The sequence below is a fragment of the Enterococcus caccae ATCC BAA-1240 genome, from assembly GCF_000407145.1.
Lineage (GTDB): Bacteria > Bacillota > Bacilli > Lactobacillales > Enterococcaceae > Enterococcus_L > Enterococcus_L caccae.
In genome coordinates, this window is sequence record NZ_KE136473.1 from 115,344 (window position 1) to 173,014 (window position 57,671).

General features: G+C 36.4%; 50 protein-coding genes (2 of these 50 cut by a window edge). 30 read left to right on the forward strand and 20 right to left on the reverse strand.

Annotation, left to right across the window (positions count from 1 at the left end; all coding sequences use genetic code 11):
• The 4 genes in view from I580_RS06105 to I580_RS06120 are tightly spaced (at most 4 nt apart) and all read right to left on the reverse strand, a layout consistent with a single transcriptional unit that may run on beyond the window.
• Window positions 1-84: the beginning of an ABC transporter permease gene (locus I580_RS06105; RefSeq protein ID WP_010771082.1), read on the reverse strand. The gene continues 591 nt to the left of window position 1, outside the view; only the first 84 of its 675 coding nucleotides appear in the window; the start codon lies at window positions 82-84; the stop codon falls past the left edge of the window.
• Entirely contained in the window at window positions 84-1,019 is a 936-nt protein-coding gene (locus tag I580_RS06110) for an osmoprotectant ABC transporter substrate-binding protein (RefSeq protein WP_174277939.1), read from the reverse strand. Before I580_RS06110 ends, I580_RS06105 begins: the two co-directional genes overlap by 1 nt.
• On the reverse strand, window positions 1,016-1,651 hold the full coding sequence (locus tag I580_RS06115) for an ABC transporter permease (protein ID WP_010762608.1): 636 nt from the start codon (window positions 1,649-1,651) through the stop codon (window positions 1,016-1,018). The genes I580_RS06110 and I580_RS06115 overlap by 4 nt, the downstream gene beginning before the upstream one ends.
• Window positions 1,652-1,655: 4 nt before the next feature.
• Complete coding sequence (locus I580_RS06120) at window positions 1,656-2,849, reverse strand: betaine/proline/choline family ABC transporter ATP-binding protein (protein ID WP_174277940.1); 1,194 nt, start codon at window positions 2,847-2,849, stop codon at window positions 1,656-1,658.
• A 1,105-nt stretch (window positions 2,850-3,954) separates the two neighbouring features.
• On the opposite strand from I580_RS06120, the gene I580_RS06125 reads away from it, so the two are divergent.
• Window positions 3,955-4,272, forward strand: coding sequence for a PadR family transcriptional regulator (locus tag I580_RS06125; RefSeq protein WP_010771085.1), 318 nt, complete (start codon window positions 3,955-3,957; stop codon window positions 4,270-4,272).
• A gap of 8 nt (window positions 4,273-4,280) precedes the next feature.
• The gene (locus tag I580_RS06130; RefSeq protein WP_245558647.1) at window positions 4,281-5,828 is read left to right on the forward strand and encodes a DUF4097 family beta strand repeat-containing protein; all 1,548 of its coding nucleotides are present in this window, start codon (window positions 4,281-4,283) and stop codon (window positions 5,826-5,828) included.
• Between the two features lie 982 nt (window positions 5,829-6,810).
• Here the strand turns inward: I580_RS06130 and I580_RS06135 are convergent.
• The gene (locus I580_RS06135) at window positions 6,811-7,701 is read right to left on the reverse strand and encodes a VOC family protein (protein WP_010771087.1); all 891 of its coding nucleotides are present in this window, start codon (window positions 7,699-7,701) and stop codon (window positions 6,811-6,813) included.
• 162 nt (window positions 7,702-7,863) lie between these two features.
• Between I580_RS06135 and queA the strand changes: the two genes are divergently transcribed.
• Window positions 7,864-8,895, forward strand: coding sequence for a tRNA preQ1(34) S-adenosylmethionine ribosyltransferase-isomerase QueA (gene queA, locus I580_RS06140; RefSeq protein WP_010771088.1), 1,032 nt, complete (start codon window positions 7,864-7,866; stop codon window positions 8,893-8,895).
• Window positions 8,896-9,021: 126 nt separating this feature from the next.
• Here queA and spxA read toward each other — a convergent pair whose 3' ends face one another.
• A complete protein-coding gene (gene spxA, locus I580_RS06145; protein WP_010771089.1) occupies window positions 9,022-9,420 on the reverse strand; it encodes a transcriptional regulator SpxA in 399 nt (132 codons plus the stop codon).
• Between the two features lie 614 nt (window positions 9,421-10,034).
• Here spxA and I580_RS06150 point away from each other — a divergent pair.
• The 5 genes from I580_RS06150 (at window position 10,035) to I580_RS17055 (ending at window position 15,758) form a co-directional block, all read left to right on the forward strand.
• On the forward strand, window positions 10,035-10,769 hold the full coding sequence (locus I580_RS06150; protein WP_034860140.1) for a helix-turn-helix domain-containing protein: 735 nt from the start codon (window positions 10,035-10,037) through the stop codon (window positions 10,767-10,769).
• The gene (locus tag I580_RS06155; protein WP_010771091.1) at window positions 10,770-11,378 is read left to right on the forward strand and encodes a GNAT family N-acetyltransferase; all 609 of its coding nucleotides are present in this window, start codon (window positions 10,770-10,772) and stop codon (window positions 11,376-11,378) included.
• A 1-nt stretch (window position 11,379) separates the two neighbouring features.
• The gene (locus I580_RS06160) at window positions 11,380-12,384 is read left to right on the forward strand and encodes an alpha/beta hydrolase family protein (protein ID WP_010771092.1); all 1,005 of its coding nucleotides are present in this window, start codon (window positions 11,380-11,382) and stop codon (window positions 12,382-12,384) included.
• Between the two features lie 218 nt (window positions 12,385-12,602).
• Window positions 12,603-15,503, forward strand: coding sequence for a type 2 lanthipeptide synthetase LanM (gene lanM / locus I580_RS06165; protein ID WP_010771093.1), 2,901 nt, complete (start codon window positions 12,603-12,605; stop codon window positions 15,501-15,503).
• A gap of 81 nt (window positions 15,504-15,584) precedes the next feature.
• Window positions 15,585-15,758 carry a hypothetical protein gene (locus I580_RS17055; protein WP_010771094.1) on the forward strand — a complete coding sequence of 58 codons (174 nt, stop codon included), beginning with the start codon at window positions 15,585-15,587 and terminating at the stop codon, window positions 15,756-15,758.
• A gap of 57 nt (window positions 15,759-15,815) precedes the next feature.
• Here the strand turns inward: I580_RS17055 and I580_RS06170 are convergent, their stop codons facing one another.
• Window positions 15,816-16,148, reverse strand: coding sequence for a hypothetical protein (locus tag I580_RS06170; protein WP_010771095.1), 333 nt, complete (start codon window positions 16,146-16,148; stop codon window positions 15,816-15,818).
• Window positions 16,149-16,167: 19 nt separating this feature from the next.
• Window positions 16,168-16,422 (reverse strand): helix-turn-helix transcriptional regulator, encoded by a 255-nt coding sequence (locus tag I580_RS06175; protein ID WP_010771096.1) that lies wholly within the window; start codon window positions 16,420-16,422, stop codon window positions 16,168-16,170.
• A 698-nt stretch (window positions 16,423-17,120) separates the two neighbouring features.
• On the opposite strand from I580_RS06175, the gene I580_RS06180 reads away from it, so the two are divergent.
• From I580_RS06180 to I580_RS06190, 3 genes are all read left to right on the forward strand, one after another.
• On the forward strand, window positions 17,121-19,757 hold the full coding sequence (locus I580_RS06180; protein ID WP_010771097.1) for a calcium-translocating P-type ATPase, PMCA-type: 2,637 nt from the start codon (window positions 17,121-17,123) through the stop codon (window positions 19,755-19,757).
• 562 nt (window positions 19,758-20,319) lie between these two features.
• Entirely contained in the window at window positions 20,320-22,266 is a 1,947-nt protein-coding gene (locus I580_RS06185) for a KUP/HAK/KT family potassium transporter (RefSeq protein ID WP_245558649.1), read from the forward strand.
• 212 nt (window positions 22,267-22,478) lie between these two features.
• Window positions 22,479-23,777: a hemolysin family protein gene (locus I580_RS06190; RefSeq protein WP_010771099.1), complete on the forward strand. Its 1,299-nt coding sequence runs from the start codon at window positions 22,479-22,481 to the stop codon at window positions 23,775-23,777.
• 168 nt (window positions 23,778-23,945) lie between these two features.
• Here I580_RS06190 and I580_RS06195 read toward each other — a convergent pair whose 3' ends face one another.
• Window positions 23,946-24,164, reverse strand: a complete 219-nt coding sequence (locus tag I580_RS06195) for a hypothetical protein (protein ID WP_010771100.1) — start codon at window positions 24,162-24,164, stop codon at window positions 23,946-23,948.
• A gap of 299 nt (window positions 24,165-24,463) precedes the next feature.
• Here I580_RS06195 and I580_RS06200 point away from each other — a divergent pair, with 299 nt between their 5' ends.
• The 11 genes from I580_RS06200 (at window position 24,464) to I580_RS06250 (ending at window position 38,187) form a co-directional block, all read left to right on the forward strand.
• A complete protein-coding gene (locus tag I580_RS06200) occupies window positions 24,464-25,381 on the forward strand; it encodes an L-lactate dehydrogenase (RefSeq protein WP_010771101.1) in 918 nt (305 codons plus the stop codon).
• A gap of 37 nt (window positions 25,382-25,418) precedes the next feature.
• The gene (locus I580_RS06205; protein WP_010771102.1) at window positions 25,419-26,144 is read left to right on the forward strand and encodes an epoxyqueuosine reductase QueH; all 726 of its coding nucleotides are present in this window, start codon (window positions 25,419-25,421) and stop codon (window positions 26,142-26,144) included.
• 152 nt (window positions 26,145-26,296) lie between these two features.
• Window positions 26,297-28,561 carry a 5-methyltetrahydropteroyltriglutamate--homocysteine S-methyltransferase gene (metE, locus tag I580_RS06210; RefSeq protein ID WP_010771103.1) on the forward strand — a complete coding sequence of 755 codons (2,265 nt, stop codon included), beginning with the start codon at window positions 26,297-26,299 and terminating at the stop codon, window positions 28,559-28,561.
• Window positions 28,562-29,428 (forward strand): methylenetetrahydrofolate reductase [NAD(P)H], encoded by an 867-nt coding sequence (gene metF / locus I580_RS06215; RefSeq protein ID WP_010771104.1) that lies wholly within the window; start codon window positions 28,562-28,564, stop codon window positions 29,426-29,428.
• Window positions 29,429-29,990: 562 nt separating this feature from the next.
• Complete coding sequence (locus I580_RS06220; RefSeq protein ID WP_010771105.1) at window positions 29,991-30,908, forward strand: signal peptidase I; 918 nt, start codon at window positions 29,991-29,993, stop codon at window positions 30,906-30,908.
• Window positions 30,909-30,980: 72 nt separating this feature from the next.
• Window positions 30,981-32,231, forward strand: coding sequence for a hypothetical protein (locus tag I580_RS06225; RefSeq protein ID WP_010771106.1), 1,251 nt, complete (start codon window positions 30,981-30,983; stop codon window positions 32,229-32,231).
• Between the two features lie 41 nt (window positions 32,232-32,272).
• Window positions 32,273-32,998 carry a hypothetical protein gene (locus tag I580_RS06230; RefSeq protein WP_010771107.1) on the forward strand — a complete coding sequence of 242 codons (726 nt, stop codon included), beginning with the start codon at window positions 32,273-32,275 and terminating at the stop codon, window positions 32,996-32,998.
• Window positions 32,999-33,014: 16 nt separating this feature from the next.
• Complete coding sequence (locus tag I580_RS06235) at window positions 33,015-33,857, forward strand: BsaA family SipW-dependent biofilm matrix protein (RefSeq protein ID WP_010771108.1); 843 nt, start codon at window positions 33,015-33,017, stop codon at window positions 33,855-33,857.
• Between the two features lie 12 nt (window positions 33,858-33,869).
• Window positions 33,870-34,490, forward strand: a complete 621-nt coding sequence (locus tag I580_RS06240) for a hypothetical protein (RefSeq protein ID WP_010771109.1) — start codon at window positions 33,870-33,872, stop codon at window positions 34,488-34,490.
• A gap of 9 nt (window positions 34,491-34,499) precedes the next feature.
• Window positions 34,500-37,142 carry a hypothetical protein gene (locus I580_RS06245; protein ID WP_010771110.1) on the forward strand — a complete coding sequence of 881 codons (2,643 nt, stop codon included), beginning with the start codon at window positions 34,500-34,502 and terminating at the stop codon, window positions 37,140-37,142.
• Window positions 37,143-37,485: 343 nt separating this feature from the next.
• Window positions 37,486-38,187: a recombinase family protein gene (locus I580_RS06250; protein WP_010771111.1), complete on the forward strand. Its 702-nt coding sequence runs from the start codon at window positions 37,486-37,488 to the stop codon at window positions 38,185-38,187.
• Window positions 38,188-38,278: 91 nt separating this feature from the next.
• Here the strand turns inward: I580_RS06250 and I580_RS06255 are convergent, their stop codons facing one another.
• From I580_RS06255 to I580_RS06265, 3 genes are all read right to left on the reverse strand, one after another.
• Entirely contained in the window at window positions 38,279-39,430 is a 1,152-nt protein-coding gene (locus tag I580_RS06255) for a pyridoxal phosphate-dependent aminotransferase (RefSeq protein WP_010771112.1), read from the reverse strand.
• A 97-nt stretch (window positions 39,431-39,527) separates the two neighbouring features.
• Window positions 39,528-40,250: an amino acid ABC transporter ATP-binding protein gene (locus I580_RS06260; RefSeq protein WP_010771113.1), complete on the reverse strand. Its 723-nt coding sequence runs from the start codon at window positions 40,248-40,250 to the stop codon at window positions 39,528-39,530.
• Complete coding sequence (locus I580_RS06265; RefSeq protein ID WP_010771114.1) at window positions 40,243-41,706, reverse strand: ABC transporter substrate-binding protein/permease; 1,464 nt, start codon at window positions 41,704-41,706, stop codon at window positions 40,243-40,245. The genes I580_RS06260 and I580_RS06265 overlap by 8 nt, the downstream gene beginning before the upstream one ends.
• Before the next feature lie 224 nt (window positions 41,707-41,930).
• Here I580_RS06265 and I580_RS06270 point away from each other — a divergent pair, with 224 nt between their 5' ends.
• From I580_RS06270 to I580_RS06305, 8 genes are all read left to right on the forward strand, one after another.
• Window positions 41,931-43,019 carry an iron-containing alcohol dehydrogenase family protein gene (locus tag I580_RS06270; protein ID WP_010771115.1) on the forward strand — a complete coding sequence of 363 codons (1,089 nt, stop codon included), beginning with the start codon at window positions 41,931-41,933 and terminating at the stop codon, window positions 43,017-43,019.
• A gap of 167 nt (window positions 43,020-43,186) precedes the next feature.
• Window positions 43,187-44,332, forward strand: a complete 1,146-nt coding sequence (gene tgt, locus I580_RS06275; RefSeq protein ID WP_010771116.1) for a tRNA guanosine(34) transglycosylase Tgt — start codon at window positions 43,187-43,189, stop codon at window positions 44,330-44,332.
• An 82-nt stretch (window positions 44,333-44,414) separates the two neighbouring features.
• On the forward strand, window positions 44,415-44,777 hold the full coding sequence (yajC, locus tag I580_RS06280; RefSeq protein ID WP_010771117.1) for a preprotein translocase subunit YajC: 363 nt from the start codon (window positions 44,415-44,417) through the stop codon (window positions 44,775-44,777).
• Window positions 44,778-44,891: 114 nt separating this feature from the next.
• Complete coding sequence (locus tag I580_RS06285) at window positions 44,892-45,140, forward strand: post-transcriptional regulator (RefSeq protein WP_245558636.1); 249 nt, start codon at window positions 44,892-44,894, stop codon at window positions 45,138-45,140.
• Window positions 45,141-45,329: 189 nt separating this feature from the next.
• Window positions 45,330-47,927, forward strand: a complete 2,598-nt coding sequence (adhE, locus tag I580_RS06290) for a bifunctional acetaldehyde-CoA/alcohol dehydrogenase (protein WP_010771119.1) — start codon at window positions 45,330-45,332, stop codon at window positions 47,925-47,927.
• Window positions 47,928-48,017: 90 nt separating this feature from the next.
• Complete coding sequence (locus I580_RS06295; RefSeq protein ID WP_010771120.1) at window positions 48,018-48,446, forward strand: GNAT family N-acetyltransferase; 429 nt, start codon at window positions 48,018-48,020, stop codon at window positions 48,444-48,446.
• 34 nt (window positions 48,447-48,480) lie between these two features.
• Window positions 48,481-49,245, forward strand: coding sequence for a type I methionyl aminopeptidase (gene map, locus I580_RS06300; RefSeq protein WP_010771121.1), 765 nt, complete (start codon window positions 48,481-48,483; stop codon window positions 49,243-49,245).
• 114 nt (window positions 49,246-49,359) lie between these two features.
• Window positions 49,360-50,220, forward strand: a complete 861-nt coding sequence (locus tag I580_RS06305) for a VOC family protein (protein ID WP_010771122.1) — start codon at window positions 49,360-49,362, stop codon at window positions 50,218-50,220.
• Window positions 50,221-50,616: 396 nt separating this feature from the next.
• Here I580_RS06305 and fni read toward each other — a convergent pair whose 3' ends face one another.
• The 8 genes from fni to I580_RS06345 form a co-directional block, all read right to left on the reverse strand.
• Window positions 50,617-51,663, reverse strand: coding sequence for a type 2 isopentenyl-diphosphate Delta-isomerase (gene fni / locus I580_RS06310; RefSeq protein WP_010771123.1), 1,047 nt, complete (start codon window positions 51,661-51,663; stop codon window positions 50,617-50,619).
• Entirely contained in the window at window positions 51,647-52,744 is a 1,098-nt protein-coding gene (locus tag I580_RS06315) for a phosphomevalonate kinase (protein ID WP_010771124.1), read from the reverse strand. Before I580_RS06315 ends, fni begins: the two co-directional genes overlap by 17 nt.
• Window positions 52,741-53,739 carry a diphosphomevalonate decarboxylase gene (gene mvaD / locus I580_RS06320; RefSeq protein ID WP_010771125.1) on the reverse strand — a complete coding sequence of 333 codons (999 nt, stop codon included), beginning with the start codon at window positions 53,737-53,739 and terminating at the stop codon, window positions 52,741-52,743. The genes I580_RS06315 and mvaD overlap by 4 nt, the downstream gene beginning before the upstream one ends.
• Complete coding sequence (gene mvk / locus I580_RS06325) at window positions 53,739-54,683, reverse strand: mevalonate kinase (RefSeq protein ID WP_010771126.1); 945 nt, start codon at window positions 54,681-54,683, stop codon at window positions 53,739-53,741. Before mvk ends, mvaD begins: the two co-directional genes overlap by 1 nt.
• Window positions 54,684-54,700: 17 nt before the next feature.
• The gene (locus I580_RS06330) at window positions 54,701-56,059 is read right to left on the reverse strand and encodes a tripartite tricarboxylate transporter permease (protein ID WP_010771127.1); all 1,359 of its coding nucleotides are present in this window, start codon (window positions 56,057-56,059) and stop codon (window positions 54,701-54,703) included.
• Window positions 56,059-56,286 carry a hypothetical protein gene (locus I580_RS06335; RefSeq protein WP_010771128.1) on the reverse strand — a complete coding sequence of 76 codons (228 nt, stop codon included), beginning with the start codon at window positions 56,284-56,286 and terminating at the stop codon, window positions 56,059-56,061. The genes I580_RS06330 and I580_RS06335 overlap by 1 nt, the downstream gene beginning before the upstream one ends.
• Before the next feature lie 191 nt (window positions 56,287-56,477).
• Window positions 56,478-57,113 (reverse strand): pentapeptide repeat-containing protein, encoded by a 636-nt coding sequence (locus tag I580_RS06340; protein ID WP_010771129.1) that lies wholly within the window; start codon window positions 57,111-57,113, stop codon window positions 56,478-56,480.
• A gap of 39 nt (window positions 57,114-57,152) precedes the next feature.
• Window positions 57,153-57,671 carry the end of an FUSC family protein gene (locus tag I580_RS06345; RefSeq protein ID WP_010771130.1) on the reverse strand. Its footprint extends 540 nt past the window's final position, so only the last 519 of its 1,059 coding nucleotides appear in the window; its start codon lies beyond the right edge, outside the window; its stop codon occupies window positions 57,153-57,155.

The window sequence follows — 57,671 nt, forward strand, 5'->3', positions numbered from 1 at the left end:
AAATTGGCTCAATACGTAGCTGCCGTTTTGTTCAAAGTAATAAATAAACTGTTGCAGTAAATTCATATCTTGTAGATTCTGCATTATTTTCCACCTCCTTCAGATTCGAAGAAATGGTGTTCTTTTAAGAAATTATCGGCTACAGTCGCAGGTTCCATTAAATCGTTGTCCGCTTGATAATTTAATTTTTGCATTGTTTCGGTTGAAATTTTTCCAGATAACTTAGCTAGAACATCATTCAATTCAGGATGTTCTTTTAAAACGGCATCTGTTGCAACAGCACAAGCATCATAAGGCGGGAAGAAATGAAGATCATCTTCTAAAATAACAAGGTCGTAACTGCCGATTCGGCCATCTGTTGAATAACCTAATACGACATCCATCTTGTTCGCCGCAACAGCATCATAAACTAAACCAATCTGCATCGGAAAAACACGCTTGAAGTCAAAGCCGTATGTTTCTGTAAAGCCTTTGTAACCATCCCCTTTACGATCGATCCAAGAGGTATCAACCCCAGCTGTTAGTTGATCGCCGACTTTTTTGAGGTCACTGATGGTTTTTAGATTATACTTTTTAGCGGTTTCTTGTGTAACCATAAATGCATAGGTATTGGCAAATCCGTAAGAGTTAAACCATTTTTGCTGAAATCTTTTTTGAAATTCAGATTGTACAACATCAAAGGCTTTTTTGGGATCTTTGATCGGTTCTAAATTTAATGTAGTTGTTAAATCAGTCCCAGTATAACGAGCGGCTGAAATTTGTGCATCGCCATTCATCATAGCTTGATGATTGATCGTAGTTGTGGCTAAATTATTGATGATCGTTGTTTTTTCGTCCGTGTAATGCTCGATCATCCCAGCAACTAAGCTTGCTAATATTTGAGCTTCTGATGTAATTCCACCTGTAATGGAAATGGTCGACTCATCAGAGTTAGAAGCTAGTCCTGGTAAAGAGCAACCTGATAGTAATAAAGCGCTACAAAACGTTATGAGTAATAATTTTAATTTTTGTTTCATCATTCTGCCTCCTTCAATGCTTTAGGAGTTAATTTCTTCTCTAACAAACCTAATAACAAGTCTGCCGCTAAAGCTAAAATAGTAACAGGAATGGTTCCAGCAAAAATCAAATCTGGCTGATAATTATTTAATCCGCTGAAAATAAAGTCTCCAAGACCACCTGCGCCGATGTAAGAGGCAAGTGTTGCCCAAGCGATGACATACACCGCAGCCAGACGAATCCCCGCCATGATGGTCGGCATTGCGATAGGCAACTCGACCATAAAAATCGATTGTACATTCGTCATGCCCATCCCTTTGGCGGCATCTTTATAATCAGAACTGACTTCTTTGATCCCAATATACGTATTTCTTAAAATAGGGAGTAATGAATAAATAAACAAAGCGATGATCGCTGGAATTTTACCGACACCAAAGATCGGAATCATCAATGCGAGTAAGGCTAATGAAGGGACCGTCTGTAAGGCACTGGTCAAGCCGATGACGATGGCAGCTGTCCTTTTAGTTCTAGTTAATAAAATCCCGATCGGTACTGCAAATAAAATCCCCAAAAGGAGTGCGACACCTGAAATGAAAATATGCTCACCTATTTTAGTAACAAGTTCATTTCCTCTTTCTAAAAGAAACTGATTCATGTTGCTACACCTCCGCTTGAGGTTGTTTGACATCAGTTGATTCTGTTTCACTTGAAGCAGGAGTCACATCTTCTGTTTCTTCTTCACCCCAGATAACATCGTACACGATATCTACGAGTGAGGCTCTGGTTAAGATTCCAACCACTTTTTGTTGATCATCCACGACAGGTACATATTTTAAACCGCGTTTTAAGATACGTTGCAGCGTATCCCGTAGTAAGGACGATTTTTTTACAAAGAAGACTTTTGGATTCATGATATCACTCACACTAGTAGCTGTATTTCTACGACGGTCAAGCGTTTCAACATCAATAAACCCTTTTAAAACACCAGCTCCATCAACGACTAAGAGCGTATCAACCCGTTTTTCTCTCATGAGTTTGATTGCTTCTGATAATGATTTTTCTGGTGTGATCGTGATTGCGTTGTTTAACATCACTTCGCCAACTGTGGTAATATCCGGTTTGGCTTGGATCAAGCGGTCTTCGCCAATCAATTCTTCGACAAATTCGTTGACTGGGTGACGTAAAATATTATCTGGTGTATCAAACTGGATAACTTTTCCTTCGCTCATAATCGCAATTCGATTTGATAATTTCAGTGCTTCATCCATATCATGAGTAACAAACACAATGGTTTTTCCTAATCGTTCCTGTAAATCTTTCACTAAATCTTGTAAAGAATCCCTTGTAATAGGATCTAACGCACCAAAAGGTTCATCCATCAAGATGATGTCTTGATTGGCTGCAAGGGCACGAACGACCCCGATTCTTTGTTGTTGACCACCAGAAAGCTCATTTGGATAACGGTCGAGCATTTCTCTAGGTAGTTCAACTAAATCGATCATTTTTTCTGCAATCTTGTTCCGTTCTTCTAGGTCGACTTTTAATAACTTAGGTACAAGCACGATGTTTTCTCTGATTGTCATGTGCGGCATCAACCCGATATTTTGAATAACATACCCGATTTTTCTGCGTAACTCTACTGGATTGATGGTTTGAATATCTTCACCATTGATCAAGATTTTTCCTTTTGACGGATCCGTCATTCGATTGATCATCCGCATAGAAGTTGTTTTTCCGCTACCACTGGTTCCGATAAAGCAGATAAATTCACCTTTATCAAAAGACAGATTGATGTCATCTACAGCGATTTTACCGCCTTTGTAAATTTTTGAAACATGTTGAAATTCGATCAACTTTCTCACCCCAAATTTTTTTTCTGTGTCTCGTTTCCTAATTGATTTCAGTGTTTCCTAATAAACGTTTCTACTACTAGTATGCTACAAAACAACGATTTGGACAAATCAGATGTTTTTTTTCTCTTCCTCAAGGTTACAAATAATCGAATAACTAGCTTGTTTGATTAAATGATGAGCCCTCTTATTAAGGAAGTTATGGGGAATTTCAACAAGAAGTTTTGTCCGCTAGTCTCCTATTGACAATAAGTAGAAACCTTAGTATATTGTTGACTATCCACTAGTATTTTATGAATAATAGAAGGGTGGTATAGGGGATTTAGGTTGGGCTAGTTGTTTTATTTTATCGGATACCCAAAAGAAACAAGGAATGTTGGAAATAAAGATTGACTGTTTTTATCGTTGTTTAGTTTTCTTATCTTTTTTCTTGGGTGACCTTTGCTTAGAATGTGTATAAATGTGGAGAAAGACGAGAAAAAAGATAGGAGGAGAAACAACACAGACGGTAAATCTTATAGTTGCTGTTTTTCCTAAAAATGAAGCAAGTAGGAAAAGCTTGGCTTTGAAACGAGAATAACGAGCAAAAGTTGTGTCTAAAAAGCTCGTACTTGTTGAAAACTCAATCAAAACAAAAGAAGCAGCAACATACAAACAAATAATCGCATCAGAACAAGTAGTAATCCAGTAGCCAATGTAATTGGAACAATCGCCATGAGCGTCAGAAAACAATAGAAGAAACGGAGACTTGTCGAGGACTTCAATTAACAGATGAACAAGGATGCGACAAAAAGGAGCGTGGAGGCAGCAATTAAGCCATCCTAATTTGACACCAGAAGAACGTCAAGGTATTATTCAAGAGAAAAAGAATTACAATCGCAATAACCACGGATAAAGGACTGAACAATAGGTGCTTCAAGGGATAAGGAACTTTGGTGTAATGCTAAAGTTGTTGCTTTCTATAAATGAGATATAGAACGTTCTTTTCAAGCTGAACAGCCAACGAACTTAGCTGTAGTTGCTCTTTTCATAGTCGATTTAGTTCAGTGGATATGTATAGAAACTGCGGGTAATTTGTCAATCAAAACTGTGATAAGGGGATTGAGCGATGAGGGCTTCTAGTCAATTTAAAAAAGGTGCTTTAGAGATGTGTGTGCTTCATTTTATCCAAAAAGAAGATCGTTATGGTTATGAATTAACACAACGAGTGAATCAGTTTATACCAATTACTGAAGGGGCGCTTTACCCAGTTTTGCGTCGCTTAGTCAAGGAAGCCTATTGCGACATCTATACTAAAGAATCGCCAGAGGGGCCTTCTAGAAAATATTATCAGATAACTGTTAAAGGCAAAGAATATTTAGCACTCTTAGAGCGTGATTGGGATGAATTCGTTGAACAAGTAAGGAAACTGAGGGAGGCAGATTAGTGAACACAATGGAAGACTATTTAAACCAACTAAAGTCTGCTTTTGCTGAAGAAGATATAGAAGACTTTAATGCGTTAAAAGAAGATTTATTAGAACAATTAGCTATTTGTTTAGACGAAGGACAGACAGAAGCCGAAGTTGTTGCAAGACTTGCTTCTCCAGAGGAAATTGCGGCAGATTATTATGCTGATCTCAGTTTAGCTACTGCAATCAATGCCAAAACATCTGTTGTTCCAAGAGAAGACATTCAAAATGTATTCATTCAAACTCAGAAAAAAAGGATGCAGAAGGTTATCAAAACCGCTTTTAAAGTGGTGAAACCATTATTATTATTATTCCTTTTGACAAGCTGTTTATTTTTTTTGGTCTATATTATAAAAGAATTGAATGAGGAACGAAACCTTGCGAGTATTCCGACCGTTTTGAGTTTATTTTTGTTGGCGCTTATTTTACAAGTAAGCAAGGGGTGGTTTATAAAAAAACAGCGAATAATCAGCGTGATAGCGATTGGACTAGCTGGGTTTGGCGTAGGACTATTACTATTTTTTTTAGTGACAGGACAATCGATGTATACAGGTAGGCAATACTATAAAGAAATTAACCTAACTTCTAATAATCATGTTGCTTTCAGTTTTGACTCAGACGCAGATGTTGAAATCACTACGGTAGAAGTATCTAGTACTGAAAAACCTAGTTTGATGATTAAAGGCAAATTTAAAGAAAGTGATATCAAGCAAATCGAGAACGCTTCATATGGTAATAAGGTCGATTTAACTTTGGATGAAGAAAATATTTTTGATATATTTACACGAACAGGTCGTTCAGAAGTGATTTTCTTTATTCCAAAAGGCACGATCCTGGATGATTTTCACTTGGGATTAAATTGTGGAGATTTGCGTTTATTGGACATTCAAACGAAAAAATTTGATTTAGATTTATTTTCTGGTGATGTTTATGCTAAAAATATCATTGCTGACGAAGGGCATGTGGACAGTGATTATGGGGATGTCATCATAGAAGAATCTGCGATGAATTTAACTGTTAAAAGTGTTACTGGAAAAACAGTCATCACTGAAATGCTAGGCGATTTAACAATCGAAGGAGACAAAGGACTTTCTGTTTTGAAATTTTTACGCTCAGATAATGTTGTATTGAACAATCATTCAGGAAGAATGATTTTAGAAGATTCTGAAATAAAGAAACTAGCAGCTACTGCGACAGATGGTCAAGTTATCGTCAAAAGAACAACAGGTGCTCTTTTGCTGGCTAATGAATCTGGAAAAATTGTTTCAGAAGAAAATCAAGGGACACTAGAATTGAAAAATATTTCTGGACCGACAATTGCTATCCAAGAGAGCAAAGTAAACGCAAAGGTCTCAAGTCAATCTGGTTTTATCAAATGGCTTCAAGATCCTAGCCAATCGCTCAACGTTACAGCAAGTACAGAGACTGGTGAATTACGAAACGATTTTTCTGAGGTTCCCAATGACGAGAACTATAAAATAGAGGTGAAATCCCAAACTGGTGATGTTAAAATTTTAGAAAAAGTTGAATAAGTTTCACTTGTTTGGTATAGAGGCATAGTTTTCATGAGTAATCTTCATTGGTAGTAAATAAAAGGGGAGAGAGCATGGAACAGACATATTTAACTTTGATAAATGAAGTGGACAGTGTTTCTGTTCCCGATGTTTTGCTGGATTTCTGGACACTCCTACAATCATTATTTGGATACTCAGAATATAGGACTTTCCCAATATCAATTTAATTCAATGTTAAAGTTGTGTTTAGTTTTTATTTCTAGTTTCTTTGATGGATCAACCCTAAAAAGCTGAGAAGTCAATAGGCTGGTATAAAAATAGAGAAAAGTGTATTTATTTTCATAATAAAAAAAGATAAATGAAAAATTTTCTGACACTTTGTTGACTATGAAATTGTTTTTCTTTAAAATGAGTAGTAGATAGAAACGAATATAATAAAAAAGGCACTTCACAAATCAGTTGGCGCTGATTTGCGAAGCCCTGAGAAGTCAGAGAAAGCTGACCAATCAAGTTGCCCTTGTCAATGCGTAACATCGACATATTCCATTTTACTCAATTTTTGGAGAAATATCTAGAACTTTCTTTTCCGGAATGTAAGGTGGATTATTTGATGCCTATTTGTTGAACATGCAATGGTGTTGGTAGAGTTTACCAACACCATTTTTTTGTTTCTATCTAGAGAGAGTAAAGCGTTCTATTTTAGATAGTATTGATTGAAGCCGACAGTCAAACGCTACCTTAGAATAAAACCTTTGCGATTTCGAAAAACCAAAGACCAACAAACACCAATAAAATCGTTGAAGTGGTAATGTTCTGTTTTGTTGGTGGTTGTCTTTGGTTGTTAGGAGGTATAAACAGGAGTGAAAGTGTCAAAGGAAGGGTGACTTATTCTAGGCGAGTCAGCTTACTTTACCTTGTGTGACTGTTTGTACCTTTTTTATATTTTTGAGCTAAAATACATAGAGCTATTATTGGTAATATAAAAAATAAATGGTTTAATTTATTTTTCTTGATAAATAGTTGCTTCAATAGCCGTTCGTTTTTTTTCTAAGAAAGATGGCAGAATAAGACGTTCACCTAAGGTTTCTAATGGTTCGTCGATCGTAAATCCTGGAGTTAAAGTTGCAAATTCGACTCGATTTCCGCCAGGTTCTCTGATATATAAACTTTTAAAATAACCGCGATGGATAAGTTTTTCAATCTGCCATCGTTGTTGTTTGGCTTTTTTATATAGCAGGTCAAGGTCGTTTTCACTTTTGATCGAGAAAGCGATGTGATCCATACTTCCTCGTCCCATTCGTGTTTTTTCTGAGGTATTTGTTGATACTAGTTGAATAAAATCGGATTTATTTAAACGAATCTGACCATTTTCATTTTTCAAACCTAGCAACCGATAGAAGAAATCAGCTGTTTTTTCAGGATCAGCAATATGAAATTCGGTTGATAAAAGACCTAAAATCTGCTTGTTTCCTGGAATAGAGCTAGGGACTTGCAGATTGCTAGATAATGTTGGTTGGTTTACTTCAACTAGTCGAAGGTTTACTTGATCTCGATCTTTAAACTGAAGTGAGGTTAACTCTTTAGTGAATGCAATTTGAGCTTTAGCTAAGCGTTGTTCCCAAAATGGTAAGCTACCTTTTGGGATCTTTAGCCCGATAGAGCTTAAAAAATGCTCATTATCATAACGTTTAGCAAGAGCGGGGACTACGAAGAAGGTAATAACAGAGCCTGGTGTACCTGCGTAATTGCCGTAATAATAATGAAGCATTTTATGGTTATCCTGATTGACTGTTTTTTTTACAAAGCGTAGCCCAAGGATGGTGGTATAAAAAAAGCGGTTTTCCTCTGCATATCTTGTCAATAACGAAACATGATGGATTGGTACAGTCATTATAAAACCTCCTTAAAGTAATAACTTACTTATAGTAAGTTTAGAGCTTTGAATGAACAGATTCAAGTATTTTGTCTTTTAATGAGATGTTTTCTTCGTAGCTATATAACATAAAAAATGGTAGAATAGCCAAGACAAATCAAGTAGAAAGAGTGAACGGATATGCTTAGTACAGAAGATTTTGATTTTGATTTACCAGAAGAACTGATTGCTCAAACTCCTTTAAAGGATCGAACGAGTTCACGACTTTTGGTGTTGAACCGCGAGACAAAAGAGATAGAAGATAAACATTTTCATGATATCATTGATGAATTAAATGCGGGAGATGCGCTTGTCATGAATGATACCCGAGTGTTGCCAGCTCGATTATATGGGGAAAAACCTGAAACAGGCGGGCATTTGGAAGTGCTGTTATTGACAAATACACAAGGTGATACCTGGGAAACATTGATCAAGCCAGCTAAACGAGCAAAAGTTGGGACAAAGATCAATTTCGGGGATGGTCGTTTAAGTGCAACTGTTGTTGAAGAACTGGAACATGGTGGACGGATCGTAACCTTCAATTATGAAGGAATCTTCTTAGAGATTTTAGAATCACTTGGTGAAATGCCATTACCGCCGTATATAAAAGAACGTCTAGAAGACCCTGAACGATATCAAACAGTCTATGCAAAAGAAAATGGCTCTGCAGCAGCCCCTACAGCGGGGTTACATTTTACTCAAGAACTACTTGAGAGAATCCAATCAAAGGGTGTGAAGCTTGTTTATTTGACCTTACACGTCGGTTTAGGGACATTCCGCCCGGTGAGCGTGGAAAATATTTCAGAACATGAAATGCATAGTGAATTTTATCGTTTAACTGAAGAAGCAGCCGAACAGTTAAATAAGGTTCGGGAAACTGGTGGTAAAATCGTCGCAGTAGGAACAACCTCAATTCGGACCTTGGAAACGATTGGAACGAAATTTGACGGACAAATCAAAGCAGATAGCGGTTGGACAGATATTTTTATTACCCCAGGCTACGAATTTAAAGTTGTACAAGCTTTTTCTACCAATTTTCATTTGCCAAAATCAACATTAGTGATGTTAGTCAGTGCATTTGCAGGAAGAGACCTAACGTTAGCTGCCTATCAACATGCGATCGACGAGCGTTATCGCTTCTTTAGTTTTGGTGATGCAATGTTTGTAAAGTAATTTAAATCAAAAAACTCGTTTTTATTCTAACAGAGTTGAAGATAAATGACTGAATACATTTATCCTTCGTGCTCAAGTTTAGAAGCAAACGAGTTTTTTGTTTTTTGGGATTCGAGGTAGTAACAGTTATAAGCCGCTTAAAAGTAGTGTTTGTGATAATTCTCTTTTACGAACAGATCGTGGTAAGAAGCATCGGATTTCATCTTCATTAAAACCAATCTGAAGTCTTTTTTCGTCAATCATAATTGGACGGCGTAGCAATCCAGGGTTATCCTGTACTAATTCCAATAATACATGTAAAGGAAGTTCGTTAATATCTATATCTAGTTTTTGGAAGACTTTGGAACGAATGGAAATAATGTCCTCTGTGCCTTCTTCTGTAAGAATCAATATATTTTTAAGTTCATCTAATGTAATAGGAGTCGTGCCAAAGTTCTTTTCTTCAAATGGAATATCATGATCAATCAGCCAACGTCTTGCTTTTCTACATGATGTACAGCTATTTGTGGTATATAATTTTAACATATTTTTTCAGATCCTTTCGAAAATATTGGTACATACCTCTTAATAAGTATAATATACTAAAAGTAAAGAATTCACAAAATAAATGCTTACAAAATAGCTGATTATTTCAATCAAAAGGATGGAATAATCTTTAAAATAGAAAAAAATGTTATTTTTTTTGGATAAATATCATTGTTATCTTTACTTGTTGTGTGTAAGGATTGTTATGTATAGTTTTTAGTTAGGCAAGATTTTTTTAACAAGTGGATGCAAGCGATTTCGAAAATGAGGATGGGACAGAAGTGTTTAATCCCGAGAACCAAGTAGGTACTGCGCAACAATGTTTATCTGCGACGAGCCTTTAGCAAGAAAGCAACTTGTTCTTCGTTGTGTTTTACAGCAATTTCAGCTTATTTCCGAAAGGATTACTTCTGCTGCCATCGTTTATTCTACTCACTTTTTTAATAAATACTTGACTGTAGGGCTACCTCATAGTTTATGCTGTTAATATGAAATACAAAGACGCATTTTTTATAATAAAGAGAGCAGCTATACCTGAGTGTTGTGTTGTCAGGTTTAAACAAGTCTGTTCTATCTGGAGAGTGGAGGAGATTAAAATAGAATCCTATTTAACAATGGGGCAATTAGCGGAATTGATGGCTATTTCCAAACACCAAATTCGTTATAACGAAGACAAAGGGTTGTTAGCACCAGCTTTTATAGACAGTAATGGTTACCATAAATACGGTGTTGATCAAGTATATCAGCTAGCAAATATACTTTTAATGAGAAGTCTAGGGATATCAACAGCGCAAATTGCCCAGTTTATGGAGAATCAGGACAATGTATGGGCTGAAAAAACTTTAAAGGAAACATTGAAAGCAACTGAAGAGAAAATTCAGCAATTCGTTTTTGCTAAAGAGAAAATTGAAGCCATTTTGCCAGAAATCGATCAAAAAGAGGAAGCGTATGTTAGCTTACCTGAAAGAAGGTTGAAAAAAATTTATTCATATCCAGTGACAGAATCTTTAAATATAGTGGCATTCTTTAAGACGTTTAAAAAAAATCAGCAGATGCTGTTTGAATCGCTTTACTATTTAGTCGAGGATCATCAGATCAATATTTACATTGAAGATCAGTTGTCAAAAGATAACGTGCTAAATGCAGGGGATTATTTAGTGAGACGAGTCTGGATAGAAGATGAGGCAGAGTTATCGGAAGCTGTTGACAGATTCAAAAAAGAGAACCAGAGTCCGTTTTTAAATGTGTCAGAAGTGATCATTAAAGAAGCAGCTTATTCCTCCATTTTAATGAATAACAAACTTTTATATGAACTGCAGTGTCTTATTTTGATGAGAGGAGCATACTAGATGATGAGTAGAATAGAAGTGGTCCATCGAGGACAGTTGAATCAGCAAGATGAAAGAGCTGTATTTCATTTATTGCTCGTTTCTTTTTCCACTAAATTTGCAAGGCTTCAGCTGACAGCACAAGAAAAACTGGATATTTTAGTGTACCTTGGACAGAAGTATTCTCACCAGACATCTTCGGTCGATTATATCGCAAAAGAGGGGAATACAATCGTTGGTCTTTTAACTGTTTTGAGAAAAGCAGAAAATACGAAAAAATTCTGCTATCCATTTGAATTATCTAAAAAATATGGTTTCTTTCCGATCTTCCATTATGTCTTATTATTAACGGCACTGGGCTATCAGCCTAGAGATAAAGAACGGTATATTGAAAATATTGCGGTGGATAAACAGTACCAAAAACAAGGAATCGCTAAGGAGTTGATTAAGGTAGCGCAAGAAAACATCGAAAGAGGCGAAAAACTTTCCCTTCTTGTTTCCGCTGAAAATACACATGCATTACGATTATATTTAACGTGCGGTTTCTCAATCGTTCAAAGAAAAAGAACGTTTCTTTTAGGATTTTTAGCGAATGAACCAAATTGGATAGTTATGGAATGGAGCAGATGAAATGAAACGATTCAGAAAATTAATCTTCGGATTTATAGGGTTATTTATGATTTTTGGCACGTTCATTTGTTACGAACATCTTTATGATATGCAAGAATCAGTTGAATGGATTAAAACGTCTAAAGGAAAACTCTCAGCTGTGTTGACAAAGCCAAAAGGACGAAAAAGTAAGGGAATTGTTGTTTTAGTTCATGGTGATGCAGCGGTTGATGCAACAAATGAAGGCGGTTATAGACCGATGATGGAACAATTTGCCAAAGCAGGATTTACAACAGTTTCTTGGGCAAAACCAGGAGTAGCTGGATCAGAAGGAAACTGGTTATCGCAATCGATGGATGATCGAGCAAACGAAGTAACAGAAGTAATTCAGTGGGCTATGAAGCAACCAACATTGAATACAGAAAAAATTGTTTTATGGGGCGTAAGCCAAGGTGGATGGGTCGTACCGAAAGTAGCAGCTCAAAAGAAAGTCCCGATTTCTAAAGTGATCTTAGTGTCTCCTGCCATTGATTGGCTGAATCAAAATACGTATTATACAACACAAAAATTAAAACAGGAAGGAAAAACAAAGCAACAAATCAAGTCTGCTTTGCAAAAAGAAGAGCAAATCATTAAGTTGATGAAAAAAAATGCTTCTTTTCAAGAATATCTAGCAAATACACCGGAACAAGAACCAATGTCAAAAGAGCGTTGGGATTTTGTTAAAAAAAATTTTCTGTCAGATAGCCGAACAGAGTTAGAAAAAATTGAAGTCCCTATTGACTTGATGCTAGCCGACCATGATTTAAATGTAGATACTCAGGAGACTAAAAAAATATATTCAGAAAAACTATCACAGGAGTTATTGAATATTTTTACGATAAAAAATGCAGCGCATAGCATGGTATATTCAGATATTGCACAGTCAGAATGGTTAACTACAGCTGCTTATTTATTGGCTCCTAAAGATTTTTTGATCAACAAAGATTTTTTAAGACAATCTTTTTTAGCTGTTAAAAATCATTAATGAGAAGAGAATCAGGCCAGTTTAACTCCGATAAATAAGGGGAAGCTGTTTTTACTTCCATCGTTTTATGATAGGAGTAGATTCAAACAATTATCGCCTCTCCATTTTTTTGCTGCGTGAGACGATTAGCTTTCAAAGACAAAATACTGTAGTATTTTGTCTACTTTTTTATTATTATTGTTATTAAGAGGAGAAACTATGCCAAAGGAGAGAAAGCGATGATGGAAGAACTGACATATAGTTATGCCACCACAAGATCTGAAAGAATCCAAAGTTGGAAAAATCAAAAAATCGAAACAGAAGATCAAATCTACTTGAAGAACTGGCAAGCCCGTAAAAGCTTATTGAAAGAGTCAGATTATCCCAAGATATTTCAATATTATCAGTGGAATGAAGAGGCATTTATTAAAGGTCTGTTACCTTTTACCGAAGAACGGGCACGATCTTTAGTGCCGACTCTTGAAAAGAGTGAGTGGTTTCAATTACATCAGCACTTATTTACAGCTGAAATCCCTATAAAAGAACTGAATTTAACAGCTGGATTACGTTTTCATTTGCATTATTATGAAAACCATATTCACAGTTTATTACAAAAATATCCGTCGATTCAACTGTCTGAAAATGTGGTCAAAGAACTAATTGAACAATTGTCTGATGAATTCTTTTTTATTGCTCAAAAAACACTGGTTTGGGATGTTCATCAAATGATTGAAGAATATCAGTTACAAGCTGAGTCCAGAGAAGCAGAATTTGCTAAGTATATTGAAGAATTTTTAGGGGATAAACAACGGACATATCTTTTTTATGGAGAATACCCTACCTTGGCCAGAGTTCTTGCGGTCCGCTTGAAATTTGCCTGTGAAATGATCGAAGAATTTATAGCCTCATTGGTCGATTCTAGCGAACAATTGATAGAAACGTTCTCTATTTCATCACCGATGACACTTACACAAATAAAACTAGGTCAAGGAGATAGCCATGATCATGGGAAAACCGTGATCCAATTTCAAGTGCAAAAAAAAGACCTGATCTTTAAATTTAAAAACCTTGAAATAGGTGAACGTTTTAATGAGTTGTTGTCTTATCTGGAGGAACTAGACACAACGCTATCCTTTTATAAAGTTAAACGAATCGTCTTACCAACATTTACAATTGAGGAAAAAGTTGCGTATCAAGACTGTAAAGATGAGAGTGAGGTAACGATCTTTTATCGAAACTATGGTCACTTACTAGCAGTTGTTTATTGGTTAGGGTCAACAGATTTGCACATGGAAAATTTAATTGCTAGTGGCCCGTATCCAGTCTTGATCGATGTAGAAACGCTGATTCGTCCAGAGATGTTCAAACAAACACAAAAATTGTCACGACAAACTAGGATAGAAAAACAATCGGTACTCGTTTCAGGATTATTGCCGCAAAAAAAGCATTTGAAACGGGAATTAGAGATGGATGCCTTATCTGGTACCAAGCAAAAATTACCTAAAAAGGTTAGAAGATTGAGAAATAATGGCTCCAGTGATATCGCTTTTCAACTGGAAGAAGCATATATGGAAGGCGCTCAAAATATTCCTCGTTTAGCAGGGGAAGAGGTCGATTATCAATTATATCGTTACGTGATTCAAGAAGCTTTTCAAACAATGAACCAATTATTATTAAAAAATAAGGCTGCTTTTATACAGAAAGTCAAAGAATTATTTTCTGATACAACGATTCGATTGATATACAGAGATACACAAGATTATGGGAATTTATTGAATTTCACCTTGCATACAGATAGTATGTCAAACTATATTGAGCGAGAAAAAATCATTGAAAATTTATGGGCCAGTAACATTATTCCAGAAGCGTTGATTCCTTTTGAAGTACAGGCCATGTTGGATCACGATATTCCTTTTGTTACGGCAAATACCTCTCTTTCTGACATCTATACTAATGGTCAAAAGCTATCTGGATTGTTAGCAAAGACTCCCTTGCAGGATACGGTGGAGCATATGGAGCAAATAACAGAAAAAACTAGTCGATTTTCTTATCTTTTATTAAAGGAAAGTTTAGGGACTTTAGAATATACTACGCAAAAAATAGTACTACCAGAGAAAAATAGGTTCATTGAGCAACCGCTATTACAAAAAGCCGCTGATATTGGGGATCAGATCGTCAATCAGCTTGTCGTGGAAAAGAATCTTGGAGAAGTAGATTGGGTTTTAGTTCTTCCAGAAGCAAATGATAAGGTAGGCGTTGCTTATCCAGGGATAGATCTTTATGAAGGGAGCGCAGGCATCTATTTATTCTTAGTTTATTTGAATCATTTTGTGCCAAAAGAGGCATATCAAGAAGTGATTGATATGTTAGAAAAAGAGATTTTTGAAAAACAGGAAGCCAAAAGTACATATGAAAGTGCCTTTTTTGATGATGGGATGCGTCTAACCGTTGCTTTTTTTGTAACGAGATTGCTTGATGATGAAAAACATCGTCTATATTTGAAAAAAAGTGTACAAAATTTGAAATTGAACCGTGTATTGGAGTCAAACAAATCAGATGAGTGGCTCTATGGCAAAGCTAGCCTGTTGGCTGTTTTAGCAGCAGCCTATCAAGACGTTTCAAGTGATGAGATCTATGAATTACTTTCATACTACGCACAATCTATTGAGTGCAAAACTATGGAAGATAGTAGTTTTGCTCATGGTTATGCAGGTGTTTGTTATGGATTGTTTCAAGCAAATCAAATATTGCAAGATGCGACAATCGCAGAAAAGCTTGAGTGGTACCAAGAAAGAGTCCAAAAGAATCTTGAAAGGAAACCAAGACTCAACGGATCTTGGTGTCGTGGGAAAATAGGGATCGAAAAAATTTGTCAATTATTGAACCTGACTTTTGAGGAGGAATTCTTTGGAAAAGTTGTGGATTTAGGTACAGAAGATGATTGTTTATGCCATGGAAATTATGGAAATTCAGATGATTATTTGAATAACATTCATACATTATTGGAGGATGTTATTAAACTGAAGACAGATTCAGCCAGTATTCCGATTGGTCTTTTCTGTGGATTATCTGGAATAGGCTACCAGATATTGAGGGCATATGATTCGTCCAGTGTTCGATCCTTGTTATTTATTAAGTGACACAATCTGAAAAAATAACTTTACTTATTTGAGAGAACGGATTATAATTTAGGTATTAATGCAAGGGGGAGAGTTTATATCATGAGAAAATTATCGATTGAAAAAATGGAAACAGCAAAAGATTTAAAAAAAGTTGATTCAGTTGTAGGAGCTTCATTTGAAAGAAGTAAAAATTCTGAAGAGACTGTGGATAGATCAGAAACGATTGTTGCGAATACAATTGGTGGATGGTCACGTATTATTTGTTTACCATAGGAAAACTAGAAAAAACTAGAAAAATGGATTATATCCATTTTTCTAGTTTTTTTTTGATTAAATTGATTTTTTCAAAATAAATATGCCAATTGCTTCTGTTCCAGATATGATCAATACAGCCAAGTTTAAAATCCATGAGTAGGAAACTTGATTATAAGAAGCAATATCATAAAATAAATTACTTAAGGCAAATAATAAAATCATTGTGACAATGAAAGAAATGAAGCTTGCTGTTGAAATAATTTTCTTTCCCCGTTCATCTTTACCTTCTTTACTAAAGTAAAAGTAAAGTGAATAAATAATAAAGATAATTGATAGTAAAGCAATCACTAAGGTAGACCAATGATTTGTTGGCAAGTTATCAAAAAAAGATTTAAGTGATTCAGTCATAATTTATCCTTTCCTTCCGTTAGTCGGTTTCTTCGTTCGTTTGCTCGTCATCTGTTAATTTTTTGAAAGTGAAGATTTGTTCAATCGGCACTTCGAAAACGTCCGCTATGTCATGAGCCAGTAAAAGGGAAGGATTGTACCTATTTCTTTCTAACTGAATGATTGTTTGTCTAGATACTCCTACCTTGTCAGCAAGTTCCTGTTGGGTCATGCGTTTCATGGCTCTGTAGACGTGAATGGAACTCTCAAAAGATGAGTTCTTCTTTTTTGGCAATGCAAATCCCTCCAATAGTCTAATTTATGTATTAAATAAAAAGCGCATAGTCAATATACCATATCTTACTTTCACTTACAAATAACTTGCAAAGAAAATCAAAAGAAAAAAGCCAAGCTTCTCGACTAGCTTGGCTCTTGTTTCTGGAAGGAATCAGTGTATTGAATGATCATTTTTTACTTTTCGTTATACATGTAAAGTAATTAGTTGAATTTCTTGTTCATAAACCAAATCTTGTCTTCATTACATTTTCTACATTTCTTTTCTTAAAAATTTTTCAATCAAACTATCTTTATATGTGTTTTTTAGATGGATTACCCAATTTTTTACACATATTCACTATTTTTTAAAGATGTTTTTACGATTTTTATACTTTACACATATATCTTGATGAAAGGTGAATCGTGTTCTGCTAACAATTTTGCGTTTATTCGTGTCTACTTCGAGAAATTCTTCAATACAACTGATTGTTCCTCCTTCCTTCTATAAGTATAGTAACATGTTTGGTAAGCGTTTTCAACTATAATGCTCCCCAATAGGTACAACTTTTTTTTATTTAGTGGGAGCTCTGCTTTTGAAAAAAGTGGCTAGAAAAAATAAAAATTTAGCCATATTTATTGAAGTTTGAAAAAAAAACATGGTATAGTGAATATAGATACTATATTAATAGAAGGAAAAAATAAGAATGGGGGGATAGGATGGAAGCATACAAACAACCTATCGAGACAATTATTAAAGAAGTGAACACAAATAAAGAGCAAGGATTAACGGGACAAGAGGTAAAAAAGCGACTTACTGAACAAGGCGCTAATAAATTCCATGAGGCCAAGAAAGAGTCAATATTCAAGAAGTTTCTTCATAGCTTATCCGATTTTACAACAATCATTTTATTAGTTGCGGCAGCCATTTCATTTTACACAGCAATTGCAACTGATCATGGGGATTATTTTGAAGGAATCTTGATTATCGCTATTGTGATTATCAACGCCGTATTAGCCATCGTTCAAGAGGGAAATGCTGAAAAATCGTTGGCGGCGTTACAAGATATGAATAAACAAAGTAGCTCGGTTTTACGTGACGGAAAAGTTGAGACTATCGATGCAGAAGATGTTGTTGTTGGCGATATACTTGTATTAGAATCAGGGTCAATGATTACAGCAGATGCTCGTTTGATCCAATCATCGCAACTTAGAGTAGAAGAATCCGCACTTACTGGAGAAAGTGAGCCTATTGAGAAAGATTCGGAGTACATAGGAAAACAAGATGCACCGATCGGCGACCAAATCAATATGGTCTTTAAAGGCTGTACGGTAGCAAATGGTCGTGGACGAGCAATTGTTACAGCAACAGGGATGCAAACTGAAATGGGAAAAATCGCCGGCTTGTTAAATGACGATGTGACCCAGCAAACACCACTACAAAAACGTTTGAACCAATTAGGGAAGAGGATCAGCCTCATTGCTTTAGGTGCTGCAGCATTAGTCTTTGTTATTGGTGAGTTACAAGGTGAACCAATGTTAGAGATGTTTATGACGGCGGTATCATTAGCTGTTGCAGCGGTACCTGAAACCTTGATGGTAATCGTAACATTGACATTGGCTTACGGTGTCCAGAAAATGGCAAAGAAGCATGCCATCATTCGTCGCTTACCGGCTGTTGAAACACTGGGCACTGCTAATGTAATTTGTTCTGATAAGACTGGAACCTTGACGCAAAATAAAATGCGGGTCAGACGTGTTTGGTCACGTGGAGATGAAGTAACAGATACTGAAGATGCGATGACAGATGAAGCGATGGAAGTCTTGAAAATGGCTTCTCTTTGTACAGATGTTATTGTAGATAAAGATGGGGATGATCTAGTCATCCAAGGAAATCCAACGGAAGCAGCTATCGTGCGTGCAGTGGAAGAAAACTATCATACGAAAGCTGAATTAGAAGAAAAATACCCAAGAATCGGAGAAATTCCATTTGATTCTGAACGAAAAATGATGACGACCGTTCACAAAATGGGGAAAAAGTATATTTCTGTAACCAAGGGTGCTTTTGATGTTCTATTGACTCGTTTCCGTTTTGGTGATGTTGAACAAGCGGCTGTGGTAAATGATCGCTTCGGAAAACGTGCTTTACGAGTGATTGCGGTCGGTTATGCCATTTATGATGAAGAACCCACTGACATCACTTCAGGGGCGTTAGAGAAGAACTTACGGCTATTAGGATTGATTGGCATGATTGATCCCCCAAGACCAGAGAGTAAAGGGGCCATTGCTAGAGCGAAAAAAGCAGGAATCAAAACAGTCATGATTACAGGAGACCATGTAGTGACAGCAGGCGCCATTGCCAAGGAGTTGGGGATTTTAACAGATAAAAATGAAGCCCTGACAGGATCGGAATTGCAAAAAATGTCTGATGAAGAGCTAGATTCACGAGTGAAATCACTCTCTGTCTATGCTCGAGTAACGCCAGAAGATAAAATCCGTATTGTGAAATCTTGGCAACGAACTGGTGCAGTTGTTGCAATGACAGGGGACGGAGTCAATGATGCTCCTGCCTTAAAAGCGAGTGACGTAGGTTGCGCCATGGGAATTACTGGAACAGACGTGGCACAAGGTGCAGCAGATATGATTTTGACGGATGACAATTTTGCAACAATCGTAGATGCCGTTGCCCAAGGTCGGGCTGTTTATCGCAATATCCGTAAAGCAGTCAACTTTTTGTTAAGCTGTAATATTTCGGAGATATTTATTGTATTGATTGCTATGTTGCTTGGTTGGGGAGCACCCTTTACGGCGGTTCAATTACTGTTTGTAAACGTCGTTGCAGACGGTCTACCTGGTTTTGCACTAGGGAAAGAACCAGCAGAAAAAGGAATCATGGATGAAGCTCCAATTCCAAGAAATGAAGGGATTTTTGCACGTGGTTTATGGCAAAAAATTGGGATCAATGCTTTTGTCTTTACAGTAATCACTTTGTTTGGATTCTATTTAGGCGCAAATGTTGATTCAGTTTCTTATTTTTTTGAAGCAAGTCATGAAATTGGTCAAACAGTAGCATTCTTAATTCTAGCTTATTCATCGATTCTACATGTTTTCAATGTGAGAAGTACAGAATCGATTTTTAGAGTAAAATTATCAACAAATAAATCATTGTTTGAAATGGCGGTGTTGGCTGTGATTATTACGACAGTCATTGCGTTGTTACCATTCACACAAGAATTGTTTGGCTTAGTTCCGATTGGGATGAATCATTGGTTATTAGTCATGGGGCTATCGATTGTACCGATTTTTGTCAATGAAATGATCAAATTCCACTATTCATCAGAAGAAGATGCCGAATAAACGTATATTAAAGCCAACGCTTAACGTGTTGATTTCTACCACGAAATCAACACGTTAAGCTCTTTTTTTCATATCTCTTGATTGGGTGAAAGGATCTCTTGAAAATAGTATTGAATTTATTTACATAAAAGACTTGCTAAAATGTTGAAGGAGTATTATAGTTGTTAACAAAATCAGTTGTTTTATTTTTTTTAGCTGGTATTTTTTTAAATTAATTATAACTAACAACCGATATTTTTATTTGGAAGCCCAAATAAAAATCTTAGGGGAGTAGCAACATAGTTTATCTATGTTTTTAGATCAACAGCAAGTGTGTAAACACTGGTCTAAGAATGAAATTGCGAGACCTAAGTGTAAGGGCCAAGTGTCGTTTCACTTAGGTCTCTTGTTTTACTTAAAAAGCGGAATTGGGTTGAAGAGAAGTTCTGATAAGTGGTTTTTTTATTTTTCAGTCAGAGCAGGACGAGCCCCTTATGCTTTTAAATTGGAGGAGAATTTTGTGGTAGAGAAGTCGAAAATTTCGCATCATCAGAAATTGACCGCTGCGGGTCTTTTAGTAGCAATGGGGGTCGTTTATGGTGATATCGGAACAAGCCCGCTTTATGTAATGAAAGCGATCGTTGGAGATAACGGCGGTCTTCGAAATGTTTCGGAGAGTTTCATTCTTGGCGCGGTATCATTGATTTTTTGGACATTAACGATTTTAACAACGATCAAATACGTTGTGATTGCTTTAAACGCCGATAATCATGGTGAGGGAGGCATCTTCTCTTTATACACACTTGTGCGTAAAAAAGGGAAATACTTGATTATTCCAGCTATGATTGGAGGAGCAGCATTACTCGCCGATGGTGTGTTGACTCCAGCTGTGACTGTGACTACTGCAATCGAAGGATTGCGGGGGATTCCTGTGTTCTTTGAACGGTTCGGCAGTGATCAAAACATTATCGTGATGATTACATTGGCTATTATACTTATTTTATTTTCTGTTCAACGTTTTGGAACAGATGCAGTTGGAAAAGCGTTTGGACCGATTATGTTTGCTTGGTTTACCTTCCTAGGCGTGATGGGGCTGATCAATTTTGGACAAGATTGGACAGTTCTTCGTGCGTTGAACCCTTATTATGCAGTTCACTTACTGCTTAGTCCTGAAAATAAACTAGGAATCTTCGTTTTAGGGAATGTCTTCTTAGCAACAACTGGGGCAGAAGCCTTATATTCTGACTTGGGTCACGTTGGTAAACATAATATTCGTGCTAGTTGGCCGTATATTAAAATTTGTCTGATTCTCAATTATTTAGGACAAGCAGCTTGGATCTTGAGTGCTAAAAATGATCCGTCGATTTTAGCAATCGAGAATTTAAACCCATTCTTTCAAATGATGCCAAATAGTATCATGCTTATCGGGGTAGTGTTTGCTACGGTCGCTGCAGTAATTGCTTCCCAAGCTTTGATTTCAGGCTCATTTACATTAGTTTCAGAAGCAATCAAATTAAAATTATTGCCAAGATTGAAAATCATTTATCCAGGTGCGAATATTGGTCAAATGTATATTCCAGCTGTGAATATGATGTTATGGATCGTCTGTTCGTTAATCGTCATTACGTTTAGAACTTCTACGCATATGGAAGCAGCATACGGCCTTTCAATTACAGTAACAATGCTGATGACGACTATTCTGTTGATGTTTTACCTATTGCAAAAAGGTGCACCGCGCTGGGTTGCTTATCTTATTACTTTATTCTTTGGTAGTATTGAGTCGATCTTCTTTGTCTCAAGTATTGCGAAATTCTTCCATGGCGGTTATGTAGCTGTTGGTATCGCATTATTGATTTTAGCTGTGATGACCATTTGGGAGTGGGGCAATATTATTAAAGAGAAGACATCTGATACAGTTCCGCTTAAACAATATGTAGAGCAGTTACGGATGTTAAAAGATGATACGACGGTTCCTAAATCACAAACGAACGTTGTTTTCATGACACCAGATACGATCGGAGACGAAATTGGTCGTCAAATCATTTACTCAATTTTAGATAAACAACCGAAAAGAGCAAATGTTTACTGGTTTGTAAACGTTGAAGTAACGGATGAACCATTTACGAAAGAGTATTCTGTAGATATGATGGGCACTGATTTTATCGTACAGGTTCAGTTGTATCTTGGGTTTCATGTAGCGCAAGAGGTCAATGTTTATATTCGTCAAATCGTTTATGATTTAATGAAAGAAGGACGTTTACCTAAACAGCCACAGAAATATTCATTGACACCAGGTCGTGAAGTTGGGGATTTCCAATTTATTATTATTCGGGAAGAGCTATCCAAGGTAACAGAGTTGAAGAAATGGGATCGTCAAATCATGCAATTAAAATTGGCAATCAAAAAAAGAACGACTACGCCAGAAAACTGGTTTGGTTTGGAATATAGTGAAGTGAAATATGAATCTGTTCCATTGATTATCGGTGATACAAGAAAGACAAGATTAAGAGAACGAAAAGTTTTAACATAAAAAAAGAGGGTGAAATCGAAATGTAACGTAGTTGTTGCTTCGGTTTCAACCGTGTATACAAATGTAAAGCGACTGAGATATAGCTCGAAGAGTTATGCCTCAGTCGCTTTAAGCTATCAATAATTTCATAAAGGAATAGCTCTTATTAGCGCTATAGCTAAAGGACACGTATAATGTAACATAGAATAATAAGGAAAAATGAGGTGTAAAGAATGCTTATAATAAATTTTTTAATATTACTTTTAATGATTGCGATCACTGCATTTTTTGTGGCAAGTGAATTTGCATTAGTGAAAATTCGAATGTCACGATTGGAGCAGTTAAAAAATGACGGCGTAAAAAATGCGGAATTAGCGATTCATGTGACACACCATTTAGACGCATATTTATCTACAAGCCAACTAGGCATTACTTTGACAGGGTTGATCATTGGTTGGGTAGGTGAAGGATCAGTTGCTGCGTTACTACATCCAATAGTAGGCGATCTGCCAATCAGTGGAGCGTTAAGCAGCACGATTTCTATTGTTTTAGGATTTGTAATTGTAACGTATGTTGTGGTTGTTGTAGGGGAATTGTTTCCTAAAAGTTACAGTATCGCTAAGCCTGAAAAAGTTGTTCTAGCCATTGTTAAACCATTGCATTATTTTTATAAGATAATGTATCCGTTTATTTGGTTGCTGAATCATTCTGCAGCTAAATTGGGACAGTTGTTTGGAATTAGACTAGTATCTGAAGGGGAAGAAACATTAACCCAAGAAGAATTATTGTATGTAGCAGATGATTCCTATAAAAAAGGGGAACTGACCAAAGAAGAGTATCATTATATGGAAAATATTTTTGAATTTGACGATACACTTGCCAAAGAAATTCAGGTCGATCGAACCTCTATGGAGGTTTTCGAAGCCGACGAAACGGTAGCACAAGCAATTCAGCATTCTTTAAAACGGGGACATACGCGCTATCCAGTTATTGAAGAGTCAAAAGATAATGTATTAGGTTATGTAACGTTGCCGGCTTTAATAAAAGAATCATTTATCAATAATCAAAGAAACGTCAGCGAACTAGTTGAAGAGCCTATTATCGTGTTAGCGACAATTCCAATCAAGAGTTTACTAACGATGATGCGAAAAGAAGGGAAACATATTGCGATTTTAAAAGATGAATATGGTGGAACTACAGGGATGGTAACCATTGAGGATATTCTAGAAGAATTAGTAGGTGACATTAGAGATGAAACAGATTTAGAAAATGCTCTGATTGCCAAAGAATCTGATAATTCGTATATCGTTTCTGGTAAAATCACACTTGATGATTTTGAACGGTACTTTAAAGTGAAAATTCCAATATTTGAAGAGTCTGAAATGTCTACATTAGCTGGTTTTATTGTGGAACAACAGAAGAATCAAATTACTGTTGGAGACCAAATCAAGATTGATAAGTTTATTTTTGAAGTAATGGACTATGAGCATGCACATATTGATTACTTTAAAATCACATTAAATCAGGTGTAAAAAGATGGAATAGAGGTGTTTGACACCGATAAATAAGTGCTGGCATAATGATGCTTTAGTACTTAGAGATTGCTTCTGATTCTGCCATTTATTTGAATTTCAGGTGAGCGAAGTTAGGTATGACTTGAAGAGTTATGCCCAACCTCACTCACTTAATTTTTTATAAAATCAATTTCTATGATAAGTAAAATCGGTTGTTGCAAAAGTTGTTCCTGAAATAGATAGTTGAGAAAAATTTGTTAAATCAATATCATGTACAGTCAACGTATAGTCATTCGATGGGGAACGATTGCCATCTGGATCATAGGCTTCATTTGTGATAAGCAGACGTTGAGTTTGTTCATTCCAATTCAAAGAACTAATTTTAAAATTTAAAGTACTTCCCACTCCTTGAGTAGGTCCAATTGTAGCGTAAGTATCTGTAAAAGCAGCTAACCAAGGAATGCCATTAGAGTCATTTTCTGTAGAAATCCAATTTCCTAATAATGAATTATAAATTGTTTGTGGATCTTTATCAGATTCTTTAGAAGTAGTAGTCTGATTAGAAGAATTGCTTGTTTCAGAAGACTGAGTTGAATTTGTTTGAGTTTCCGTATCTGAACGTGCTGCAGCAAATTAAAAGGATAAAAAGAAGGTTGACCAGTACGCTATATTCAGCTAGGATTAAATAAAAAGGATGTGTTTAAATGCATAAGGTGGGGATTATCGGTTTAGGTCACGTGGGTGCAACACTTGCGTATACATTGGTCACTGAAAATTTAGTTGATGAGCTTGTTTTGATCGATAAAAATGAAGAATTAGCTGTTTCTGAAGAATATGATTTGTTAGATGCTGAGGTTTTTTTAACTGGGAAAACTAAGATTATCATCCAAGATTATCAAGCGTTAAAAGACGCTTCTATTATTGTTTTTTGTGCAGGTCAAATCAGTGCATTAGGAGAAGATGGCGATCGGTTGAAAGAACTTGAGATCACGAGCAAAATCGTAGAAGCAACTGCCCCTAAAATCAAGGCATCGGGATTTAAGGGTATTATTTTAACGATTACGAATCCATGTGATGTAATTGCAGCATATATGCAAAAGTTAACAGGGTTTGAGCCTAATAAAGTATTTGGGACAGGAACGATGCTTGATACCGCTCGGATGAAACAGGCGGTGAGTCGTAATTTAGCCATTGATAGTAGAAATGTCGGTGGGTATGTGTACGGTGAACATGGAGATTCTCAATTTGTTGCTTGGTCGACCGTCACAGTCGGTGATCGACCACTCTTAGCTTGGGATCAAACACTTGATTTAGAAAAGCTTGATGCTGCTGTTCGAGCAGGTGGTTGGAAGGCTTTCGCAGGAAAAGGTTATACAAGTTATGGTATTGCAACCTGTGCGGCACGCTTAGTGAGGATGATGTTAAATGACTCAAAAACGATTGTTTCGGTTTCGGCCTATAATCAACAAGCTGATGTTTATTATGGACAACCTGTTGTAATTGGTAAAAATGGAGTAGAATCGCTTATCGATTGTCCACTGACAAAAAAAGAAAATGAGTTACGGGAAAAATCTCTTCAAATTATTAAAACAGCACTAGCAAAATTGCCTATCAAGAAGTAAAATAGTAACGGTGATTTAAAACAATGGAGGCAATTTGGTGATAAATTTAACAGAAATAACGGAGAAAATGTCTCCTAATCAAAAAATCAATTATGATCGTGTATTACAAAAAGTTATTGCAGAATGGGAAAAATCAGCGATACGTCCGACTATTTTGTTGCATAGCTGTTGCGCACCTTGTAGTACTTACTCACTTGAATATTTGACGCAATATGCAGATGTTACGATTTTTTTTGCTAATTCAAATATCCATCCAAGATCAGAGTATCATCGTAGAGAAATCGTGCAACAAAAATTTGTAGAGGATTTTAATAAACAGACAAAGAATCAAGTCCAATTTTTATCTGCTCCATATGAACCGAATAAATTTATCAAAATGGTTCAGGAAAAAGAATTGACAGAAGAACCAGAAGGTGGCAAACGTTGTTCGGCCTGTTTTCAGATGCGCTTAGATATCGTTGCGGAAAAAGCACAAGAGTTAGGCTATGACTATTTTGGAAGTGCGTTAACGCTATCGCCAAAGAAAAATAGTCAATTGATCAATGAAATTGGGATCGATATTCAAAAATTTTATGCGATTAATTATTTGCCAAGTGATTTTAAGAAAAACAATGGCTATAAGCGTTCAATTGAGTTATGTAAAGAATATGATGTCTACCGTCAATGTTATTGTGGTTGTATGTTTGCAGCAACCAAGCAAGGTATTGACTTAAAATCTGTCAACAAGGAAGCAAAAGAATTTTTGGCAGAACAAGAAAAATAATAAAAAAGAGAGTGATCTTCAGGTAACAGGAGATCATTCTCTTTTTTGCTATGTATATAGTTTAAAACTATATTTAATGATAGAAAATAAGTGTTATACTATGTAACTTTATCATGATAAAGTAGTTGAAATACCTTTGAAGGAGGAAAAGTATGAAGACATCGATTATTGGGTTCCCACGTGTGGGAGAGTTGAGAGAACTAAAATTTGCGACAGAAAAGTATTTTAGGAAAGAAATATCGGCAGAAGAATTAGAAGCAACAGGAAAAGAGTTGCGCAAAAAACATTGGCAGTTATTGGTCGATCAGGGAATCGATTTTATTCCAAGTGGTGATTTTTCCTTTTTTGATACGACATTGGATGCAGCAGTTTTATTAAATATCGTGCCTAAAAAGTACCAAGCGTTACAATTATCACCATTAGAAACTTATTTTGCTTTAGCAAGAGGTTATCAAGGTGCCTCAGGAGATGTGACGGCATTGGCGATGAAGAAATGGTTTAATACGAATTACCATTATATGGTTCCGGAAATCGATGATGATACTGAACTAAAACTTGTTGGAGAGAAACTATTTACCACTTTCAAGGAAGCAAAAGAAGCTGGTATCAATACGAGACCAACAATAATAGGGCCGTTTACTTTATTGAAATTAGCAACCTATCATGGAACTAAACAAGCAGTTGATTTTTATGAGGATGCGATTATCGCCTATGCTCAGATTTTTGATCGCTTGGCAGAAGCTGGTTGTCAATGGCTTCAAATCGATGAGCCAGCTTTAGTTTTAGATTTATCGCCAGCTGAAGTTCAACAATTTAAGAACGTATATCAAAAATTATTGGTTAAAAAAAGCACTCTAAAGATATTAGTTCAAACGTATTTTGGAGACGTTCGAGATGCGTACAAAGAATTGATCGATTTAGCATTTGATGGAATTGGTTTAGATTTTGTAGAAGGAAGAAAAACACTAAGATTACTTGAAAAATATGGTTTTCCTGAAAACAAAATATTATTTGCTGGAATTGTAAACGGAAAAAATATCTGGAAAAATAATTATAAAGAAACTTTAACGCTACTTGAGAAACTTCAATCATTTGGTGAGATCGTATTGAACACTTCCTGCTCATTGCTTCATGTGCCGTTTACATTGGTAAATGAAACAGGATTAACAAAGAAAGTGACAGACCATTTTGCATTTGCTGTAGAAAAATTAACTGAATTAAATGATTTAAAGCAAATCATTGCAAATAAAGATGAAAACCAACCATTATTAAAAGCGAATCTTGACCTATTTGCTCAAGAACGTTTCTCTAAAAATGACCATGTTTTACAGCAAATCAACGCGTTGACAGAACAAGATTTTATTCGCGTGCCGTCACTAACGGAACGTGCAGTTGTTCAAAAAGATACATTGAAACTACCGATTTTGCCGACCACAACGATTGGCTCTTTCCCCCAAACAAACGAAGTCAAACAAAATCGGGCAAAATTTAAAAAAGGTGAAATCACTGAAGCGCAATATACAGAGTTCAATAAAATAAAAATCGCAGAATGTGTCGCTTTTCAAGAAGGAATCGGGTTAGATGTTTTAGTTCATGGTGAATTTGAGCGTAATGATATGGTGGAATATTTTGGCGAAAGTTTAGATGGTTATTTGTTTACTGAGAAAGCATGGGTTCAATCATATGGCACTCGCTGCGTAAAACCACCAATTATTTGGGGAGATATTTCACGCTCAAATCCAATTACTGTGGCGTATTCAACCTATGCCCAAACGTTAACTGATAAACCGATGAAAGGAATGTTGACAGGACCTGTAACAATTTTGAATTGGTCATTTCCTCGTGAAGATATCAGTATAAGAGAGTCAACGTTGCAATTAGCTTTAGCTATTCAAGAAGAAGTACTGGATTTGGAAGCCAATGGAATCGAAATTATTCAAATCGACGAAGCAGCATTGCGAGAAAAACTACCATTACGTCAAACTGACTGGCATTCTGAGTATTTAGACTGGGCAATACCAGCTTTCCGTTTGGTTCATAGTAAAGTACAACCAACGACACAAATTCATACACATATGTGTTATAGCGAATTTGCGGATATTATTCAAGATATCGATAATATGGATGCTGATGTTATTTCATTTGAAGCTTCCCGTTCAAATTTTAAAATATTAGATGCTTTAAAAGCAATCGATTTTCAAACCCAAGTAGGGCCTGGGGTTTATGATATCCATTCACCGCGTATTCCTTCGGTAGAGGAAATCGAAACCACGCTTCGCAATATTTTAAGTAAATTATCTGTTGAAAAAGTGTGGGTTAATCCTGATTGTGGACTAAAAACACGTGGTGTGTTAGAAACAGAAGCTAGTTTGAAAAATTTAGTCCTCGCAGCAAAAAAGGTACGTGGAGGGGTGTAAATGAGAACAGATACCTTGTTCAAAGAAAAGACTGTCTTTTCCTATGAAATTTTTCCACCTAGACGAACAGCACCGATTGATACGATTTACCATACATTGGATCGTTTGAAAGGACAGCAACCTGATTTTATCAGTGTGACGTTAGGGGCTGGTGGAGCGGGTGCTAACTTGAGTACTGCGGATATTGCGCAAAAAATTCAAGACGAGCAATTTTTACCAAGTGTGGCGCATTTGCCAGCTGTAAATTTTTCAAAAGATGAGATCCTAGTTATTTTAGAAGAGTTAAAACAAAAAAAGGTAGAAAATATTTTAGCGTTAAGAGGGGATCTTTTGCCGGAGAAGGAACCTAAAAAAGACTTTTCCTATGCGAATGATTTAGTCACTTTTATTCAGGAACAAGGGGATTTTAACATTATTGGCGCTTGTTATCCAGAAACTCATAGTGATGCAGCCAGTTCTGTTGAAGATATCAGAAATTTGAAAAGGAAAGTTGATTGTGGAACAAATCAATTAATCACACAATTGTTTTTTGATAATAACTATTTTTACACATTCAAAGAAAAGTGTGATATTGCTGCTATCGAAGTACCAATTCAAGCTGGAATCATGCCAGTTGTTAATAAAAAGCAAATTGAACGTATGGTCATGATGTCTAATGTGACGTTGCCAACGAAATTTTTAAAAATGATGGAGCGCTATGAGCATAATCCAGAAGCTATTCGGGATGCAGGTATTGCGTATGCTATCAATCAAATTGTTGATTTAGTTGCACAAGGAGCAGATGGTATCCATCTGTATACGATGAATAATCCGTACGTAGCACAAAAAATCAGAGAAGCAACGCGGAGCTTATTTGATGCATCATAGATAATAATTCTTATGATGATTGGTTAGATTTAGAGTGTGACTCAAAACAGATTCTTAGTTTTGGGTCACACTCTTTTTTATTTTCACAAGATCATTATGTGGACTATGATCGAATTGATTTTAAAACAATTGGTGGATGATTAAAATGTTCCCTATTGTTTTTTTGAAAATTAATTAAATAACATTTCGTTTATGAAGTTGTTTTATGGACTTTGAAAACAATTATTTTTTTTTTTTGAATAAACCACCGGGTGTATTTATTTATTTTGTTATATATATGTGTAAAACATTGATTTTAAAGGTTTTTTAGCTTTTTATCTCAATGAAAAAAATCGTGATAAGTTTTTTTATTTTTTCTAATTTAGTAAAAAGAATTATATTTGAAAAATATAAAATTTATTGACATGAAAAATAACAATAGGTATAGTTTACATATGGGTGAAAATAGTATTTTAAAACACACATATATATTTCAGTTCTTTTATCTATTTATATTAAGAATAATGAGTGAATTAAAAGAGGTCAAAGACGCTAATATTGAAGAAGTGAAAGGAGATTGTCTATGCCAAAAAAAACGCCTGTCCGAAAGAATGGTCGTTCTAAATACGAAAAGGCTGGGCGGAGTAATTCCAGACGCTCTCGAGATCAGACATATGCAGAACCCAAAAGGCTATATCTGGATAACGAAAGATATGATGAACGTGTTGTTCGAAAGCGACCACGGCCGAAAATACGAAATTCTCATAATGATTTTTATGAAGAGTCTGGACCTAGACGTTTGGAATATCAAGAGGCTCCTCGTCCTCAGCAAACTCGTCGTCCGATTCCAACAAGGAGAATGAGTGATGAGTATAATAGGCGACCTCGCTCACAGCCTGTTGCTAAAAGCCCAGGTGTCTTGGTGTTTTCTTTTATAAGTAATTTAGTATTTTATGGTGTTACGATCGGGATTGTCTTGATGGCCGTTATGTTCTCGTTTAGTTCAAAGTCGACAGCATCGATTTTTGGTTATCGATTTTACACAGTTTTGACTAATTCTATGGTTCCTCAAGAAAATGGCCCAAAAGGTGGCTTTTATGCAGGGGATGTCGTCATTGTTAAACTTATGGATGGTGATAAGGTCAAAAAAGACGACATTGTAACATTTGCTGTCGGTGATGGTTCACGCTATTTGACTCATAGAATGGTAGAACGTATGGATGAATTGAATGGAAAAAAAGGCAATTATTTAGTTACTAAAGGTGATGCTAATAAAAGCAATGATCCGCCCATAACTTCAGATCGTGTATTGGGTAAGGTAGTCTTTGCGGTGCCAAAGATAGGTAGTGCTATCGAGTTTGCTCGAGAAGAATTTTGGGCTTGTCTAGTTTGTATTCTTTCATTGTATGGATTCTTTTTAGTATTGAAGTCCTATCTATTTACATCGGATGAAGATTTAAATGAGAGAAGAAAAAAGAGACGAGCACTATACGAAAGATAATATTAACACTTAGCTTTATCTTACAAAGCAAGTGAGAATATACATTAATTTTAAGTAGGAGGATTATTAAAGATGAAAAAAAACAAAAAGAAAAAGTTGGTGGCAGCTTCTGGATTGGCTTTACTAGCCTTTCTCGCAGGTACTTTTGCTTGGATTAACTCGCAAGATCAAAAGATTAACCGTGTGAGTGCATCTGCATTCAAAGATGACAGCGTGAGCGTAGAAGAGAATTGGAGCCCTGTAGATATCATTCCAGGAACCGAAACAACTAAAGAAGTAACGGTTAAAAATACCGGAAGTGGACCAGTATTTGTCCGCATATCTTATGAAGAAGTATTGAAACATTTGAAGGGAAAAGGTGATGTGACAAACCGAGACACAGGCTGGACAGCTAGCGCAACACCGAATCCATTAGCAGATGATGTTCCTGTGGGATATGACGGGGCTAAGTATGTAAATGGCACAAGTAACTATAAAGATGTGACAAGCAAGGTAAAAGATGCTCAAGGAGCTGCTTTACCAGCTGGTGTAAAAGTCTATGCAAAAGGTTCAGTTACTAAAAACCCTGTGACAAATTCAGAGGTTACTACATTCAATTATTCAGCATTTTTTGAATATGCAACTGGAAAATACCAAGCAATGGAAACAGATGTATCTGTATCAGGCGGAAATAGTGAAAATTCTCTAGTGGAAAATTGGGATTTTGTTATGTCCAAAGCTAAATATTCCGTTTATAGTGGTGGATACAAATATGTTGTAACAAACTGGGCGGCATCTTCTCTAGAAGGGGCATCAGAAGAGGCGACAAAAGTAAAAGCTTCTTTATTGGGAAGTGCAGGTAAAAAATATGATATAGAATATGACTATACAAAAGCAGCATTAGGTCTTTCGGAGATTCCAGCTGTAACAGTAGCGACAGCCGCTGACCAAATTCCAGTAGCTAACTCAGATAGAAAAGGCGTTCAAGCAGATAAGGCAGCTTTAGATGTTAGTGGGATAAATATTGAATATGGTACAGAAATTGGAACGACTAAAGATTTGAAGAATGATAAATGGGTTTATAACAATGAAGACGGCTATTTCTATTTTAGTAGTCCACTTAACTCTGGCGAATCGACACCACAGTTATTGAAAAAATTAGTATTTACAAATGAGATTGGAAAAGAATATACAAATGCAACCTATGATTTGATTGTCAAAATGGAATCTATTCAAGCAACTAAAGAAGCTTTATCTGATAGTACTGGTTGGAATTTGAACGGAGCAGATGGCTCAGAAACTAAAAAAATCGCAACATATTTAGATGGACAAGCAGTAAGCTAATTTTTAATTGATATGAATAAGAAACAGGAAGGGGAAAAACGATGCAGCAACAATCAATGCGAAAACGTCTATTAGTTCTGGTTTTGTATAGTTTTTCAAGTATTTTCATCACCTTTACCAGCGGAACGCTACTAGCTGTTGCCAGTCAAACCCTTCCTCCAGGAGTGATTATTGGCGATGAGACTGGGATATCTGCTTCTTCTGAAGGAGAGTACTATGTTGACTTGCCAAATGTCCTACCTGGAGAAAGTTATGAAAAGACCATCACGATTCGTAGTATGGATGTAAAAGAGCCTTTTGAGTTAGGATTAGTGGTTACTCCAGATTCAAGCAAAGGAGCAATCGATTTTAGCAAACAAATAAACTTAACTTTGTCTCTGGATGGAAAAAAATTGTATCAGGGTCCATTATTAGGGAACGAAGAATTTGATTGGACTGTCCAGCCATTGATAATAGGAGTTTGTGAATATGGTAAAGATCAAATTTTAACTGCCACATTTGAAGTAGATAAAGATCTGACACTTGCAGATCATAAAGAAGAAAGCCAGTTGCTTTATCATTGGACGTTTGTTGCAACAAAGAATCAGCCTAAGTCAACTGATAGCAGTACAATCTCACCAGAGAAACCAAAATCTACCGGCATTTTTCCGATGACAGGTGAAGAAGTCAAAAATTTGATCTATAAAACATTAACTGGACTTTTGTTAGTATTAATTACGATTTTATTATGGAAAAAACGTAAAGAAGAACAAGGTAAAGTAGATTAGAGGAAGGGGGAAGCAAATGAGTAGAGGGAAAAAATTATTGAAAATAATTAATCAAAATAAACCTTTTTTGGCAGTATTTTCTTTATTTTTAAGTCTATTGCTTGTAGTAGGAAGTACTTACTCGTGGATTACCTATAGTGATGAGAAAATCAACACCAGTAAGTCAAATGCTAAAAAGCTTTCCGCAATAATTGAGGAAACTTTTACTCCAAATCTACAATGGGTACCTGGCAAAACAACAACAAATGAATTATCAGTAAAAAATAACGGACAAATACCAGCTATAGTTCGCATCTCTTTGTATGAGTTCTTTGCTCAGTTTGAACTTGACATGACTGATTCTGCAGGTAATGGCAGTAGGAAAATTGTAAATCATTCAAGCGGTTCTGATATGCAGGTAGAGGATGTTTCAACTTGGGCAAAAAAGAATACATATAAAGTAGCTTCTGGGAAATATTTTACAGCCTCAGAGGTCTATAAGGGAGACATAAGCAATCCAAATACAGCGTATGTTTATAAGGGGAATCGACGGGTCGATAGTCTTAGCTATCTAACGATTCAGTTTAATGATAAAGATATTTATGATGAGAAAAATAAGCCGATATCTGGGAGAAAAAACTACTGGTATTATTCTGATGGCTATTTTTATTATTCAGAAGTATTGCAGCCTAAAGAAAAAACCAAACAATTGGTTCAAAGTGTCGTGTTAGAGAAAAATATACCTAATCAGTACAAAGGTTCTTTATATCAGTTAATTCCTGTTATGGATGCTCATGATAGTACAACGTCTCTATTAAAGGATTGGAAAATTACTTCCAACTCGTATGTAGAAACGATGTATCGTGGAAAAGTTCATTAGGAGGGACTCAAGATGAAACACAAGAAAAAGTTTGGACATATTTTCTGGATAGTGCCTGTGATAGTTGGATGCTTAGTTATAGGTAGTGTTGTAGCGTATGCTGCGATGATGGTAAGAGAAGAGAAAGTAGATCTTTTACAGATTGGAGACCTTCAAACGAAAGTGAGTGAAGTTTTTAGTGAACCAATAACAATTTTACCAGGAACCTCAATTGAAAAAAAAGTAGCTGTAGAAAATACAGGAACAATCAACCAATTTGTTCGAATAATGGTCCAACCAGAAATTCGTTTAGAAAGTAGTGAAAGTACTCGTTTATTCCCTTCAAAAATTGGGTCGGAAATCCTTTTAGACTTGAATAGTCCTTATTGGAAATTAGGAGAAGACGGGTATTATTATTATTTAGAAGCGTTAAAACCAGGTAGATCGAATAGTACAGAAACCTTATTTAAGCAAGTAACTTTGAAAAAGGAATTAGGAGCAGAATACCATAAAGCAACTGTTAGTTTGTTGGTGAAAGTTGAAGCGATTAATTGCACAAGATATGCTTATCGTGATGCTTGGTGGCAAGGAATTGTCCCTAGTAATGGAGAACTGCGAGTGATCGACAATCAATTAGCTAATAAAGCAGAGTAAGATAGGCGCATGGAATATTCATTCCGTGCTGGCCTTTTTACGTTCAATACGCATGAAATGAGTGTTTTCAATGAAGAAATCATTGATTTGATGAGTATTGAAAAGAAGGGGGATAAAATGAAAAAAAAAGGACGAAAATATAATAGAAAATGGTTGTTGGCATTGTCACTAGTAGTAGTAACGTTGATTCTTGGGTATTTTTTTATGAGTAGAAACAAACTTAAAGCATCTACTGTGGTGACGAGTGGTGATTTTAGGTTAACAGCAGAAAATAAATGGAGTCAAAAAGACCGAAAAAATTATGCGGCTTTAAAATGGGATAAAATCAATGATTTGAGTCAATCAGGCTATCAATTATATCAATCTGAGGATGGTAAAACATGGAATAACCGTTCTCTTAATTACGGGAAGCCAATAAAAGTTTTGAATTTGTATCCTGATCAAATCAGGTCTAATACGTTAAAAGGTTGGATGGATAGCTTAAATTTAAAAGCATCAGATGGTTCTAACTTGATTCAGGTTACGCCAGTAACCTTAAGTGATTATAACGCCAATCCGAATGCTTATTTGAAAGACGATGCAGGTGTATATCAGTATGATGTATTGATGTTTGGTTCATGGGATACAAATAATGCGAAAGATATCAGTAAAAATGCCGCTGAAGAAACAATAACATATCTTGATACAGGACGAGGCGTGTTATTTGGTCATGACACAGTAAGTGATTATAGTACAAGAGCTGAATTTTATTCACATTTTAAAGACTTATTAGGGGTAGGTCGGCGTCAAACAAATTCTATGACTGGTTCTGCTGAAGTTCGATTAATTAATAATGGATACTTAATGAAATTTCCTTTTGAATTAGAAAATGATGTCGTTTTGAACATTCCTTATGCTCATAATGTTGAATTGCAAGATACAACGGTTGGAACAACGTGGCTTGAATTTATCAATCCTACCGCTCCTTGGCCCAATCCAATTTTAGTAGATGGGAATTGGCGCGGAGGTTGGTACTTAAAGACTAATAACAATGTTGGAATGATTCAAACGGGACACTCTCAAGGGAATTCAAATTTGGATGAAAGAAAGATTATTGCAAATACGTTGTATAATTTGGCACAAGTATCGCTAGATAACTTTGCTAATGACCAGACTGTTAAAGATGATCAAGCACCAAATAAGCCTAATACAAATATCAGTTGTGGTAAAGGAGGAAACTTCAATATTGAGATAGATGCTTCTGATGAAGGAAAAGAATATCAATGGTATATCGAAGCACATACTAAATCATCAGGCAAAAAAAAATCAGATATTGTGAAAGAAGTTATCGTAAGTAATATTGAAGGTTACTTTTATGAAGTAACGAATTCACCAAAATCAAATTTGAAAGAAAAAGTTGAAGGGTATAAAGATTCATATGGCAGAATAGATCCAGAAAAATATGATTTGTATGTCGCCCCAAATGAAGATTCTGTCGAATATGATACGAAAAGTACTTTTTCGATTCAAGAAAGTAAAAATTCAGAAAAATATCTACATGTTTTAGCTGTGGATCGTGCTAGTAATATTTCGTCAGTAAATAGTCAGCGCATCAAAGACTTAAACCGGAACATTGATTTTAACGTTGAACGTACGGAAAATGAAGTTAAATTAATTGAATTGAATTTAGATAACACTCTAAATAAAAAAATGGATTCATTGGAAATACGTATCCCTAAAAATACAGTGATTAAAGATTTTAGTTCCTTAGTACTGCCTGAGAAGTGGACAGTTAAGGAAGGCAATACTGAGACGGAATATAACGATTTTACATTTGCTATCAAAGAAAATAACGACTTGCTAGTAATTACGAACTTTATCAATCAACTGAGATTTTCAATTAATGATCCGGTTGACCAAAAAGGTGAAATTAAAATAGTTTTTTATGAAAAGGATAAAAATGAAGCTTCATCAAGCAAAGTAACGAACGTTTGTTGGGCAGAAGACATACCTCAAAAAGTTATATTGAAAGCATATGATGAAATGAACAATGCAATTCCTTCAGCTGATATACTGTTAGATCAGAAGTTAACAATTGCTAAGACGGAAAGTATAACTCCTAAAAAAATGGAGTTTTATGATTTTGTTAAGCTAGTAAGTACTGAAGGGAATCAAATAACACCAGTTGAGTGGACGATTACAAATGAAGTTCAAGAAGGTCACTTGATTTATAGACTTCGGAAGTTGACAGTTCATAGTAGACAAGTTGTGAATAATGCTAATAATCAAGTTGTTGTACCTAAAAGAGGGTTTGGTACGTTAACTAGCGGAAATACGCTAGGGGAAAAGAAAGATGAGTTCTCATTAAATATGAACTCCACAGTAGATAACGGATCAGCTTTTGACACTTATATTATTCGTTATCAAATCAAGGAACCATTGTATACCTTTATATCCAAAATTCCGATGAATTATGAGTTGATTGGATATGTATTGACGACTGACAAGGGCCAACATCTATCTAGTAACAGTTCGCAAACACCGATTCAAGTTGATGTATCAAAGAACCCTGAGTTTTGGTTGACGACGTATATCAAACCAGTGACACTTCAGCCTACATTTCACCATTGGGAATACAAAGAAAATAAACTAGGAACAATCCAGAACGAATAAACCCATAGGAAAATAATCTTAAGGTTGGCAGTAACTAGAGAAATTGGTTTTTAGAGTACCATTGATTAGGCTAAAGGAAAACTCTAAATCTAATGGATAGGAATGAGGGACAATGTATTTACTATTGGCGGCTTTAGGGAGTATCATTTTTATTCATAGCATTCTACTTATTTTCATCATCCGAAAAAATACGGAAATAACAAATAGGCTTGATCAGCTCACTAGGAGAAAGCCTTCTTCTAGGATGAATAGACAATCCGTTTCTTCAAAAAAAGAAATAAGTAGGAATAATGAACAGTCTATGACTGAAAATTAAACTGATGAGACGAGGAAGTAGGGAACGATGAATCTAGGTTATGCTCATGGCAATAGATTAAATCAGCAATTTGACTTTTTGGAGGATTATGAAGTAGAAGAAATTTTTTCAGATGACACTCAAAGCTATGGAGTGTTTCAAGATCCAGAAAGTGATTATCAACGGATGTTGGATTACACAGAACCAGGTGATTGTATAGTGATTGCTTTTTTAGAAGTGATTTCAAGAGACTATCAAGTGCTACTCAAGTTTTTTAATGAATTGGAAGATTTAGAACTAGATTTGATTGTATTAACCTCCCCAGAATTGACTTTATTAGAGTGGCGGGAAGTTCTTTTGTGGATTGATAGAAATGACCGATTAGTGCATCCACGGTTGATTAAATTAAAACTGAAGCAAGAAAAAAGTCGAAATAAAGAAACGTATTCTGCATTCAGCAAAGATAGCGAGGCTAAACGACTATACCGTGGAGTGATGTGGCAATTACTTGGAAAACAAAAATTGAGGACAATCGCTGAGCAAAAAGGTGTTCCAATTGAGACGATTTATCGGATTCAACAAGAGTTCAAAAGAGTGAAATTAGCAGGTATTTTGGCTATTTGTTTCTTTTTGGCGATTGCGACTCTTAAAATAACGGAGAATTTTTCAGATAATTTATGGATTCAGATAGTCGTTTGTGTTGTTACCACACTTGCTATTCTTTATAATACTTTAGCAGATGATGAGTAGTTAGGATAAAAGTTGCTGAGAAAAAATAGATTGCATATAAAAATAGTTTTGTTTTCCCTTATGAGTAGATAGGGGGAAACAAAACCATTTTTTAGAAGCTCATTTTTTCGATTCGATCAAATGCTTCTTTTAATATCGTTATATCTTGGGTCGCTGCTAAACGCACATAATTATCTCCAGTTGTTTCACCAAAAGCTTTACCGGGAATCATCAGTACATTGGTTTCTTTCAAAACTTTTTCAACAAAAGGCACTGAGGTAAGTCCTGTTTTAGAAATATTGATGAAAGCATACATGCTGCCTTTAACTGGATGTAATGAAAGAAACGGAATAGATGCGATTCGTTGTTCCAGATATTCTAGTCGTTCTTTAAAAATGGAAACGACTGCTGGTACTAATGTTTCAGCATGATTTAAAGCATAAATACCGGCTTGTTGAGAGGGGCTTGGTGCAGAGTAAGTAATACTTTCATTGATTAATTTTGCTGCCTCATTGATATAATCAGGTGCAATCATGTAACCGATGCGCCAACCAGTCATCGCAAACGCTTTTGAGAAGCTACTGAACGTGATCGTATTTTCAGGAGCAAAGGTTGCCATTGGAACAAAGTCATCGTAGAAGCAGAAGGCTTCGTAAACTTCGTCAGAGAGAATATAAAAATCGTGTTCAATAGCCAAATCAGCAATTGCTTTAAACGTTTCAGGAGAAAAAACAGCGCCTGTTGGGTTATTTGGCGAATTGATAATAATGGCTTTTGTTTTATCTGTAATGGCAGCTTTCAATACATCGATATTAATTTGAAAACCATCTTCTTCATAAGTTGGGATAAATACTGGTTTACCGCCAGCAAAAATCACTTGATCTTTATAAGGTGAGAAGTACGGTTCGTGAATGATGACTTCATCTTCTGGATCTAATAAAACTTGTAAAGTCAAATACATACCGTGTAAGGCTCCGACTGTAGCACGTACTTGGTTTGGATCAAAGTTTAGACCGTATTGTTTTTGATAAAACGCAACGACAGTATCAATAAATTCTTGGCTACCGCCAGAAGCAGTATACTTTGTATGGCCGTTTTTTGCATCTGTAAAGGCGGCATCGATAATTCGCTCGTCTGTAATTAAATCGGGATCACCTATTGATAAATCTAGTAAATCTGGTACTTGTTTTGCTAAGGTAGCAATATCCATTAAGATATTTTCAGCAGGTTGTTGATGTTTTTTTGCCATGTTTGAACGATCCATGTTGTTCCCTCCAATTACTTATTACTCTATTTATTTTATACCATTTTTTTAAGAGGACAAAGCAAGTTTTTATACTTACTTTGTCCTCTTAAACGTTTTACAAAACTTTTCTTAAAAAATCTTGTGTTCTTGGATTTTTTGGTTGACCAAAAATTTCTTCTGGGGTGCCTTCTTCTTGAATAATTCCAGCATCCATGAAAATCACACGATCGGCAACTTCACGAGCGAAGCCCATTTCATGTGTTACAACGACCATCGTCATTCCTTCAACTGCTAAAGCTTTCATAACGGCTAATACTTCACCGACCATTTCTGGGTCAAGTGCCGAAGTTGGTTCATCAAATAGCATCACATCTGGATTCATCGCTAATGCACGCGCAATTGCTACCCGTTGTTGCTGTCCGCCAGATAGACTGGAAGGGTAGCTAGAAGCTTTATCTTTTAAGCCAACTTGTTCTAACAGAGCTAGCGCTTTTTCTTTTGCAGCTTCGGTTGTTTCTTTTTTGACTTTGATTGGACTGATCGTTAAATTATCTAAGACTGTTTTATGAGGAAATAAATTGAAATTTTGGAATACCATCCCCATTTTTTGGCGAAGAGCATCGATATCTGTATCTTTATCCAACAAATTTTTTCCTTCAAATTCGATCGTTCCGTCTGTTGGCTGTTCTAATAAGTTCAAACAACGTAGAAAAGTACTTTTCCCACTGCCGGAAGGACCGATGATCACGACCACTTCACCAGCGTTTACATCTAGATCGATTCCTTTTAGGACTTCGTTTTTCCCGAAGGTTTTGTGTAAGTTTTTTATATTAATCACTAGTACTCATTCTCCTTTCAGCAACACCTAGTAGGCGAGAAATAGTAAAGGTTAAAACAAAGTAAATCAATGATACCACAAGGTATGGTAAGAACGGTTTAAAGCTTGCGCCTTGAACATTGCCGGCTTGGAAAATCAGCTCTGAAACCCCAATAACGGAAACCACAGATGATTCTTTGATTACCGTTACAAATTCATTTCCTAAAGCAGGTAAGATATTTTTGATTGCCTGAGGTAAAATGATATAACGCATCGCTTGTGGTTGGTTCATTCCAAGAGAACGAGCTGCTTCTAATTGTCCTTTGTTGACAGCGTTGATACCAGCACGGACGATTTCTGCGACATAAGCCCCACTGTTTAATGCAAGAGCAATACAACCAGCAGCGATTTTCGATAAATCAAGACCTAAAACCCCTGTACCAAAATAAACAATAAAGATTTGTACTAATAACGGAGTGCCGCGAACGTATTCAATATAGCAAATGGCAATACCGCGTAAGATTTTTGACTTAGACAATTTCATTAAAGCAAGTAAACCACCTAAAATTGCACCGAATAATACCCCCATAAAGGCTAAGAAAATCGTATAACCAGCACCGCTGATATAGAATTTGCCGTATTTTCCAAGGAAGCTTTCATCATCTGTAAACATTAATTTGCCTGCTTCTTTTTTGTAGCCATCTAATAGATTATTATCATTGATTGTTTTGATCGAAGCGTTGACTTTTTCTTCTAAGATAGGTGCATTTTTAGGAATTGCAACAGCTGCATCTTTTTCGCCTTGTTCAAATGTCACATCAGCAAATGTCAATTCTTTATCACGGTCCACATAAGCTTCCGCGACAGGGCCTTCTAAAACAGCAGCATCCACTTTTTTATTTTTTAAGTTCATAATGATGTCTGGGACTTTTTGTAAAGAAGTTGGAATCGAACCGACAAGTTCTGTCTTTGCTAATTCTTCTTGTGTCGTTTGTTTTTGAACGCCAACTTTTACATCGTTGAAATCTTTAGTTGACTGGAATTGATCTTTGTCTGCTTTTCTAACGACGACTTTTTGTTGGACGGTCATATAAGGAGTTGAAAAATTCACTTCTTTCAGTCGCTCAGGTGTTGGTGCCATCCCTGAAATGATCAGGTCGATCTTACCTGTTTTCAATGCTCCTAATAATGCATCAAAACCCAATTCTTCGATTTTTAATTTAACGCCTAGGTCATCTGCGATTTTTTGTGCGATCGAGATATCAAAACCAACAACTTGGTCTTTCCCATCAACGTCTGCATGAAATTCATACGGTGCATAATCAGCAGATAAGCCAACGATCAGCTCTCCACGTTTCATGATACTCTCATAGACAGGATCTGGTTCTTCTGCGATTGCTGTGGCTACAGGGATAAAAGTGAGTAGTACCAGCAAGATGGGAATAATAAGAGCTAAAGTTTTTTTACATAAGTTCATTTGCTTTTCTCCTTTATATTGGATTGGTAACAGTCAAAAAAATCTAACTGTTTTGGTTTTCGATAAATATTCTAAAAAACGTGTATAAATGTATAAAAATTTATTGTTTTTGGATGTGTTTTATCATATCATAGATTAAGGGAAAGGAAAAGTGAATTTTATCAAAGAATTTACAAAAGTTCACTTTTGCATAAAAATTAGTAAAAAATGAAAGGTCGAGAAGAATGAATCAATCATTAATCGTAAGAGGAGCACCCCAAGAATATGAATGCCGAGTTGGCGCGTGGGATGACTTAGAAGAACATTTAAATAGAAGAAAAATCAAACGTGTTATGATTTTACATGGGAAAGACTCATGGGAAGCGGCGAAACCGTATTTTCCTTCTTTAGTGAATATAGATGCATTTTTTATTGAGTATGGTGGGGAGTGTACCGATGAGAAGACATCTGAATTGAAAAAGATCTTTGACCAAAAAGAGCTAGAAGGAATCATAGCCGTTGGTGGTGGAAAGATTGCAGATTTAGGGAAAGCAGTAGCCAATCAATGTAACACGCCTATCTTGATTTTACCAACATTAGCTGCAACTTGTGCGGCGTATACTCCACTAAGTGTGATATATAAAATGGACGGTTCTATGGATCGTTATGATGTATTTCCGCAAAGTAATGCCTTAGTGTTGATCGAGCCTAACGTTATATTAGCTTCACCGATTGATCTGATGATTGCAGGAATCGGAGATACTGTGGCTAAATGGTATGAAGCAGATGCAATGATCTCACAATTAGAGATACAGCCAATTGAGATCCAAGTCTCTGCATTTGCAGCAAAAAAATGTCGGGATGTTTTGCTTACAGATAGTCAAGAAGCGCTTAATGCTATGAGAGAACAAGAAATGAATCAAGCCTTTTTAAATGTAGTAGAGACGAATATTTTACTTGGCGGAATGGTGGGTGGCTTTGGTGATGATTACGGTCGTACGGCAGGCGCTCATTCCATACATGATGCGCTGACGATTTTACCTGAGAGTCACCAACAGTTACATGGTAATAAAGTTGCTTACGGTGTTTTGGTTCAGTTAGTCATTGAAAATAAATGGTCAGAAATTGAGCAACTTATTCCGTTTTATCATAGTTTAGATTTACCAATTTCCTTAAAAGAGATGAAAATGAATTTATCAGAAGATGAATATAACCGAGTTGCAGAACGTGCTGCCGAGCCTCATGAAACTATTCATTATATGAAAGAAACGATTACATCAGAAATTGTCAAAACAGCCATGATGGAACTTGAAACAGCCATGAGCAACAAATAAGTGAAGTTGAAAAAATAAAAAGAACTGGAGACAAAAGATTTTTTTATCTTGTCTCCAGTTTTAATGTCTAAGGATATGCTAAAGAAAGCCCGTAAAACCTTGCAAATACGAACAAAAAAAAGTATGATGAGGAAAGTGTAAATTTACAAAAGAAAGTAGGAGAATGAATGACAGAACCAGCCATTCGTTATCGTTTAATAAAGAAAGAAAAACATACAGGTGCCCGTTTAGGAGAGATCATTACCCCTCACGGAACGTTTCCAACACCAATGTTTATGCCTGTAGGAACGTTAGCGACAGTAAAAACAATGTCACCAGAAGATTTGAAAGAGATGGGCGCAGGAGTGATTTTGAGCAATACCTATCATTTATGGCTTCGTCCAGGCGATGATTTGATTGCAGAGGCAGGCGGCTTACATAAATTTATGAATTGGGACCAACCAATCCTAACCGATTCTGGTGGTTTTCAAGTGTTTTCATTAAGTGATATGCGTAAAATCACAGAAGAAGGCGTTCATTTTAGACATCATCTGAATGGATCTAAATTGTTCCTTTCACCAGAAAAGGCAATCAATATCCAAAATAATCTAGGTTCTGATATCATGATGAGTTTTGATGAATGTCCGCCATTTGATGAAAGCTATGATTACGTGAAGAAATCAATTGAGCGGACATCACGCTGGGCAGAGCGTGGGTTAAAAGCTCATGCTAATCCAGACCGTCAAGGCTTATTCGGAATTATCCAAGGTGCTGGATTTGAAGATTTACGTCGTCAAAGTGCCAAAGATTTGATTAGTATGGACTTTCCAGGCTATTCCATTGGTGGTTTATCTGTGGGTGAACCAAAAGCTGAAATGAATCGCGTGTTAGACTTTACAACACCGTTGATTCCTGATAATAAACCAAGATATCTAATGGGTGTAGGAACTGCGGATTCATTGATTGATGGTGTGATTCGAGGGATCGATATGTTTGACTGTGTCTTGCCGACTCGAATTGCTAGAAATGGTACTTGTATGACATCTAAAGGACGTTTGGTTGTTAAAAATGCGCAATACGCAAGAGATTTCCGTCCGTTGGATGAGAAGTGTGATTGCTATACATGTAAAAACTATACTCGAGCTTATATTCGCCACTTAATCAAAGCGGATGAAACATTTGGGATTCGTTTAACATCTTACCATAATTTATATTTCCTATTGAATTTGATGAAACAAGTTCGTCAAGCGATCATGGATGATAATTTACTTGAATTTAGACAAGCCTTTTTTGAAGAATATGGCTTCAATAAAGAGAATGCGAAAAGTTTCTAAAAAAGTGATCAAAAGACTAGTGTTGTACACGAAATTTTGTTACAGTAAACTAGTGATTATACGATAGAGAGGTGAATAGATAATGGGCGGAGGACTTTCGTTTATTTTACCATTAATTCTTTTAGCAGGAATGATGTTTTTTATGACACGTTCGCAAAAGAAACAACAAAATGAACGTCAAACACTTTTAGATGCAATGAAAGTGGGCGATGAAGTTGTAACGATTGGCGGATTACACGGTGTAATTTCTGAAATCGATACTGACAAAAGAACTGTATTGATCGATTGCGAAGGAATTATCCTTGAATTTGATCGTGCAGCGATCAAAACAGTAAAACCAGGTACTGTTGTTACAAATGACAGTGACGTAACGGTTGTTGAAACGAAAGAAACAGTCGTTGAAGAACCAACAACAATTTCTGAAAACGATGAAACGAAAGAATAAATTCCAGCTTGCTGGGATTTTTTCTTTCTAACATAACGAAGAAATCCACATAGATTATTCTTTGGAAAGAGGGGGAGAACCATCGAAAAGCTGTCATGGCACCAAAAGTTCTTGTTGAAAAAAGAATTAAAAAGCAAATGCCAATCTTTTCAGCAACTTGGTTATTCATCAGTCAATGAGGCGGAATTGATGAACTACCTCGTTTCTTATCGTTGGAAAAAACAATCTCCAGCATCGATCAAGGAATGCAAGGAAGATATTCTACATATTGAACCAAATGAATTTTTTGATTATCAACAATTACTTGCACAAACAAGTAGTTTAAAGATCAAAGATTGGCATGATTTAACGGACCTATTCTAATGGTGAATAGGTCTTTTTTTCTTTTTGTAAGATAGAAAGCGCTTATCTATGTTGCGGTGAAAAAAACTTAATTAAATGTGAAAAAAATCACAATAAAACTATTTACAAGAAAAAAATAATGTTGTATGATGTGTATGTGAAATAGTTAACAAACAAAAATAAATCATTTATTTTTCTAGGAGGATCACAATGGCTAAAACAATGAAGAAAGAAGATACCAAAATGACTGATGTATCAGCAATGATCGACGAGTTAGCAAAAAAAGCAAATGTTGCTTTAAAAGAAATGGAAGACTTCGATCAAGAAAAAGTTGACCACATTGTGCACCAAATGGCAATGGCCGCATTAGACCAACATATGCCTTTAGCGAAAATGGCAGTTGAGGAAACTGGCCGTGGAATTTACGAAGATAAAGCAATCAAAAATATGTACGCTTCAGAATATATTTGGAACAGTATCAAACATGATAAAACAGTAGGCGTTATCAACAAAGATGACCAAACAGGATTAATCGAAATCGCTGAACCAGTGGGTGTAGTTTGTGGTGTTACACCAACAACAAACCCAACATCAACAACAATCTTTAAAGCATTGATCTCAATCAAAACACGTAACCCGATCGTCTTTGCTTTCCATCCAAGTGCGCAAAAATGTTCTGCAGAAGCTGCTCGTATCGTTCGTGATGCCGCAATCAAAGCAGGCGCTCCTGAAAACTGTGTACAATGGATCGAACAACCTTCATTGGAAGCCACTTCAGGTTTGATGAATCATCCTGGAATCGCTATTGTTTTAGCCACTGGTGGTGCTGGTATGGTGAAATCAGCTTACTCAACTGGTAAACCAGCGCTAGGTGTTGGACCAGGTAACGTTCCTTCATATATTGAAAAAACGGCAAAAATCAAACGTGCAGTCAATGACTTGATCGTTTCTAAATCATTCGATAATGGGATGATTTGTGCCTCTGAGCAAGCTGTGATCGTAGATAAAGAAGTTTATGCAGCTGTCAAAGCTGAATTTGAAGCACATCAAGTGTATTTCATTAAACCAAACGAATTACAAAAATTAGAAGATGCTGTTATGAATGAAGGCAAATATGCAGTTAATCCAGCAATCGTTGGGTACTCAGCTGAACATATCGCTGACTTAGCAGGAATCAAAGTACCAAAAGGCACTAAAATCTTAGTTGCTGAAATCGAAGGTGCAGGAGCTGAATACCCACTTTCACGCGAAAAATTATCACCAGTATTAGCGATGATGAAAGCGAAAAACACAGATCATGCATTTGATTTATGTGAAGCAATGCTTGAATTAGGTGGTTTAGGTCACACAGCTGTGATTCATACAGAAGATGAAGATCTACAAGTGAAATTTGGTTTACGTATGAAAGCTTGCCGTATCTTGGTGAACTCTCCATCAGCAGAAGGTGGAATCGGTAATATCTATAACGAAATGATTCCTTCATTAACATTAGGTTGCGGATCTTACGGTAAAAACTCAGTGTCTAAAAACGTATCTGCTGTTAACTTGATCAACGTCAAAACTGTAGCGAAACGGAGAAATAATATGCAATGGTTTAAATTACCGCCAAAAATTTTCTTTGAAAAAAATTCATTACAATATCTACAAAAAATGGAAAACGTTGAACGTGTGATGATCGTTTGTGACCCAGGAATGGTTCAATTCGGCTATGCTGATACGGTTCGTAAAGAATTACAAAAACGTAAAAACGACGTTCAAATCGAAGTATTCTCAGCTGTAGAACCTAATCCTTCTACAAATACAGTTTACGCTGGAACAAAAGTCATGGTTGATTTTGAACCAGATACAATCATTGCTTTAGGTGGCGGATCTGCAATGGACGCGGCTAAAGGCATGTGGATGTTCTATGAACACCCAGATACAGAATTCTTTGGCGCGAAACAAAAATTCTTAGATATCCGTAAACGTACGTACAAAATCGACAAAGCTGTTAAAACACAATTTGTATGTATTCCAACAACATCAGGTACAGGTTCAGAAGTAACACCATTTGCGGTTATTACAGATAGCGATACACATGTAAAATACCCATTAGCTGATTACGCATTGACTCCAGACGTTGCGATCATTGATCCACAATTTGTGATGTCAGTTCCAGCTTCTGTAACGGCTGATACTGGTATGGATGTATTGACACATGCAATTGAGTCTTACGTTTCAGTAATGGCTTCTGATTACACGCGTGGATTAAGTTTACAAGCAATTAAATTAGTCTTTGAACACTTAGAAAACTCAGTGAAACGTCCAGATGCTGAAAGTCGTGAAAAAATGCATAACGCATCAACAATGGCTGGTATGGCTTTTGCCAACGCATTCTTGGGAATTTGTCACTCAGTAGCACATAAAATTGGTGGAGAATATGGGATTCCTCACGGACGTACTAATGCGATTTTATTACCGCATATCATCCGTTACAATGCCAAAGATCCTTCAAAACATGCTATGTTCCCTAAATATGACTACTTCCGTGCCGACACAGATTACGCTGATATTGCGAAATTCTTAGGTCTTAAAGGAAAAAATACAGCAGAGCTAGTAGATGCATTAGCAACAGCTGTTTACGATTTAGGTGTATCTGTTGGAATCGATATGAACTTGAAAGCACAAGGTGTTACACAAGAAATTCTTGATTCAACAGTTGATCATATGGCAGAACTTGCTTATGAAGATCAATGTACTACAGCTAATCCAAAAGAACCATTGATCAGTGAATTAAAACAAATCATCATCGATGCCTACAATGGTTAATTGAATAAATTGAGAAGAGCGACGTAAAAGTTGCTCTTCTTTTTTTATTTAGAGGTATAATAAAGTCAAAACAAATGGGAGTGATACCAAATGACCATCAGAGAGGCCAAGTTAGAAGATGCAGAAGTAATCAATCAATTAAATACCTATCCGTTGAATCACGACTATCCATTAGAAGAAACTAGAAATCAATTAAACTATCTATTATCTTCACCAGTGAATAAAGTATTTGTAAGGATTGTTGATGAAAGAGTAGTTGGTTATATCCAGCTAAGTGAATATGTTTGTACTTATGGACCTAAGCTGATGAATGTGATGGCGCTAGTGGTAGATGAAAATATACACGGTCAAGGTGCAGGCAAATCCTTACTTAACCATGCAGAGCAATGGGCAAAAGAAAATGGAGCAAAAGGTATTCGGCTAAATTCAGGTGTTGAAAGAACCGAAGCGCATAAATTTTATGAGCATCAAGGCTATGAAAGAGTGAAGAATCAAGTGAACTTCAGAAAATTATTTTAATCAAAATAAATCGAATCAGGAAAAGAGGCAACAAATGATTGCATTAAAATCAAACAGAGAAATAGATATGATGGCGAAGTCAGGTGCATTATTAGCGGATGTACACAAGCAATTGCGGACATTTATCAAGCCTGGAATTACAAGTTGGGATATCGAAGTATTTGTTCGTAATTATATCGAGAGTCACGGAGGTGTGGCGGCTCAAATTGGTTTTGAAGAGTATGAGTATGCAACGTGTTGTAGTATCAATGATGAAATCTGTCATGGTTTTCCGAGGAAAAAAATATTAAAAGATGGAGACTTGATCAAAGTCGATATGTGTATTGACCTGAATGGCGCAATTTCAGATTCTTGCTGGGCTTATTCAGTAGGCAAAGCGACAGATGAAACGAAACATTTAATGAACGTTACTAAAAAAGCTTTATATTTAGGCATTGAGCAAGCTCAAGTTGGCAAACGTGTTGGCGATATCGGTCATGCCATTCAAACGTATGTGGAATCTGAAGGTTATAGTGTTGTTCGTGATTTTATTGCCCACGGCATTGGTCCAACGATTCATGAAGAACCATTTTTTGCCCATTATGGAGAATCTGGTAAAGGGTTGCGATTAAAAGAGGGAATGACAATAACAATAGAGCCCATGGTAAATGTCGGTTCGTGGCAAATGGAAATGGAATCAGATGGCTGGACTGCCAAGACAAGAGACGGTAGCTTGAGTTGTCAATATGAACATAGTTTAGCCATTACCAAAGAAGGACCAGTGATTTTAACTTCACAAGGAGAAGAAGGCAGTTACTGAGATAAAACATCGTTCAAAAATAATCAGGAGCATGGCTTTTTCAAATAACTCATTTGATGTATATAATAGGGTCAAAGTATTTGATTTATTCTATTTCAGAAAGGATGAGCAAAGATGTCCAAATTTTCTCCATGTTTATGGTTTGATGGAAAAGTAGAAGAAGCAGCTGAGTTTTATGTGAACGCATTTGAACAAAGTAAAATCAATAAGGTTGATTACTATGTAGATAGTGAACATCAACCTAAAGGATCAGTTTTGACAATCTCATTGACACTTGCTGGACAGGAAGTTATTTTGCTGAATGGGGGTCCTGAATTTAATTTTACACCTGCAATTTCATTTTTTGTAGAATGTGAGACGGAAGCGCAAATCGACGAGTTGTGGGAAACATTAAGTCATAATGGTGAAGTTTTGATGGAATTTGGGTCTTATCCTTTCAGCAAGAAATACGGGTGGTTAAAAGACCAGTATGGTGTTTCGTGGCAATTAGTCTTATCTGAAACACCGCAATCTATTGCACCGAGTTTCTTGTTTGTTGGAGAGCAGTTTGGAAAAGCAGAAGAGGCAATGAACCAATGGATCGAGATTTTCGGTGAAGGTAAGGTAGAATATGTCCAAAAAAATCCAGATGGGACTGTCGCGCAAGCTCTATTTACAATGCATGGACAACCATTTCGGGTGATGGATAGTGGCGAGGCACATGATTTTACTTTTACGATGGCCACTTCGTTTTATATTTATTGTAAAGATCAAGCAGAGATCGATCGCTTATGGGATGCGGTCACAGCTAAAGGGAAAGAATGGCCCTGTGGTTGGATGGAAGATGAATATGGCGTGTGTTGGCAAACTGTTACAAAGGATATGGATAAATTATTCGATAATTCTGATCCTGATAGGGCGTATCGCGTAATGCAGGAATTGTATAAAATGAAACGGATTGATATAGCGGCATTGAGAAAAGCATATGAAGGGTAAACGAAGAAAATCAAGTAAGTTCTTTTTCTAAAACTAAAATGATTTTGAAACGCTATTCATTTGTTTGAAGAAATAGGCTTTAGCCTAAATGTAGGTGAGTTTATTGGGAAAGCTGAAAAGCATTGGGTTTCTCCGCAATATTCTGCTTTATCACAACATAACATCGGCTATTTTTATGTTTGCACATTGGCTGATAGGATTGCAGTTCCACTGGAAAAAGAACCGATGCGCTAGGTGTCTTTGGAAATCGTAGAGGAAAAACTATTTCAGGAACACCATCTATACATGTTAAAGAAAACATTGTATTAAAATTACTTGATTAAAAAGGAAGAACTTTTTCAACAAAAAAACTGTATAAGCAGGTCAGATAGACTACCTGCTTATACAGTTTTTTGTTTATTTACTTCTCTTAGCAAACGGCTGATAAGCAATTCCGCGACTTTCGCACCAATGAATGATCTCACTAGAAAAAATAATATCTGTTGTTGCCAGTTCAGTAGTTGTTTTCTTTCCAAGCAATGTATACATCATTTTAAGCTCATTTTCCCATTGTTGAACAAGTTCGATTGTTTCATCTACACTGTTTGTCATCAGTTGATTTAAAATGGTTCCTGCAACACCAACACTTTTAGCACCTAAACTAAGTGCTTTGACAATATCCAACGACTGACGAACACCGCCAGAGGCTAAAATAGTTAAGTCGCGTTGCCAATTCGATGATTCTAAAAGCGAAAGAACAGTGGATTGTCCCCAATCAGCTAAAAAGCCTAACTCTCGTTTTTTACGACGTGCATTTTCGATTTGTGTAAAGCTGGTTCCACCTTGACCGCTGACATCGACCGCTTTTACACCACGCAAGATTAATTGTTCAATCGTTTCACTACTCATGCCAAAACCAACTTCTTTTACAATAACTGGAACAGACAGATGGGAAACAATATCTTCAATATTATCTAGCCAACCATGAAAATTTCGATCCCCTTCAGGCATTACTAACTCTTGCGGAACATTTACATGGATTTGCAATCCATCAGCATGAAAAAGATCAACAGCTCTTTTGGCTTCTTCTAAAGAAAGCCCTGCGCCGATGTTAGCTAAAATCACGCCATCAGGATTTTCTTTGCGCATGATTTGATACGTATCTGCTAGGTCAGGCGCTTTTAATGCCGCATTGACGGAACCTGTAGCGACCATCACACCAGTTTCTCTAGCGATAATTCCTAACTGTTGATTGATGTCTTTCGCTCGTTCACTACCACCTGTCATCGCATTGATATAAAAGGGTTGCTTTAAGGAAAAATCAAGAAAAGACGTTGAAATATCGACGTCATCCATCGCTATTTCTGAAAATGAGTGATGGACAAAACGAATTTGATCGAAGTCATTCGCTTTTTCTTTATGAAAGGCTTTCGCCAAAGAGATATGCTCATCTTTTCGGTTCATTTTTTTCCTGCTTTCCGTAAAAATATACATGTAATGGTAAAGGCGTGATGCCTTCTTTTTCCCAAGAGCTCATCAAAGGCAAAATACCAGATTTTTGTTTGAAAATCACAATGCCACAGTCACCGCCGCCAGCTCCAGATGATTTTGCAGCACCACTACAAGTCTGAGCAAAATTACACAATTTTTTTAGGGCTGGCGTTTCGATTGTTACACCTGTAATTGATGTTAGTTGTTGAAGCAGTTGACGATTTTTCCGAATTTGGGTTTGGATTAATGAAATATTGTCAGAGTTGAAACCTGCAATCATTGTTTCAACGCAAGCCTTGCTATCATCCAAAAATTGTTGATAGGCTGTTTCCTGTACTTCTTTTGATTGATTAACTTGATCTACTAAATCAGAAGTAGAAGCAGGGCTGCCTGTCCAACCAATCAATAGGCGTAATTTTTTAGGAACAGTCAGTGGTTGGATCATTAACTTGGGCCATGTTGCTTGAAGTAGTTCAGTCAATGTTTGTTTTTGAGCTTGGTCGTTTACCCATTGGTGGTCAAAGGTTGAAAAGGCGATCCAGCCACCGTAGCAACTAGCTGCGATGTCTCCACAAGAACCATTTCCTTGAACTTCTAAGTGAGCCAGTGCAGAAAGCTTAAAAATTTCTTCTTCAGTTAATCCTAAACCATAAAAGAGACTTAACGCCTTGACAGTCGCCACAGTCACAGCTCCGCTAGAGCCTAAACCGTATTTTCGACCATTTGAGTTATCCAGTTCACTGGTTACTTTTAAATGATAAAAAGATAGCTCATGGTGTTGTTCTTGGGCATACTTTTCCGTCAAACGAATAGCTGCTAGAACGTAATGAAAAGGATTTTCACGAATATCTAACACAAGCTCGTTATTTCTTCTTGTCCAGCGCACGGGTAGGGAACTGTATTGAGCAGATTGTATACTCCCAACATTTTCTGCTGATTCAACGGTAACCGTCACAAATTGATCCACTGCCACGATAATAGCTGGATGTCCAGGCTCAACAACTGCATACTCACCAGCAATAAACAATTTGCCAGGTGTGGAAACTTCTATCATAATTCTTCCGACCTTTCTACAGGCATCAAGGTAATTCCTGGACCTGCGTACGCTGTAATCAGCTTTTCTTCAGATAAATGATCTGCTAAAAAATTCTTTAAAGCAGTCAGATTTTTCTTTTCGACTAAAATTTTAACATTCGGTCCAGCATCCATTGTAAAGTAACAAGCTAGACCTTGTTTTCGTGCCGCACGTACTAATTGCATAACGTTCAAGCTTTCAGGTGACCAATAAGTAAATGGTGGAACTGCCCCAAGTGTTGTTCCGTGCATTCGTAAGCCATTTGCTTCAGTGACTTCACCTAATTTATTAAAATCTTTTTTGGCAATTGCTTGTTTAGCAGTTGCTAAGTCTGCGTCAATGGTTTCCAACCAACCAGAGTAAAAACTGGATGTTTCTACTGTACGTTTCATACCATCACGGCTTGAAATATCTTTGACACCATCATCAACTAAAACAAAAAGCATAGCTAGCTCATTTTCCCAACCATCAGCTGGAATTGCTTGAGCAAAAGAGCTTTGATCAGAATCTCCTTTTTGCCATTCAGCAAATCCACCAAATATACTACGACAAGCTGAACCGGAACCCCGGCGAGCTAAACGGGATAATTCTGTTTCATCCAACGGTAGCTCTAATGCAGCACTACAAGCTCCTGCAAGAGCGGCTAATCCACTAGCAGATGATGCTAGACCAGCAGCTGTTGGGACAAAATTTTGGCTTTCAACCTTGGCGAATAAAGAAAACTTATACTGTTGGCGGACAAGATCCAAGAATTTAGATACTTTAGCTGTTTGCTTTGCGTCTTGCAATGTGCCATCTAAGGAAAATGAATCCTCTATGAATGATTCATCAAAAATTACACTGGTTTCTGTATAAAAGGCATCTAACGTCAAGGAAAGACTGTTATTCATTGGTAAAATCAATTGTTCATTTTTTTTGCCCCAATATTTGATTAAGGCGATATTTGTATAGGCTCGTGCTTTTCCAGCGTACATTAATTGTTCACTCCTAATGATTGGATCCAGGTCGCTACTGCGCCGTTATTTTTTAAAGATGCTGCGATTTTTTCTGCTTGTTCTTTCGAGTCAGCAAGGGAGATCATACAGCCTCCGCGACCGCCACCAGTTAATTTTGCACCTATCGCGCCATTTTCGCGCGCTGTTTTGACCAAGTGATCTAATTGCTCGTTGCTGACAGATAATGCTTTAAGTTCTCCTTGTGCTTGGTTCATAACATGACCCAAGGTGTGAACGTCGTCTGCTAAAATTGCTTGTTTAGCAAGTTTAGTTAACTGTCCTAACGCGGTAATATGTTGAGAGATGTTTGATTTATCTTGTTCAAAAAGCATAGCTACATCGCTGACAGCAGCTCGTGTTTGCCCTTTAATGCCTGTATCAGCCACAATCAAAAAAGCATTAGAAACATTCATTGGAAATGATTCTAATGGATGTCCTTTTATGAAAAATAAAGAGTCATTTCCACTAGTTGCTGCGGCATCAATGCCACTAGGGTTTCCATGGGCAATTTTTTCTGCACGATTGACTAAAGGAAGCAATACATCTTGGGTACAAGAGACATCGAAATAATCAAATAAAGCGCGAACGATAGAAACTGCGGCAGCAGCACTAGAACCCATGCCTCGTTCAGCGGGAATCGTACTCGTAATCGTGATTTTTAATGTCGTATTTTCCTGATGAAGTGCAATAAGCGTTTGATTGACAACCTCTTTGATGCTTTTTAATTGCACTGGAACATCTGCAAGATTTCCTGAAAAGTAATGACAATATAATGTCATAGTAATGCTAGGTTCCACTGTTGTTGAAATAAACGTTTCTTGAAATGGAAAAGCAATTGCAGGTTCACCATAAACAACCGAATGTTCCCCCATCAGAATGATTTTTCCAGATGCTTGTCCTTTACCTATTTTTTCTTTATTCATTTTAATAAACAGTCCTTTTATTTAAATATCAGATGTGTCGTGATCCAAGGTGCTGCGTAGAGAATCATGAACTGAACGCCATAATTTACGCCCATCTTATTAAGAGTACCACAAACGATTCCTACGAGCAAAACACCAAAAATATTGATCAAACCAGCATCCATATAAGCTAGTAATAAAATAAACCCGATAAATAATCCTAAAATTGCTTCATGAGGAATCTTTTTCAAAACGAAAGCTGTCATCTGACGAGCATATTTCATCGCAATGAAGTATGTAATAGCTGAAGCCAAGATCCCCGCAAAAAGAATCGCCAAAACAAATTCTCCTCTACTTAATAAATGATGGAGGTTATGTTCTAAGGTAAAAACAGGCGGAGCATTGAATAAAGCATTGGCAGGTCCAACCGCCACTGGTGACAAAGGAATGCCCAAAGCAATCAGCGGGATGATCACGCCAGAAAGATAGGTTGCATGTGATAAAGCACTCATTGAGGTGATTGCCATACTTGCTTTCTTTACAGGATCTTTTTCCTTATTTGCTACTGCTTCACCAAATAAAATCGTCAAGCCGACTGGGCTTAAAAAAAAGAGGAAGTTTGAAAGTAGGGAAACAATAATACTTGTACTCGCTTCTTTTTTCGTTATTGTTTGGAATGGATGAAGTGAAGCTTGGTGTTCATCGGATTTGCTTAGTTTGATCTGTTTTTTTTCATGTCGTGGCAGAGCATCTCGTTGTTGTTTATTTAATAGACCTAATAAAGCAACAAGCAAAGGACCGATCGTGATGCCTAAGAAGAAAGAGACCGTTACTGTTTTTTCTTTAGGCACAACGCCGATACCCCAGTAAAGATAACGTAAACCTTGGAATAGTAAACCCAAGGGGATAATGCTGATCAAAGCTAATAGTTTATTTTTTCCAATCAACGATAAAAAAATCGCACCAAAAACAAATAGTAATGGCGCATAGGCTTTCACGGAATCGGAAAAAGGCGCTAAAATATTTGCTAAAAGTAAACTTACAGGTATAGCAACGGCAGTTCCAATAATCGAACCTGTTGCCATTTTTTTGATGCTCGTTGCAGCTAAGCCACGTTCTTTTAAATATAAGGCATGTTCGATCATCGGTGTGGACATGACACCACCTGGTAATCCAACTAATGCAGTGGGAATAGCATTCATCAAATTTAAAGTCGTAATTGCGGAGATAAAGAACGTTAACACCACAATTGGTTGAACACCAGCTAAAACGACTGCTAAAGTAACAGGCATTAAAACAGAGGTTTCATCTGTTCCTGGTACAAAGCCGATAAATGTATATAAAACAATCGCACCAATCACAGCTAACAACATTTGAAAGAGTAATCCAATATCCATTAGTCGTCGTCCTCCATGATCACATTTCGTTTTGGTTTAATTAAAAAGGTACTAATAATGAAACCCAAAACAGCACCACCTAAGCCAAAAAATAGTTGTTTCGTTGTATTTTGTGCAGGTGCTAAAAAGAAACTTCCCATCGTTGTCACACTGCAAATAACAATTGCTATGACCAAATCTTTCAAATCTACTAAGTCACCCCAAAGCGCAATCAAATTCTTTTTCATTTAAAATCCCCCTAATTGACTAAGTGAGAACAATTATCAAGCTACAATAGTGTACCAAAAAAGTAAATGAAGTAAAATGTTTAGATTCTGTTTAATAAAAAAATTAACTTCTTATTAATAATTTTTGCAAGAAAAAAAGAACGATCGGCACACGCAACAAGTGCTGCTTCGAAGGTTCTCTCATTTATTCCTTATTCATCAATCACTAAACCGAGTCCTGCTGCAATCGTGATTGCTTGTTCTTGGGTTACTTTCAACCCTTTAAGCAATTCTTGGGAGAGAGCAATTTTTTCAAAAGTATTCTTCGTTAAGTCTAAACTTGCCAATTTTGTATGGAACCAATTACTACCAGTTAAGGAACAGCTTTCCAACGAAAGGTTATTCCAAGTAACTTCAACAAATTCAGTATCATTTAAGCTTGTGTGTTGAAAGTGTACAACTTTTTGATTTGTTGAGCTAAAGGAGGAATAGTCGGCCAAACAATCTTCAAAGAGACAATCTCGCAAGTAGCTTTCAGCAAAATTTGTTCCAGTCAACTTACATTGACGAAAATGAACTTGATGGAAACTAGCCCCAATCCATTCTGTATTGGAAAGATCACAATGATCAAAAATCACATTACTACAGTCAAAACGCTCTAAATGATTTCGATTCATTGTGATTTTTTCAAACTTGCATTCTCTAAAAACTAAATTTCGTATATCTTGATAGCTAAGATCTTGATCCTTTAATACGAAACCTTCTATAATGATTTCATCATCTAGTGAAATAAAATCAGTCTCTGTTAGCTTAGGTAATAAGGGAGCAATAGGCTTTTTGATTTTCATAGATAAACCCTCCACGATTATAGGACAGACTAGCCGCCATTATTCTATTTCTTTATCCAAATTCTCATTCAATTGATAAGCGCGATTATAAAATTTCAAGCAAGTCGTCAATACAAAAGCGCCTAAAAGCCCCAAAAGACTCCCTAAGACGATACCGATCAACCGATAATTCAACAAACTTACCAAATATTGATGACGAGCTAAATTCGCTAATAATAAAGACATTGGTGTTGTGAAAAAATTGGCGATCGTATAATTTCGTTTGATGAAGAACTCCACGGTCAAAAAGAAAAAGCAGATCAGAAAAATGGTTTCCAGAGAAGTAAATGTAATACTCAATAAAAGCGCAGCAATCAACAATCCAATCATGGTACCTAAGATTCGCTGTATATTACGATGCATAACTGCTCGTAAATTGTCACCTTGCAAAACAGCAGCACAAGAAACAATCATCCAATAAGCATTGGTCAAATGTAGTGATTGGCTGATATACGTTGCTAAAAATAAAATAGCAGCATAGTGCAGAGCGTCAAGAAGTGCCGCAGGATCTGTATAAAG

Coding starts and splice junctions, on each gene's coding strand:
- mvaD (WP_010771125.1), bottom strand. CDS start 53,739: ATGTACGCTGGAAAAGCACGAGCCTATACAAATATCGCCTTAATCAAA.
- I580_RS06125 (WP_010771085.1), top strand. CDS start 3,955: ATGAGGGCTTCTAGTCAATTTAAAAAAGGTGCTTTAGAGATGTGTGTG.
- I580_RS06235 (WP_010771108.1), top strand. CDS start 33,015: ATGAGTAGAGGGAAAAAATTATTGAAAATAATTAATCAAAATAAACCT.
- I580_RS17055 (WP_010771094.1), top strand. CDS start 15,585: ATGAGAAAATTATCGATTGAAAAAATGGAAACAGCAAAAGATTTAAAA.
- metE (WP_010771103.1), top strand. CDS start 26,297: ATGAAGACATCGATTATTGGGTTCCCACGTGTGGGAGAGTTGAGAGAA.
- I580_RS06185 (WP_245558649.1), top strand. CDS start 20,320: ATGGGGGTCGTTTATGGTGATATCGGAACAAGCCCGCTTTATGTAATG.
- I580_RS06245 (WP_010771110.1), top strand. CDS start 34,500: ATGGAATATTCATTCCGTGCTGGCCTTTTTACGTTCAATACGCATGAA.
- I580_RS06330 (WP_010771127.1), bottom strand. CDS start 56,059: ATGGATATTGGATTACTCTTTCAAATGTTGTTAGCTGTGATTGGTGCG.
- map (WP_010771121.1), top strand. CDS start 48,481: ATGATTGCATTAAAATCAAACAGAGAAATAGATATGATGGCGAAGTCA.
- I580_RS06130 (WP_245558647.1), top strand. CDS start 4,281: ATGGAAGACTATTTAAACCAACTAAAGTCTGCTTTTGCTGAAGAAGAT.
- I580_RS06250 (WP_010771111.1), top strand. CDS start 37,486: ATGAATCTAGGTTATGCTCATGGCAATAGATTAAATCAGCAATTTGAC.
- I580_RS06255 (WP_010771112.1), bottom strand. CDS start 39,430: ATGGATCGTTCAAACATGGCAAAAAAACATCAACAACCTGCTGAAAAT.
- tgt (WP_010771116.1), top strand. CDS start 43,187: ATGACAGAACCAGCCATTCGTTATCGTTTAATAAAGAAAGAAAAACAT.
- metF (WP_010771104.1), top strand. CDS start 28,562: ATGAGAACAGATACCTTGTTCAAAGAAAAGACTGTCTTTTCCTATGAA.
- I580_RS06295 (WP_010771120.1), top strand. CDS start 48,018: ATGACCATCAGAGAGGCCAAGTTAGAAGATGCAGAAGTAATCAATCAA.
- I580_RS06150 (WP_034860140.1), top strand. CDS start 10,035: ATGGGGCAATTAGCGGAATTGATGGCTATTTCCAAACACCAAATTCGT.
- I580_RS06135 (WP_010771087.1), bottom strand. CDS start 7,701: ATGACTGTACCAATCCATCATGTTTCGTTATTGACAAGATATGCAGAG.
- I580_RS06270 (WP_010771115.1), top strand. CDS start 41,931: ATGAATCAATCATTAATCGTAAGAGGAGCACCCCAAGAATATGAATGC.
- I580_RS06340 (WP_010771129.1), bottom strand. CDS start 57,113: ATGAAAATCAAAAAGCCTATTGCTCCCTTATTACCTAAGCTAACAGAG.
- I580_RS06230 (WP_010771107.1), top strand. CDS start 32,273: ATGCAGCAACAATCAATGCGAAAACGTCTATTAGTTCTGGTTTTGTAT.
- I580_RS06265 (WP_010771114.1), bottom strand. CDS start 41,706: ATGAACTTATGTAAAAAAACTTTAGCTCTTATTATTCCCATCTTGCTG.
- queA (WP_010771088.1), top strand. CDS start 7,864: ATGCTTAGTACAGAAGATTTTGATTTTGATTTACCAGAAGAACTGATT.
- I580_RS06220 (WP_010771105.1), top strand. CDS start 29,991: ATGCCAAAAAAAACGCCTGTCCGAAAGAATGGTCGTTCTAAATACGAA.
- lanM (WP_010771093.1), top strand. CDS start 12,603: ATGATGGAAGAACTGACATATAGTTATGCCACCACAAGATCTGAAAGA.
- I580_RS06225 (WP_010771106.1), top strand. CDS start 30,981: ATGAAAAAAAACAAAAAGAAAAAGTTGGTGGCAGCTTCTGGATTGGCT.
- mvk (WP_010771126.1), bottom strand. CDS start 54,683: ATGAATAAAGAAAAAATAGGTAAAGGACAAGCATCTGGAAAAATCATT.
- I580_RS06110 (WP_174277939.1), bottom strand. CDS start 1,019: ATGATGAAACAAAAATTAAAATTATTACTCATAACGTTTTGTAGCGCT.
- I580_RS06305 (WP_010771122.1), top strand. CDS start 49,360: ATGTCCAAATTTTCTCCATGTTTATGGTTTGATGGAAAAGTAGAAGAA.
- yajC (WP_010771117.1), top strand. CDS start 44,415: ATGGGCGGAGGACTTTCGTTTATTTTACCATTAATTCTTTTAGCAGGA.
- I580_RS06160 (WP_010771092.1), top strand. CDS start 11,380: ATGAAACGATTCAGAAAATTAATCTTCGGATTTATAGGGTTATTTATG.
- spxA (WP_010771089.1), bottom strand. CDS start 9,420: ATGTTAAAATTATATACCACAAATAGCTGTACATCATGTAGAAAAGCA.
- adhE (WP_010771119.1), top strand. CDS start 45,330: ATGGCTAAAACAATGAAGAAAGAAGATACCAAAATGACTGATGTATCA.
- I580_RS06240 (WP_010771109.1), top strand. CDS start 33,870: ATGAAACACAAGAAAAAGTTTGGACATATTTTCTGGATAGTGCCTGTG.
- I580_RS06315 (WP_010771124.1), bottom strand. CDS start 52,744: ATGATAGAAGTTTCCACACCTGGCAAATTGTTTATTGCTGGTGAGTAT.
- I580_RS06180 (WP_010771097.1), top strand. CDS start 17,121: ATGGAAGCATACAAACAACCTATCGAGACAATTATTAAAGAAGTGAAC.
- I580_RS06115 (WP_010762608.1), bottom strand. CDS start 1,651: ATGAATCAGTTTCTTTTAGAAAGAGGAAATGAACTTGTTACTAAAATA.
- I580_RS06200 (WP_010771101.1), top strand. CDS start 24,464: ATGCATAAGGTGGGGATTATCGGTTTAGGTCACGTGGGTGCAACACTT.
- I580_RS06190 (WP_010771099.1), top strand. CDS start 22,479: ATGCTTATAATAAATTTTTTAATATTACTTTTAATGATTGCGATCACT.
- I580_RS06155 (WP_010771091.1), top strand. CDS start 10,770: ATGATGAGTAGAATAGAAGTGGTCCATCGAGGACAGTTGAATCAGCAA.
- I580_RS06335 (WP_010771128.1), bottom strand. CDS start 56,286: ATGAAAAAGAATTTGATTGCGCTTTGGGGTGACTTAGTAGATTTGAAA.
- I580_RS06170 (WP_010771095.1), bottom strand. CDS start 16,148: ATGACTGAATCACTTAAATCTTTTTTTGATAACTTGCCAACAAATCAT.
- fni (WP_010771123.1), bottom strand. CDS start 51,663: ATGAACCGAAAAGATGAGCATATCTCTTTGGCGAAAGCCTTTCATAAA.